This is a genomic window from Streptomyces sp. NPDC017529, assembly GCF_044329785.1.
Taxonomy (GTDB): domain Bacteria; phylum Actinomycetota; class Actinomycetes; order Streptomycetales; family Streptomycetaceae; genus Streptomyces.
The window spans coordinates 55,608-98,593 of record NZ_JBIRJY010000021.1; the positions used below are offsets into that span (position 1 = coordinate 55,608).

Genomic DNA, 42,986 nt, shown 5'->3' on the forward strand with positions numbered 1-42,986 from the left:
AATTCCTCCTTGACCAGGGCCGGTTCGAGGTACGGGAGCCCGTACAGGGCGACCTCGCCGTGCGTGTCGCGCAGCACGACCGGGGTGGCGCAGGCGGCCGGGTCGGTCCGCAGGTGGATGCCGGCCCGCCGCATCAGGCCCGAGCCGACGCCGAGCCGGCGGGCGGAGTCGTGGTTGCCGGAGATCATGACGGTGGGTACGTCCAGCTCCGCGAGGCGGTGCAGGGCGTCGTCGAAGAGTTCCACTGCGGCGAGCGGCGGCACGGCCCGGTCGTAGACGTCGCCCGCGACGAGGACCGCGTCCACGTCGTGCGTACGGACCGCTTCGACGAGGTGGTCGAGGAAGGCGCGCTGCGCGTCGAGCAGGTTCACCCGGTGGAACGAGCGCCCGAGGTGCCAGTCGGAGGTGTGCAGAAATCTCACGAGACCGCCTCGACCTGCACTTTTATGCTCCTCCGCTCCTTGCGCGCGCCGGGTCACGCCGGCCGCCGCACTGCGCACCGGCCACGCCGGCACCGGCGGGTACCGCGCCCCTCACCGACCTCAGTCTGCCATCCGCGCCGGGACGGCCCCGAAGCGCGCGGCAAGCCCGCCCGGCCGTGTGACGCGCCTCACTTCGACGGGAGCGCCCCGCCCCGGCGGCCGGAGCGCCCGCCCGGCTACGGCTGGTGGAACTTCACCTCCGGATACCGGGCCGAAGGCCCGTTCAGCAGGGCGCTGTCCTTTCCGCGCAGATGCTTGTCGACGAACGCGGTCACATAGGCGCGGGTGATGGCGTCGCAGCGGTCACCGTCGAGGGGCTGGAACGGGATGCCGAGTTTCTTCGTCAGCGCCGCCAGATCGGTGAGCGAGAGGTGTTCCATGCCGTCGACGCTCAGCCAGCGCTTCCACCCGGTCAGCTCTTTCCAGGTGTCGCCCCAGGATGTGTCGGTGCCCCCGGGTACGTGGCCGGAATCGCCCATCATCAGCACCGGGCGGTCCAGGGGGAGGTCGTTCGGGTAGTGGAAATTGCCGTCCATGTTGACACCGGCCTTGATGCGCGGATCCCGCAGCATGGCCGGGACGATGCTGAAACCGCCGGCGGAATGGCCGACCATCGCGATCCGGCCGGTGTCGAGGAGTTTCCCGCCTCGCCATGCCGGGCTCTTCTTCGTGAGTTCGTCCAGCACGAAGGAGACGTCCTGGGCGCGGACGGCGCCGACCTTGGGCCAGTCCTTGCCCTTGCACGCCGCACAGGGCGTCGTGTGTCCGTCGGGGAAGGTGGTGCCGTTGGCCTCGTAGTTGTGCCCGACGGCGGCGACCGCGTAGCCGCGCCCTGCCAGCTCCTCGGCGAGCCCGGTCAGGGTGGCGCGCGGCATCCCGAAGCCGGGCGACACCACGACCAGCGGGAGCCCGCCGCGCCGCCCGGCCGGTTCGGCGTCCACGGTGGCGTGGGTGCCCACGGTACTCAGAATCTCCGGCGGCACCTGCACGGGACTGGTCTCCAGGAATTCTTTGAGGTATTCCCTGGATTCGGCCGCGGTCATGTACGGCGCGGGGGTTTTCGAGGGCCGTACGGCCGGATACCAGAGGGAGACCATCAGTTCCCGGTTCTCGCCGGGAACCCACGGGTCGGCCCGCTTGGGGTCCTTCAAGTGCACCGTGGTCATGCCGATCGGATGTTTTCCGCCGGGCGCGGGCAGGGTCGGCCCGGCTTCCGCCGGCCGCTGCGACGAAGCGTCCGGCCGACTCGGCGTTACGTTTCCCGCATGTGCGGTGGTGGCAGCGGAAACGCAGACGGTGGCGGCCAAGACCATGGCTGCTGCCGCGTTGGGCAGGAATCTGTGGCCAATCGATCTGCGGCGCATCGGCTTCCTTTCGTAGATGTGTCGTCGGTGACGTGCCGACGGAAATCTACGGACCCGGTGCCGTAACCGTCATCACTCCCGGGCGCTACGTCCGGTGTCTCTGCGGAGTGACGTCACGCGCGGGAAAGGCGCCGGTCCGGGCACCGGCGCCTTCAGTCGTACGACCGCGGAACGCGTCAGGTCTTCGACGTCTGCTGCCCCTGCTTCGCGGCCTTGGCCGTGATGTCGACCGTCTCCTTCGCCGGGGGTGCGGTGATGTTCACGTCCGTGCCGAAGTCGGCGAACTTCAAGGTGGTGGTGACAGCGGCCCGCGCGCCGCTGTTGCCCTGCTGCCCGGTCCGGGGCTTGACCGAGATCTTCTCCTGGCGGAGCCGGCCCTGCTCGTCCAGCCAGATGTCGAGCGGCAGCCGGTCGCCGAGCTGCTTCCTGAGCTGCTCGGCCTGCCGGGTGTTGCCCTTGGCCAGCTCTGCCACGTCGACGGACACCTTGTAGTGCGTGGTGGCCGCACCGTCGATGGTCTCGGTGCCCACCTTGGTGACGTCCTTGTCGCTGATGCCCTTGGTGTAGTTGAACGAGGCCGCCGGGTCCTCGTACTGCGAGCTCTGGCCGGACTGCGCCGCCAGCTTCGCCAGGTCCACCTTCAGCCACGACTTGCCGGGCGGCAGCTGTTTCCGCTGCTGGGCGGGCGGCTGCTGGTAGAGGACGCTGTCCACCAGGCGCTGGCGGATCTCCTGGTTACCGGAGAGCAGCGTCATATCGCTGCTGCCCTTCGCCAGGTCCACCAGGCCGGAGCCGCGGACCGTCGCGTTGGCACCGCCGCTTCGGGCCACGGTGGTCAGCGTCATCCTGGCGGTCTTGGCGGCGGTGGTCTTCTGGTGCGCGGCCCGCACCGCCTGCGGCCCGGTCGGCGCCGCCGGTGCGCTGCCCTTCTGGTCCGGTGCCTTGCCGGACCCCTTGTCGTCCGTACCGCCGCACCCGGCGACGGTGGCCAGGGACAGCGTCCCGGCCGCCGCCACCGCTAAGAGACGCGGACGTGTTCTCGCTGTGCTCACAGTGACCTCCTGGGCGAAATGCCGGACAGTCCCCCGCACGTCATGGAAGTGCGAGTGCCCCGCAGTACGCGGATGAATCACCCAAGACGGCCACCCGCCGCTCCCTGAACACCACTTGACGGCACCACCAGCGCCGCGTCGTTGCCCCGTTGCTGCTGCGCCTCGGTGAGGGAGCGGACGACGAATATCGCGGCCACTGCCGCGCCTACGACGGCCGCGTCGGCCACCAGGAGCAGTTGTACGTTCTCGTAGGCGCGTGCGATGACCTGGTCCGTCGAATTCGTATACATCAAACCCACCCCGCTCAGCATCCCGGCGAGCCACAGGCCCCACCACCAGTTCACGGAGCGCGGCAGCCGCTCTCCCGGGGCGCTCGCACGGTGGATGTCGGCGACGATGCCGCGGGGCACCCACAGGTTCGCTATGGGGACGATCCAGCCCGCGTAGACCCACGGCCAGGCGTAGCGCGGCGGCTGTCCGGAGAGGGCGCGGGCGTTGTCCCGGACGCGCGACAGCCAGATCAAGAAGGTGATCGCACAGAGCACCGTGACCATGTCCCCCAGAGCGCTGACGACGTGGTAAGCGTCCTCCAGCGCGGTCGGCGGACGGTGCCGGCCGTCGCCCTGGTCCGGCAGTCCGGAAGCCGGCACCCCGGCGGCGGCGAGCCTGACGTGCCACAGAGCCCGGGCCCCCCAAGCGGCACCGGCGAGGACGAGGGCGGCCACAGCGCAGCGGGCCGCCGTGCGGACCGGGCGCAGGGAGGACGGTGCTATACGATCGTTCACCCGGTCATTGTTTCTCACAGCGAGCGGCGTACGCCAAACACGGCCGCCGCACCGAGACCACCGGCCGGGCGGACGCGCGCGGTCATTGCGCGTCCTCGGCCGACATCGCACATCGGCTCGCGGCTCCCGCATCCGCCGCGACGACCGAGTACTGGGCGGCCTGGATCTCGTAGAGAGAACGGTAGTGGCCGCCGTCGAGGGCCATGAGTTCAGGGTGGGTGCCCTGTTCGATGAGCCGGCCGGCGTCGAGGACGTAGATGAGGTCGGCGGTGGCGGTGGCGGCGAGCCGGTGGGTGATCAGGAGAACCGTGGTGCCCCGGTCGGTGAGGTCGCGCAGGGCCTGGAACGTCTCGATCTCGGCCTTGGGGTCGAGCGCGGACGTCGGCTCGTCCACGACCAGCAGCGACGCCTCGCGGTAGCGGGCGCGGGCGCCGCCCAGACGCTGCCACTGCCCGCCGGACAGCTCGGTGCCGCGCTCGAAGCCCTTGACGACCAGGCTGTCCCAGCCGTGTGGCAGGGAGGTGACGACATCCGTGGCGTCCGCGCCCTCGGCGGCCCGTTCCACGCGCCGCTGGTCGAGCCGCTGGTCGCTGCGGCCGATGTGGATGTTGGCGCGGGCCGTCATGGGCCAGTGCGGGAAGTCCTGCGCCAGCAGCGCCACTTGGTCGAAGACGGTTTCCCGGTCGGCCTCGCCGACGTCGGTGCCGTTCCACAGCAGCCGCCCGCCGGTGGGCAGGTAGAGGCCGGCGACGAGCTTGGCGAGGGTGGACTTGCCGGAACCGTTCTCCCCGACCAGGGCGACGACGGTGCCGCGGGGAATGGTCAGGTCCACCTCGCGCAGGGCCGGAGCGGCGGCCCCCGGGTAGGTGAAGGAGACCCGTTCCAGGCGCACCTCCTCCAACGGCCCCTTCAGCGGTACGCCGCCTTCGGGGATGGCGTGCCGCCGGGCGGTGGTGCAGGCGTCCTCCCAGTCCTTGAGGTACATGGCTTCCTCGTAGAGCCGGTTGAACTGCATGACCAGCGACATCAGGCTGGCGCTGGACGACCGTACGGCGATCACGGCGGTGCCGGCCACGGCCAGCGGCATGCCGCCGCCGGTCAGCAGCAGCCACAGCACTCCGTAGGCGCCCAGCGCCGCCAACCCCGAGCCCATCGAGGCGACGGTCTGCGTCGCGGCCTCGGCCCGGGACAGCCGCTGCTGCTCGCGCTCCATCGTCCTGGACATGTCCGCGTACGCGTCGACCAGCAGCCGGCCGGCGCCGTGCACCCTGATCTCGGCGGCGCACGCCTGGTCGGTGAGCTTCTGGGTGATCACGGAGATGGCGCGGCGGTGCTCGATCCAGGTGTGCCGGGACTCGTACTGGCGGCGGGCCGAGAGCACGGCGCCCCATCCCTTGGGCGCGGCGACCAGGAACAGCATCAGTACGAGCAGCGGGTGCAGCAGGAGCAGCACCCCCGCGGCGGCGGCCAGGCCGATCAGCGCGTTGAGGACCAGGATGGAGGAGCCGAGCATCATACGGATGGAGTCGGTGCCGAACCGGCCCGCGTCCAGGGCCCGGTGGACCTGCTGGTCCTCCAGGGCGGCGAGTTCGACGCGGATCACTCCCCGGTAGAAGCGGGCCGTGCAGACGCGCTCGACCTTCGGCTCCAACTGCCCGGAGGCCGCGGTGGACACCGCGGACAGGAGGGAGGACAGCACCGCGACGACCGCCATGGCCGTGAGGGCGGGCAGCGCCTGGCCCAGCCGTGCGGGCGTGGGCCCGGCGGCGAACAGCGCCAGCAGCACCTGGTTGGTGGCCACCAGGGTGAAGGCGCGCAGGAAACCTTGGCCGATCTCCGCGCCGAGCAGTGCCACCAGCGCGGTGCGGTCCTCACGCCAGGCGCCCTTTGCCACGGCGCCCATCATGGCGGGGAACTGGCGGGCCATCGTCCACAGCTTCATCCGCAGGATCGGCATCTCGTGGCGGGTGAACGACAGGTCGTAGCGCAGGGCGCCGCCGAACAGCACGCGCTCGCTCTCGGACACCGGCAGCTTGGGGCGTGGCCCGGCGCGGCGGCTCCTCATCGGGCCCCCGGCCCGGGGAGGGCGGTGGGGGCGGGCCGGGCGCGGGCCGGGCACGGGCGGGCCCTCCCGGAGCGTGCGGGCACCGCGGCCGGACCGGTCGGTTTCCTTGCGGCATTCCTCATGGTGTCTCCCTTGACTGGTTTCGCCCTGCCCCGTGCTTGCCCCGTCCGGTTCGCTCCCGCACCCCGGCACCCGGCCCAGGCAGTCCCGGCCGTCACCACCCACCACGCCCGGCCCAGGCCACACCGGGTAATACGATTTCCGCCACAGCCGGTCTCCACCAACGACTTACGGGGGTTCGTTTCACGTGTTCGGAATTGTCAGGCCCTGCACCCACCGCCTGTCCCAGGGACTCAAGGCGGAATGGATGGCGCACCTGTGCGGCCTGTGCCTCGCCCTGCGCGGCGACCACGGGCAGTTCGCCCGGGTTGTCACCAATTACGATGGCCTGATCGTGTCGGTCCTGACGGACGCGCAGACCGGCCGGCTGGCGGCCCGGCGCCGCACCGCCGGGCCCTGCCCGCTGCGCGGCATGCGGACGGCTTCGGTGGCGAAGGGGGAAGGCGCACGGCTCGCCGCCTCGGTCTCGCTCGTCCTCGCCTCGGCGAAGATCCGGGACCACGTCGCCGACCGGAACGGGCTGCTGCGCCGCCGGCCCGTGGCCGCCGCCGCGCGCAAGGTCGCCGCGGGCTGGGACCGGGCCGGAGCGCGGACCGGCGCCACGCTCGGGTTCGACACGTCCGTACTCGTCGACGCGGTCGACCGGCAGGTGGGCATCGAGCAACTGGCGGGCCCCGGCACGCCGTTGACCGCCATCACCGAACCGACCGAGACGGCGACCGCCGCGGCCTTCGCGCACACCGCGGCCATCGCGGGGCGGCCGGGCAACGCCGCGCCGCTGGCCGAGGCGGGCCGGCTCTTCGGCCGCCTGGCCCACCTCCTGGACGCCGTGGAGGACCGCGCGGCAGACGCCGCCGAGGGCGCCTGGAACCCGCTCACCGCCACCGGCGCCGACCTCGCGCAGGCCCGCCGGCTGTGCGACGACGCGCTGCGCGGCATCCGTCTCGCGCTGCGCGACGTGGAGTTCACCGACCCGGCTCTGGTGCACGCCCTGCTGGTGCACGAGCTGCGGCGGTCGGTGGACCGCGCCTTCGGTACGGGTTCGTGCTCCCATCAGGGGCACGCGGCAGGGCCGTACGACGGCCAGACAGGCAACCCGTACGGCAACGGGTACGGACAGCCACAGCCCTACCCCGCGGCCCCTCAGTACGGCCAGGCACCGGCCGGCGGCCCGTACACCCACGGCCCGCAGAATCTGAACGGGCCGCAGAGCCCCTACGCGAGTGGCCCCGTACCGCCCGGCGGCCACGGCGGCTCGGGCGGTTCCGGCGGCTCGGGCGGTTCCGGAGGCTGGGGCGGCTCGGGCGGCGGGCCGGGGAACGGCGGGCTGCCGGACCTGACCCCCCGGCCGCCGAAGAAGCCCCGCGGCTTCTTGGCCGGTTGCGCGGTCGCCATCGGACTGTGCTGCACCTGCCAGCTGTGCTGTGCGAAGGAGTACGAAGGCCCGTGGTCACGCAAGAAGCAGGAGGGCTGCTGCCGGGATTGCGACTGCTGCGACAGCTGCGAGGGCTGTGACTGCTGCCCGGACTGCTGCTGCTGTGACGGGTGCTGCGACTGCTGATTCCCGACCGGCCGTGCCGCGCGGGGTCCGCCCCTCCCGCGGCACGGTCCGGCACCAAGGCCGACACGGTCCCGGTCTTGGTACGAGACGGCGGGTGCGGGTAGTCAGGGAGCCATGGCCAACGCATGTGAGACTCGTACGCCCAGGCTCCTGCCCCCGCTGCGGTCGGTCCCACTGGACGGAAGAGGGCCGGAGGACGTGGTCGTGGACGCGGCCGGACGGGTACTGACCGGGGTCGAGGACGGCCGGATCCTGCGGCTGGACCCGTTCGGCGCGGGCGGAGGCACGGGCGGGTGCGCCGGCGGCCCGGCGGCCGAGGTGATCGCCCGCACCGGCGGCCGGCCGCTCGGACTGGAACCGCTGCCCGACGGCGGCGTCCTGGTATGCGACGCGCAGCGCGGACTGCTGCGCGTCGACCCGTCCGACGGCTCGGTGCAAACGGTCGCCGACACGGTCGAAGGCGCCCCGCTGCGCTTCTGCAGCAACGTCACGGCAGCAGCCGACGGCACGCTGTACTTCAGCGTCTCCAGCCGCCGCTACCCCCTGGAGCACTGGCTCGGCGACATCATCGAACACTCCGGCACGGGCCAGCTGATCCGGCTACGCCCCGGCGGCGCACCCGAAGTGGTGCTGAACGGCCTGCAGTTCGCCAACGGTGTCGCACTGGCGGCGGACGAGTCGTTCGTCACCGTCGCGGAGACCGGCTCCCGCCGGCTGACCCGCCTGTGGCTGACCGGCCCACGCGCCGGCGAACGCGACGTACTGGCCGACGGTCTGCCCGGCTACCCCGACAACATGTCACGCGGACCCGGCGGCCTGTTCTGGGTCGCGCTGGCCGGCCCGCGCTCCACCGCCCTGGAACGGCTCCAGCGCGCGCACCCGGCACTCCGCAACGCCGCCTGGCGCCTGGCCCGGCACCTCCGGCCGCGCCCGGCCCCGGTCGCCGGCGTCCTGGCGGTCGACGCGGCAGGGCGCGTCGTCCACTCGCTGCGCCGCCGCACCCCGCACTACCGCATGGTGACCAGCGTCTTCGAACACGACGGCCGCCTGATCCTGGGCAGCCTGCACGAAAGCGCTCTGGCCGTGTGCGAATCGCCGCCCGCGCCACGTGGTTGAACCCCTGTGAGACGGGCACCCGGGAGGCATCCAGGTCCCCACGGGCGTCAGAAACAACAGTGGGACACAACAGCCGGACCCAACAGAGCCCGCCGCATTCGGCGCCGGGCCGGCTGACGCGCCGTCCGGCGCGCGGGCCCGGCCCCGCGACGCGCTGCCCTGGGGCCCTGCACATACCGGCAAGGATCTCCCGGCGATTCGGCGAGGGAAGGCAATCATGGAATGGTGGCAGCGAGCAGCGTGTCTGGACGAGGACCCGGAGCTGTTCTTCCCCGTAGGGGTCACAGGCCCCGCCGCCCAACAACACGCGGACGCCAAGGCGGTGTGCCACCAGTGCCCGGTGGCCGCCGAGTGCCTGGACTGGGCCCTGGAAACCGGCCAGAACTACGGCATCTGGGGAGGTACGGACGAGGAGGAGCGCCGTAAGCTCACCATCCACCGTCAACGCAAGCGCCGGGCAGCTTGAGGGGCGCCGGAGCTGTGGGACTTCTCTGGGACTGTGCGCACCGGCCGAGACCAGCTGATTCGCCCCCGAACCAAGGCCGGACTCGGTGCGACCCAACCCGAACCATCCGAAGATCGCGTCAATGGCGACAGCGCCCTGTGTACCGGCGCGGGGCAGAAAGCGGGAGTACGTCCGCAGCGTGAAGCCGGGGTCCGAGTGCCCCATCCACCACGCCAGGGAGACGACGGACTCGCCGGTCTCCAGTTCCTCGGAGGCGCAGAAGCGGCGCAAGGCATGAAAGCCGTGCTCCCCGGACGGCTCCCACACACAAGAACGCCCTGAGCGGCCCTCTTGCAGCGGAGCGATCACACCTACTCCGACCAAGGCCGACTCCCACACATACGTGTTGAAGCTCTTGCGATCGATCGCGCTGCGCCTGCGCCCGGTCACCAAGAGATCGAACGTCCTCGGCCTCCGATGCTTGCCTCCACCGGCGTCACCGGCAAAGGCGCGAAAAATTCCGTGTGCCGCTGAATGTCCCGAGCCACGCTTGACGGCAAAGGAACATCTCGGGCCTTGCGGCCCTTGGGAAGCGCGAAGCACAGGGTGGAGCCCACACGCTTGACCTGGCGCCGGACATAGACGACATCGTCGGCGAAGCCGATGCCCTCCAGGCTCAGTCCGAAGGCTTCACCCTGGCGCAGCCCCACCCGCAGCCCCGCTCCGAGCACAACAAGCAGCCAATAGCGGTCCGGCATTGCCGCGCGAACGGCCGGCACACGCCCAGCCGGACAGCGACGCCCAGACCAGCCGGATCAAGGTCGGACCAAAATCCCGCTCAAGCCGCTTCATCCAGGTGCGCAGGATCTGCGCGCCTATGTGGTTCAGCGGCTGGCGACCGAGACGAGGAAGGACGTGAAGGCGCACTCGTTGCTCGGTACTTTCGAGAGTGGATGGGTCCCCGTCCTTGAGGGGATAGCACCGTCTCGCGACTCAACGAATTCGCCACGCCAGCGGCGTCCGTCCAGGCTTGGGCAAGTCACGTTTCAGCGTCCTGAAGCACGTCGAACGAGCGGTCCCTGACACCGGGTTGTACCTGTGAACCGGCCTACAGAGGGACTGAGGCGCCAGACAACAGGCAGCGTCAGGACAAAAGCTGCTCAAGTGCGTGCGTATTCTTCATCAGCACCAGGTGAGCGCTTCGCCCAGAAGCGCGGCCGTTGCGTACTCCTCGATCATCGCCTATGTTGCACCCCCACGCAGAGACACGCCCTCATCCGACGCTGCCCAGCCCGCGTACAAACACCCGACGCTCGAAGAATTCGTTACAGTCTCGCGGCGAAAACATTGCCGTCCGGCCAGCCGGCCTCTGCTGCAATTCGCCGGGTTACCGATCCGGCGTTTCGGGGCGCACAAGCGAGGCCGTAACGTTCCATGCCATGCGCGCGCCGCAATGCGGCTCTTTCTCGTCTGCCGTTGGCGATTGGGGCAGCCAGTGAGCCTTTTCCAACCTTGGATGGTGAGGGCAAGTGTTGGGCTGGGCAGAACTTCGGTGGACATCGCAGCGTGCGTCGACCAGGATGATGGCCGTGTCAGAGTCCAGCGGCATCTACATAGCCAACTACGACCCGAGTTGGCCCCAGCAGGCCGCTACCGCTATTGCTGCTCTCCGGACAGCGGCACCTGGGCTGTTCGTGGAAATCGAGCACATCGGCTCGACCGCCGGTCCCGGGGCTGGCGGCCAAGCCCGTCATCGACCTGATGGCCGCCGTCCACGACCTCACGCACGCTGCACCACACCAGGCGGCGTTCGCCAGCCTCGGCTTCCACCCGCACGCCAACGGGATGACTGACCGGCTGCTGTACGTCGAGCCAAAACAACGCTCGTGCAGGAACTCACCGACCGTGCTCGCGCACAGCTCGGCCTGCCATCGGTACCCGTGTGGGAGAAACAGTGATCCTGCCCCAACCGCCGCTCTCAACTGGGCAGTTTTGCGGTTCATGTCCCCCTCGTCTCGCGCTCACCGCGCCGCACAGTCGCTCATCTGCACACGCCGGACGCCTCGAAGCCAGGACACCAAGATGAGAGGTCCCCGGACGCTGGTGCGCGAGTCGGCACCTCGGCCACCCACCACTTCTCAGAGCCGCGGGCATACAGGCGGCGGGCGGCCGGTTTCTCGACATGACACACAGCGGCGGTGCACGGCGGTTTCGATCTCACGGCGCGGATGCGTGGTGGTGAATGTGTTGGCCTGCTGGGCCGACGGTGACGTGCAGGTACTGCCACTGGTCGGGGGAGGCATCCGGTGGCCAGCCCAGGCCCACGTGCGAGCGGGGGGTGCGCTGGGCGCGGGTACGCATGAATTCCACCGGAGCGATGAAGCGTCCGTGAGCCTGGCCGTGGCCGTCAGCCTCCAGGCGCAGGAGGAGGTCGTGGCCGAAGGGGCTGTCCAGGGGGACGAGCAGGAGGCCGCCGGGGCGTAACTGGTCGATCCAGGCCGGGGGGATGGTGCGTACGGAGGCGGTGGCGAGGATGCGGTCGTAGGGGGCGTTAGGCGGGTGGCCCTGTTCGCCGTCGCCGGTGATGAGGTGCGGGTGCAAGCCGAGGGCATGCAGGCGGGTTTGGGCGTGATGGGCGAGGCGGGGGTCGATCTCGATGGTGGTGACGTTGGTGTCGCCGGTGCGGTGGGTCAGTAGAGCGGTGGTGTAGCCGGTGCCGGTGCCGATTTCTAGGGTCTTTTGTCCAGGCTCGGGTGCGAGGTGGCGCAGCAGTTCGATCACGACGCTGGGTGAGGAGATGCTGGAGGTGAAGGCGCCGTCGGCCGGGCCGGTGGGCGCTACTGTGCCGTCGTCGATCTGCGTGATCAGCGGGATGCCCGGCAGGTAGACGGCCTTGAGCCAGGCCCGGGGCTGTTGGGTGCGGTCGTAGATGCGGTAGAGGCCGTCGGTGCCGCGAACGGGCCACCACACCCGGTCTGGCACAAAGTGCTCCCGGGGTACGTCCAGGAACACGCGATGGAGCCAGGCCTGGCCGGCGAAGCCGCGGGGGTGGCGGCTCATTTCTTCGGCGCAGCGGGCGCGCAGGCTCTCGGCCGTCACCGGCATCGCGCGGCCGGCCTAGTCCTCGTCGTCGGTGTCGTCGGGCTCCGGCACCGGGTTACCCGGCTGGCCGGGAGAGGAGTACGGGCCGCCGACCTGCCCGTCGCCTGACTGCCGGTCGTCTTCCCCGCCCATCGCCACCTCCACGAGCACTTGGGACGGTCCACGATAAGCACTTCGGGTAAGGGCACACCAGCCTTGGCCCGGCATGCGGGTCCTCGTCCGCTGCGCCGGCCGGAGAAACCGCTTTTGGCATCGCGCGACGAGTCTGCAAGGGGCTCGGTGAGGGCCAAGATGGACTCGGATGTTCGCCGCAGGAGGGGAGCAGGGTGTGGCGGAGCGGGGTGGGGGTGTGTCGCGGCGGGAGTTGATCCGGCGCCGGCGGCGTGACGGGTTTGTGGGCCGGCGCAGCGAGTTGTCGGTCTTTCGAGAGAACTTGGAGCGCTCGCCGGAGGATGAGGCGGCGGACTTCTTCTTTCATGTGCGTGGGCCTGGCGGTGTGGGCAAGACGACGTTGGTGCGGCGGTGGGAGGCGATCGCCGGCGAGCACGGCGCGGCCACGGCGTACGTGGGCGATGCGATCGCCGATGCCGTGGAGGCGATGGAGACCATCATTGGCCAGTTGGCGCGGCAGGGGCACGGGGCGAAGGAGTTCGACAAGGCGCTGGCCGCCTATCGGCAGCGGCGCCACGAGGCCGAAGCCGCTACCGCGTCCCCGCAGGGCGACGGGGCGCCGCAGGAGGCTGGGGGCGGTGAGCGGCCGGGGCCGGGGCCCTCGCCAGGGAGTCTGGTGGCGTCGCAGGTCGGGCTGGCGGGGCTGGGCATGGTGCCAGGCGCGGGGCCGTTCGTCGGGGCGGTGGACCCCGCTCAGGTGGCGCTCGGCGCCGACCGGGTCCGCGCGGCTTTCGCGGCCCGCTTCCGCAACCGCGACGACGCCCAGATGGTGCTCTCTCCGCTTCAGGTGCTGACGCCGCTGTTCGTGCAGGCCGTCGGGGAGGCGGCGCAGCGGGTGGGTCGGGTGGTGCTGTTCTTCGACACCTACGAGTACACCGGCACGTTCCTGGACGTATGGCTGCGGGATGTCCTCATCGAGGAGCGGTACGGAGAGCTGCCCGCCGGCGTGATGGTCGTCGCGGCCGGACAGGGCCGCCTCTCCCCCACCGTCTGGAGTGATCACCTGGACCTGGTGCACGAACTGGAACTTGAGATCTTCATCGAGGCCGAAGCACGCCAGCTACTGGCCACCCGGGACATTCGTGACGAGCAGGTCATCGAGGTGATCCTGCGCTTGTCCGGGCGGCTGCCGGTGCTGGTTCATCTGCTGGCCGAGGCCCGCCCCGCCACCGCCGAAGACGTCGGAGACCCCAGCGGCACCGCCGTCGAACGGTTCCTGCGCTGGGAAAACAACCCGGCTCGGCGCGCAGCGGCACTGGCGTGCGCCCTGCCGCTGGAGTTGGACGAGGACACCTGCCGGCTGCTGACCGGTGAGGAGGGTGGAGCGGAGGTCTTCGACTGGCTGCGCCGACGGCCGTTCGTCACTGACCGGTCCGGACGCTGCCGCTACCACGACGTCGTACGCGACGCCATGCTGCGCTTGCAACGTACGCAATCCCCCCGACAGTGGGAGCGCCGGCACATCCTCCTGGCCGACACCTGCGCCCAGCGGCGCCTGCGCGAACAGCAAGGCGATGACCGTCCGCCGCAGCAGTGGTGGCAAGAGCAGTGGTGGCGCGAGTGCCGGTTGCGGGAGACCTATCACCGGCTGTGTGCACACCCGCACCGCGCCCTGCCCGCCGCCCTCGGCGAACTTCTGCACGCCTACGCCCACAGCCCCGTCACCCTGCGCCGCTGGGCGCAGACCCTGTACCGGGCGGGCTGCGACACCGACGCACCAGCATTGAGCCGGTGGGGTCAAGATGCGCTGGCCTCCCTGGAGAGTGGGCAGGAAGGCATCGCCGCCGTGCTCAGCCGCCTGCTTGCCAGCGGGAAGCTCGACTCCGGCGACCGTGCGCTGGCGTATGCCCTGCGCGGACGCGAACACCGTGACGTGCGCGATGTGGAACCTGCTCTGGCCGACTACACCGCCGCGTTGGTTCTGGAGCCCTGCCTGGTCCGTGCGCACGTAGGCCGTGCCTGGATGCAGATGTGGAAAGGCTGCCACGACGACGCTCTGGCCGGTTTCGCCCGCGCCATCGAACTCGAACCCCACCATGCCGATGCCTACCTGTTCCGCGGCACCACCTACACGGTCATGCTTCGCTATGACGACGCCATCGCCGACTACACCCGGGCGATCGAACTCGCCCCCGGTGCCATCGTTCCTCTCAGCAGCCGAGGCGGGGTGTATGCGCACCTGGGACGGTACGACGACGCCCTCGCCGACTGCCACCGCGTCATCGCCCTCGCGCCTGGCAGGTCCTCATCACACTCTGCCAGAGGGCGGGTGTACGCCAGAATGGGGCGCTTCGAAGAGGCTCTCGCGGACCACGACCACGCCGTCGAACTTGACGCCCATGACGTCTGGGCGTATGTCATGCGCGGTGAGGCTTACCGGTACCTGGGCCGGTTCGAGGAAGCACTCACGGATCTCGACTGCGCCATCGAGCTGGAACCCGACCACTCCTGGCCGTACGTCCACCGCGGGGAGACACACCGGCTCCAGGGCCGCTACGAGGCAGCACTTGCCGACCTCCACCGCGCCGTCGAGCTCGACCCCGCCGACACCTGGACGAAACTTCACCGTGGCAGGCTCCACCGGCTCCTGGGCCGCTACGACGACGCCCTCAGTGATCTGCTGACCCCGGGACGGCCGGGTCCGACCGAGGCCTGGAGACGCTATGAAGTGGCCCTGGTATGGCGTGTGACCAACCAGCTTGGCTGGGAGGAAGAGCTGTCGCGCTCCGAGCAGTTGTACGGTGACGTCTCTGTCGGCGGCTTCACCACCCGCACGGACGCAGCGGCGATGCGGTTCATCATCCAGTGCGCTCTGCAGAGCTGGGCGAAGGCCGAGCAGACGCTGGAGAGCTTTCTCCGCGCCGGGCCGGTCACCGTTCGGCTGCGGGAGACGATGGACGACCTGGAGGAAGCGGTGGCGGCCTTCTGCCTGCCGTCCGAACCGGTGCAGCTCCTGCGCCGGAGGCTTGATCAGATGTTGCTCGAATAACGGGGTGACAAGTCATCACCCCTGCACACGTATGAAGGCGGAATTTCCGGGCCTTGGAAGGGTTCGAGCCCGTGGGGACTCGCTTGGGAGCGACAAGTCGACCTTGAGGCGGCCCAGCCGAGGGAGAAGACGTTGCTGTAGGCGTCGTAGTCCGCACCGAGTTCAGGGATCAGGTCGTCCCAGGCCCGGTCCAGGCCCTCGGCGTCATCGGCCAGCCACGCGTCGGCCGCCGCGTCCCAGAACCGCGGGCGTACGGACAGCCGTCGGGCCGCTGTAGCGCATTCGCCGCCGGCCGAGCCGGTGCAGAGCACCGCGTCCCACGAAGCGTGATCATCCACGACCAAGATCTACTTCCGCAACGGACCGAGACGGTGTCACGCAAGGGAGTGGGCGAGTTCACGGAAGCGCCGCAGGAGCGGGTCGTTCGTGCGGCGGGTCGGCCACAGCAGGTGGAGGGCGACCTGCGGGGCGTCCCGCAGGGGCAGGTAGGTGACGCGGGCGTGGGTGTGGGCCCGGGCGGCGGAGATCGTGGTGGAGCCGATGCCGCGGCCGGCGGCGATGATGGCGAGCCATTCGTCGTAGCTGCCGCACTCGACTACCTGCGCGGGCTGCTTCTCCGGCGGCCAGTCACCCGGGCTCGTCGCTCCGCTGACGGTGTTGACGACCAGGGGGTGTGCGGGCAACTCCGACCAGTTCAGCTCAGCGCCGGCCGTGAGCGGTGACCCGGCGGGAACCGCGACCAGCCGGTCCTCTTCGAACAGCAGCATGCTGGTGATGCCGGAGGCGTGGACGTCGCCCCGTACCAATGCGGCGTCGACATCGCCCGAGTGCAGGGCGGCGACGATGTCGTCGCGCCGCAGGAGAGTCGCCCTCGCGCCGGTGGCGGTTTCAAACGCGGCCAGCAGGTCGCTGGTCCACGGATCGGGCAATGCCCACTGGAAGCCGATCCGCAGCCCCGCGTGCCCGCCTGCGGCGGCCAGGGCCGTGTCGAGGTCGCGCAGTACACCGCGCAGCCGCTCGAACAGCTCACCGCCCGTCGCGGTGAGTGCAACGCCGTGCGGTGTGCGGTCCAGCAACCGCGTCCCGACCGTCTCCTCAAGCTGCTGGACCGTGCGGGACAGCGCCGGCTGAGTGATCAGCAGCTCGCGGCTTGCTGCCGTGAACGTACGCCGTGCCGCGACCGTGACGAACGCGCGCAGATGCCGCAGCTCTACCTCCATGACCCGCAGCCTAATGGGCCCCTATGCCCAGCGCGCATGGCGGTGCAGTGACAGGCATTTCCCTCGCGCATTGCGGCTTCCTACCGTGGAAATCAAGGGATCGCCGACCGAGAGAGAACAGGATGCGGCATGACGTCATTCACCGGATGGATCGTGCGGGACACTGCGGACGGGCCGCGCGCGACGTTCGAACAGCTCGACATCGAGATGCTGGACGCTCTCGACACGAGCGTACGGGTGCACTACTCCAGCATCAACTACAAGGATGCTCTCGCTCTGCAAGGCCGGCCCGGCGTGGTTCGCCGTCACCCGCTCGTTGCCGGCATCGACGTCACCGGGGAAGTGCTTGCTTCCCGGCATCCGCGTTGGCGGGAAGGTGACACGGTCACCCTGAACGGCGCTGGGCTCGGTGAGGAATTGCACGGCGGACTTGCCGGCCTTGCCGTGGTCAATGGCGACGACCTCGTCCGAGTGCCCGACCCGTTCAGCCCGCGGCAGGCTGCGGCGATCGGCACGGCCGGGTTCACCGCGGCTCTCAGCCTCCTCGCGCTCGAACGACACGGCGCGCGCGCCGAGAACGGGCCGGTACTGGTCACCGGTGCCGGTGGCGGCGTCGGCTCGATCGCTGTCGCGTTGCTCGCCGGAGCAGGTTACGAGGTGATCGCCGCCACCGGACGTCCTGACACGCTCAGGGAACATCTCACGGCACTGGGGGCTGCCCATGTCGTCGACCGGGCGGAACTCACCTCTCCCGGCAGGCCCCTGGGCAAGCAGCGCTGGGCAGGCGCGATCGACGCGGCCGGAGGGAGTGTCCTGGCCGGCGCGCTGGCCGGGCTCCAGCACTCTGGCGTCGCCACCACCTGCGGGCTCGCCGCGGGCGCCGAGTACCCCGGCAATGTCCTGCCGTTCATTCTGCGCGGCATCTCCCTTGTCGGGATCGACTCGGTCCGTACCCCCGTCAGCCGTCGCGAGGCGGCCTGGGAGTGCCTCGTGCGCCATCTCCGCCCCGCGCTCCTGGACACCATCACCCGCATCGTCCCGCTCACGGACGCCCAGCAAGCGGCAGCCGAACTCCTCGCCGGGAACGGCACCGGCCGCATCGTGGTCGACGCGATCCGGCAGGTCTGAAAACGCAGGTAAGGGAGGAAGAAGTGAGGACCACCACCCCCAGGGAAGCAGGCGCGTTCGACGAACTCATGACGTTGCGCGACGGCCCCCGGCCGGCCGTCGGCGAGGTCACGATCACCGGGTCGGATCCGCTCTTCGCCTCACCGTTCCGGATCGGTGGGACGCTGGCCGACGCGCTGGCGGCCCGCGCGGTCGCGGCCAACGACCTGTGGGAGTTGCGCACCGGCCGCCGCCAGAGGATCACGGTCGACGTGCGTGCCGCGGCCGCGACCGCCCTCGGCGGCGAGGACATGACGCTCGTCCGTGGCGCCGACGGCGAGTACCGGCCCGCGCCGCTGTCACCCGATGTCGAGCACATGGCCTCGCTGACGCAGCCCTGGCAGACCGCCGACGACCGCTGGTTCCTGCCGCACTTCAACCTCGCGCATCTCGAACGACGGGTGCTGAGGGTGCTGTGCTGCGAACCCACGCCGGCTTCCGTCCGAGCCGCAGTCCGCAGGTGGAAGGCAGACGATCTTGAAGAGGCCGTCGCCGACGCCGAGGCTTGCGGCGGGGTGGTGCGCACGCCGGAGGAATGGCTGGCGCACCCGCACGGCCTCCATCTCGCGTCGCGCCCGGTCGTGGAGATCACCAAGATCGGCGACAGCGCCCCCGAGCCCCTGCCCGGCGGTGCTCTCGGCACCGAGCCGCTGTCCGGAGTCCGGGTGCTCGACCTGACCCGGATCCTCGCCGGCCCGACGGCCGCCATCTCTCTGGCCGAGCACGGGGCGGACGTGCTGATGGTGACCGCACCGCAGTTGCCACAGGTGCCGCCTTTTGTCCGCGATACCAGCCACGGCAAGCGCAGTACCTACCTGGATTACACCAAGACGGAGGAAGCGGCCCGGCTGCGCGCGCTGGCCGCCGACACCGACGTCTTCGTAGAGGGATATCGCCCACACCGCATGGAGGCCCACGGCTTCGGTCCCGGCGATCTCGCGGAGCTTCGCCCAGGTGTGGTGTACGTGAGCGTCAACTGCTTCGGTGCAGGGGGCCCTTTCGCGACGCGTGCGGGCTGGGACCAGGTCGCCCAGGCTGTCACCGGAGTGTGCACCGTCCAGGGGGATGCGGCGAACGGCGGCCGGCCGCAGCTGACGCCGGTGTACCTCTGCGACTTCCTCACCGGTTTCCTGGGCGGTTACGGTGCCCTGCTCGCGCTCGCCCGGCGCGCACGCGAGGGCGGGTCGTACCACGTGCAGGTTTCTCTCTGCCAGTCCGCGACGCTCCTGCAACGCCAGGGCCTGGTCCACGACTTCACCGAGGCCCCGGGCCGCCTGACCGCCACCGAGTTCGAGCGCTACGCCGTAACCGACGAGGGCTCCGTCTACGGCGATCTCAAGAGTCTCGGTCCCGTCATCCGGATGAGCGAAACCGCGCCACGCTGGTCGAAGCCCACCCCTCGGCTCGGCAGCTCCCGCCCCGAGTGGCTGCCACGCTGACAACGGGAAAAGCACACCGTCGGCCCGGGCGAGCAGCGGGTGCTCGCGCACCCGACCCGACCGCTTCGGCGGCGACGAAGCGTACTCCTCAGCCGCAACAGCAGAAGCGCCGTGACTCCTCGGCCGCCCCTACGTACACCGCGGCATCCACGCGCACCAGCGCCGCCGAACGCAGCAGCGAGGCCCGGCCGGCGGCCCGCTCACGCACCACCATCAGCGTGCGGGGGCCGTCGATGACCGCCCGTGCCTCCAGAGCCGGGTGGGCCAGCTGCCGGATGCGGTCCTCGCTGTCAGAACGAGTCGTCCGCAGGCGGAGGCAGCGTGCGCAAGTACACCGCCGGCGCTACGGCGGGGTCGTGCTGTGGGTCAGGAACGGGATCGGTCATCCGGGCGCCCGCGGCCGGGCGTCCGGATGACCAGGTGCGCGGTCTTGGGCCACCTTCCGGTGGCCCCGCCTGCTCACCGATGGTGGGTCGTCAGCAGGTGCGGCCGGTGTAGTGCGCGCCCTGGACCTTCTCGGCCGAGCCCAGCCAGGTCTTGCCGGGGCCGACGCAGCGCTCGTAGTCGGGACCGAGAGCGACCCTGACCTTGATGACGACGCGGGAGCCGTCTGCGGTGCAGTGGTTGTAGTAGGCGTCGGAGCTGGTCTCGTAGAAGCCGCACGGGGCGGCGGCCGCGGGGGTCGCGGTGACGGTCACCGCGCCCAGGGAGGTGAGGGCGAGGGCGGTGGAGGCGAGGGCGGTGGTCGCCAGGCGTCGGATATGCACGAAGGCTCCTTGATCAGGGTCAGGGGTCGGGGCTGCGTCGCAGGCGTCGGTTCGCGGAGCAGGGCTTCACGGGACGCCAGCCTTGAGGGTCCCAACGCCGCCCCGGGCCACCGGCACAAACGGTGCGCGTTCACCCGGAAGATTCCCCTCTTCGACAACCGATCAGATGGATCACCTCCGATCACCGTCGGGCTCGGATCGCGGGCCGGTTCCGCGGCCGGCGTCCAGGCGGTGGTGTTACCGGCGCCGCAGGCCGAACCGCCGGGGGGTCTTCCTGGTCTCGGCCTCCGCCGCCGTGCGGGCGGTTGCGTCCGCGGCGTCCTGCGCCGCCTCGGCCGCCGCCTGCTCTGCCTTCGCGCGGTCGAGGTCATGCTGGTCCTCACGCCCCGGCCGCTGCCGCTGGTCCGCTGGTCCGCTGGTGGCAGCAACCGTTTGCTCGCAGGTGCAGGCACATCCCCCACCCAGCCACGCGCCACCGGAGCGCACCGGACGCTGTCCAGCCATCCCTACGACACCGGCGTAACCCGGACCTCTCCGCCGGGCGGCTGATTCCCCACCAGTTGGCTGCCCGCCGTCCACCGCAGCGGCCGGCGCGGACGAACGGGTGCGGGCGCAACACGTCAGGGGTGTGGGCGGTGCGCGAGCCAGTCTTGAAGTTCACGGTGGCGGAACTGGTAGGCGGGACCGTTGTAGCGGAGGAGGCCGGCGGTGACCGCCCAGTCGAGGAAGGGGCCGAGCCGGAAAGGGAGCTTGCCTCGCGAGCACAGCAGGAACACTCCGTACCGCCTCGCTGCCCTCGCAAGTCCGGCCAAAAGCCCGGCCGCGATGCCGGCCACGAGACCGACGACAGCCACGTCCTGGGAAGAGACCATGAGGGCGGTGGGTGTGCGATCGCCGTGAGACCTGCCCCAGACAAGGGCTACGGACATGAGCGTGACCATGATGCAGGCCACGCATCCGGTCAGGGGCCCAATCGCCATGCCGTAGACCATGTCGTCACGGATGATGGCCCGAGGGTTGGCCACTGTGGTGGGTTCGCCTCTGAGGCCGCGCACGACACCCCCTGCGAGTCCCCCCGTGACCCCGATGATGAGCCAGGCAATTCCGTCCATGATGCCCCCCAGCTCATCCACCCGATCTCCCGTGAGCCAGCTGTAGACGACGACGGCAGCCCCGGCCCCCGACCAGACCGTGAACCAGGTCTTGTATCCGGTTCTGAACCCGCCTGCCAGCCCGCCCATGAGCCCACCGACGAGGCCGACCAGGAACCCGGCGCCGCTGCCGACCATGAGGTCGGCCGTGAAGTCTGCGAAGTAGACGAACCCATACATGGATCCGACCGCGAACCCGATCGGGAACCAGGCCATGAACCCGGTCGAGATTCTGGCCAGGAACCCGGGTGGGATCGTTTTCAGGGAACTCAGGCGACTTGGCTTGGGCGTAGGGCGGTAGGCCAGGATGCCAACGAATAGGGCTGTGAGGTACTCGGCGCCCGTAAGGCCTGCTCCCCCCGTATTGGAGGCGTCCACGACCAGCAGGAAGGGGAGCGTGATGGGGAGGGCGGTGAGAAGGAGATCAACTGCGCGAACGCGGAGCGTGCCGGCGAGGGGCCAGAGCTGGTGGAGTGCGATGTCGGTGGAGGGGGTGCCCGTTGCGGCGCCGTCGAGGTGGCCGGTGAGGTGGTGGAGCCAGCGGTGGATGTCCTCGGGTTTGTAGTGGCGGGGGTTGGGGGTGTTGGCTGTGGCGGCCGGGAGGTAGCGGGCGAGGAGATGCCGGTCGAGGTCGTCTCCGGTGTGGTGCCCGAGGAGTTCTGAGGGGTCGCCGTCACGGTGGTAGACGGTCGCGGTCAGACAGAGTCGCCAGGGCGTGGACAGGATGGCGGCCAGCGGGCTGTGCGGGTGGCCGCGGAGGTGCTCGATGAGGGGTTGCCAGCGGGAGGCGTCGCGGGCCCGGTCGCGAAGGTAGCTGATGGCGCGGCTGGCGCTGACGGGGTCGATGGTGATGCGGGCGGCATCCATCAGCCTGCTCGCTGGTGCGAGAGCGTCATAGTGTGCGGTGCGGCAGGTCAGGACGAGCGGGCCGGCGTCCCGGCCGTTCTGGTAGGCGTTGAGCGCCTCCAACGCGGCACGGGCACGGGGGGCTTCGGGATCCGGGGCGCCGTCCGGGCGCAGCGGGTCCATCTCGTCCAATCCATCGAGGACCGGAAGTACCAGGCCGTGGTCGACAAGGTCTGCGGCCATGGCGGAGGGCCAGCCGTAGGTTTCGGCAAGTTGCTGTGCCAGCAGGGTGGCGAGGGGCTGATCGGTGTCCCACTGGGCGAGGGAAACCCGTACCGGAACGGGGTCGTCATCGGCCCGGCTATCGATGAGGGCGAGTATGAGTTCCAGAGCCAGTACGGTCTTCCCGGCCCCGGCCTCCCCGGTGATGACCAGTCGATGGGGATGGGTGGAGCGGTAGTAGTCCAGTACGTCGGGCAGAGCGGCGGGGCCGTCGGTGAAGGTCCGCCCGGCTGACGGCGCAATGGCGGCCCGCTCGGACACGGAGCACAGGGCATAGGTGAGATTGATGCGCTGGATGTCGGCCCCGAGTAGCTGCCGCCACACCCTGCCTTCACTGCCCGTGACCTGCCGGGCGAGTTTCCCGGCGCGGCTGCGCGCGAGCTCGGCGGCATCGCCCTCGAACGGCTTGCGCAGCGCCACGACAGCGATCACGAGCCCGATGACAGCGACGGGGAGGCCGAGGAGGGTCGTAGTGTCCGCGGAATCCAGTTCGCCGTCGTTGACGATGTGCCACACCGCGAAGACCACGCTGGCAACGATCGACACGGCACACACCGCACGCACAACCTGCCACTCACGCCGATATCGACGCTCCCTTAAACCCACCATCCCCCGATCATGACGCCCTACCAGCAACCAGCAGTACCCGTTCGGCACACTTGTGACGTAGTCGTGTACCGGACACGCACAGTGCGCTTCCCCTGCGGTCGACTGGTACAAAACCGGGCGAAACTCTCGAAGCGATCGCCGCCCGCGATGCCGACTAACTCGAATGCCTCGTACAGGCAGTGGAGTACCGCGAGCAGGGCTACAGCCTCACCCAGAACTGGATCGACACCAGCCGCACGTCACTGAAGACACCGTCGGCGAAGGCCCTCGCCGAAGCCGCGTTGAGCATTGCCCTTGCTGAAATGGCAGCACAACTTCCTGCGGTAGCCGGACGGCTGGTATGAGGCTGCCCTGCTTCCGGCACCACGCCCTCCAGCCGCCGGAGTGGTCGTAGCCAACACCCCCTTGGGACCTCTCTGGGACTTTTCTGGGACTTTCGGCCAGACCGCGGGCGTCGGAAGAACGCCGCAAACTCACCATCCACCATCAACGCAAACGCCGGGCAGCTTGAGTCGGGGCGGTAACCGGGGGCTTCCGGTGTCCGCCCCTACCCGTCGCCGGCCCCTGGTCAGGCGTCCCAGGTGACCGGGAGGCTCTTGACCCCGTAGACGTCCGCTATCTCGGGGCGCAGGCCGACCTCTTCGGCCGGTACGGCCAGGCGCAGCGTGGGGAAGCGGGTGACCAGTGCGGTGAACGCGACCTGCATCTCGACACGGGCCAGTTGCTGTCCCAGGCACTGGTGGATGCCGTGGCCGAACGCCAGGTGCCCGCCGTTCTTCCGCCGGATGTCGAGCACGTGGGGGTCGGCGAAGCGCTCGGGGTCGCGGTTGGCGGTGTTGTACGACAGGATCACGGTCGTACCGGCCTCGATGGTCTGGCCGCCCAGTTCCACGTCCTCCAATGCCACCCGCATGAACGTCTTCGCGACGCTCAGGTACCGCAGCAGCTCCTCCACGGCCCGGTCGGCGAGCGCGGGATCGGCGCGCAGCGCGGCCAGTTGGGCCGGGTTGCGCAACAGTGCGAAGGTGCCCAGCGCGAGCATGTTGGCGGTGGTGTCCAGCCCCGCCGCCAGCAGGATCAGGCTGATCCCCCGCAGTTCCTCATCGGTCAGATCGCTGTCGGTGAGGTCGCTGAGGACGTCGTCGGTGGGGTTCGCGCGCTTGGCGGCCACCAGTTCCCCGAGGTACGTCTGGGTCGCGGTGTAGGCCGCTATCAGCTCCTCGTCGCTCGCCTCCCCGCTCATGAACGATTCGACCTGCTGTTGGAAGGAGCCCCGGTCCTCGTACGGTACTCCCAGCAGTTCGCAGATCACGATGGCGGGGATCGGCTTGGCGAACGCGGTCACCAGGTCCGCCGGCGGCCCGGTCTTCTCCATGGCGTCCAGGCAGTCGGTGGTGATCTGCTCGACGCGCTCGGTGAGCAGTCGCATCCGCCGTACGGTGAACTTGCCCGCCAGCGGCTTGCGGTAGCGCCGGTGCTGCGGGTCGTCCATGAGGAGGAACTCGCCGGGCGGCGCCGGAGGGACCTCGATGTCGCCGTAGTCGATGGTCGGGTGGTGGCGCATGAGTTCTTTGCGCGAGCTGAACCGCGGGTCGGCCAGGACCGAGCGGACCAGGTCGTATCCGGTGACCAGCCAGCCGGGCCTGCCGCCGGGGAAGGTGTAGCGGCTGATGGGGCCGTGCCGGCGGGCGTCGATCAGCTCGGCCGGCGGGTCGAAGGGACAGCCGGGCCGGCGTGTCGTCGGCAGCGTCGTGACAGTGTGCAGGGATTCCCCCATGGCCCATCCTCATTTCGCGATAGTGCGCGTTTTTGCGCTTAACGAAAGCTACGTTGCGTTCGGAGTGCCGTCAATCAAGCAATAGGCATAACCCCAGGTATGCGGCGGTAAATTGATGCAATGACGCTGGGCTCTAACGCAACGCGGCGTTGCAATGAGGGGAGGCGAAGGCAATACTGTCGACATGCCAGGAGGACGATTGCCCCAGCAGGAGCGCCAGCGCATCGCCGCCGGACTCGCCGACCGGCTCTCCTACGCCGAGATCGCCAGGCGGCTCGACCGGCCGACCTCGACGATCAGCCGTGAGGTCGGGCGCAACGGCGGCCCCGGCGGCTACCGGCCCCAGCAGGCACACCGGGCGACGACCGAGCGGGCGCGGCGTCGTACGCCGGCGCCCCCGCGCACGACCGGAGCGCCGGGTGGCACGGCGGAAGAGGGGATCATCGAGTTGGCGGTCAGGACGGGGCTGCCGAGGACGACGGCGCGCGTGCACGTCGACCTGTTGCTGTCCGAGGACGGCAGGCGCACCGCGGCCGAGCTGACCCGCAGGCTGGAGGTCAGCCCGGCCTCCGTCTCCGTGGCCGTGAACTACCTGGTCCAGCACGGCTATGTCCGGCGCGAGCGCGACCCGCGGCGGCGCCACGACATCTACGTGGTCGACGACGACGCCTGGTACCACGCGATCGTGCTCAGTGCGCGGCAGACCCTCGCGTCGGCGCGGGCCGCGATGGGGGCGGCGGAGGCGCTGGGGCTCGACAGTCCCGCGGGGCGGCGGCTGGCCAAGGCGGGGACGTTCCTGGAGCGGGTCGTCGTGGACATGACGGACTCGGCCGACCGCTGGCGCACCCTCCTGGCGTGAGCCGGCGGCTGCCCCCTAATTGACCCCGGCGAGAAGCTCGCTGAACAGCTTGTTGGCCGTGGGGGACGCGACTTGGCGCGCCAGCTCCGCGCGGGCGATCTGCTTGCGGAACTCCCCTTCGTACGAGGCGTCGCCGGCGTTGTGCATCAACTCGGTGATCCATGCCGCGAATGCCTGGTAGTTCCAGAGGTGACGCAGGCAGGTGTCCGAGTAGCCGTCGAGCAGACTCACGTCGCCTTCCCGGTGCCGGTGGATGATCGCACGGGCGAGGATTTCGGCGTCGTGGAGGGCGAGGTTGAGTCCCTTCGCGCTCATCGGAGGGACGATGTGTGCCGCGTCCCCGAGCAGGTACAGCCTGCCATAACGCATGGGGCTGTACACCACGCACCGAAGAGGCACGATCCGCTTGTCGATGATTCGGCCGGTCGCCACGGGGGCGACGAAACGGGCTTCCATTTCCTTCCAGATGCGCTCGTCCGGCCAATTCGAGGGGGTGTCGTGGGCCGGGCACTGGAGGTAGAGACGGCTGGTGTGCGCGCCGCGAGGGAGCATTCCGGCGAGGCCGCGGGAGTGTATGGCGATGCCCAGGGGATGCGCCGGCACCTCGGCCAGGACGCTGAGCCAGGAATACCCGTACTCGTGGGAGTGCCGCGTGAGGGCGCCGGCGGGGACGGACTCCCGGCTGACGCCGCGGTAGCCGTCGCAGCCGGCGATGAAGTCGCAGGTGACGACCCGTGCCGTGTCGGTGGTGTCCCGGTAGCGTACGCGGGGAAGCTCGCCGTCGAGGCCTTCCGGGGAAACGTCGGCGGCCTCGAAGCGAAGGTCGCCGCCGCCGCGCAGGAAAACCTCCGTGAGGTTACGGACGAGGACCTGCTGAGGGCAGAAAAGGGTGTCGCGGCTGATGTCCTTGTCGTACGCCAGCGGGAGTTCTTCTCCGTCGATCCAGTAGCCGTTCCCGGCCTCCGGAATGGGGTCGCCCTCCAGCACCCCTTCGAGCCCCCACTCGCGGAACATGCGCACCCCGCGGCTGTCGATGGACCCGGCCCGTTGCCGCTGCTCGACGTATTCCCTGGTGTGCTTTTCGAGAATGACGCACTCGATGCCGTTGCGCAGCAGGAAGTTGCCGAGCACCAGTCCGGCTACTCCGGCCCCGACGATGACGACGGCGGTTTTCTCACTTGTCTCGCTCATGTATGCCACTGTGGGCTCCGGCAGCTACCGCCCCAACCGGTGAAGGGACACCGGATACTGAAAACCCGCCAACTCGGTGGCGCGGGGTCCGTACGGCTACCCCAGGTCCTCGCGCAGACCTGCTTGGTAGCGGCCCGGGGTCTGGCCGACCAGCTCGGTGAACGCGTCGATGAAGCTGGAGGGGTTGGACCACCCGCAGTCCATCGCGGTCTCGGTGACGGAGCGGCCGCCGGTGAGATGGACCAAGGCATGGTGGACGCGCAGGATGGTGCGCCAGCGGTGGAAGCTCATGCCGAGTTCGGTGTGGAACAGGCGGCTCAGCGTGCGCCCGCTCGCTCCCGCGGTCCGTCCCAGCTGGGCCAGGGTCGCGCTCCGGCCCGGGTCGGCGTGCAGGAGGTCGGTGACGGCACGCAGCCTGCCGTCGCGGGGTTCGGGCAGGTGCAGGGACTGCTCGGGGGGCTCGGCGAGTTCGTCGATCACCACCGCGAGCAGCCGTTCGCGGGCGCCGGGGCGGAAGGTCCGCCGGTCCGTCAGCGCCAGGAGGGCTTCTCGCAGGAGCGGGCTGACCGCGTACACGCTGGGGTGTGCCGCGAGTTCGCCGCACAAGTCGACCGGGACGGCGACGAGACGGACGTTGGTCCTGCCGTAGAAGCGGTGGGAGTGGGCGAACCCGGGCGGCGTCCACGTCACCCGGTTGGCCGGGGCGATCCAGGTCCCGCGTTCGGTCGTGGTGGCCAGGGCTCCGGCAGCCGCGTACACCAGTTGGCCCAGGGGGTGGGAGTGGGGGTCGACGTGGTGTCCGTGCGGGAGCCAACCTCCGCCAGCAGCTGTCGTCACCGGAAGCGTCGGGGGTAAGGGGGGAGGTTGGCGGGTTTCCGGCATCGGTCGCCAGTCTAACGGTGGTTGAACCGGGTTCCCCTTTGCGTCACCAGGCGACGGGCAGCCCTTCCACACCGTAGGCGATCGCGTCGGCCCGGTACTTCACGTGTGCCGCGGGCACGGCCAGCCGCAGTCCGGGGAAGCGGCGCAGCAGTGCGAGGTAGGCGGTGCGCAGTTCCAGTCTGGCCAGGGCGGCGCCGATGCAGTGGTGGACGCCGTGGCCGAAGGCGACATGGGGCACGGGGTCGCGGATGGCGTCGAGGCGGTCGGCGTCCGGGGCGAGGGCCGGGTCCCGGTTGGCCATCGGTATCGAGCAGATCACCCGGTCCCCCGCTCTGACCAGCCGGTCTCCCAGGGTCACGTCCTCGGTCGCGATCCGTGGGGTGGCGGCGTGCACCACTGACAGGTAGCGGAGCAGCTCGTCGGTCACCCGGTCGGCCGCCGAGGCGTCCTGGCGCACCGCGGCGAGCTGCTCCGGGTGTTCCAGCAGGGCCAGGACCCCGAGGCCGATCATGCCCGCGGCGTTGTCGAGGCCGGCGGCGAACAAGTGGGCGCAGATGCCCCGCAGTTCCTCGTCGGTGAACTCGTCGCCGTGCTCGCGTACGAGGGACCCGATGAACCCTTCGTCGGGTGCTGCGCGCCGGCGACCGACCAGCGCGCCGAGGTAGCTGGTGCAGGCGTCCCTGGCGACGGCCCGCTGCTGGGGCGTGCGCTCTTCGTCCAGTTGCCACCGGATCCAGCGCAGGACGTCGTGCCGGTCGTCGCGGGGTACACCGATCAGTTCGCACAGTGCCGCTCCCGACACGGGCCAGGCGAACAGCTCCATCAGGTCGGCCGGCGGCCCGCCGTCCTCCATGTCGTCCAGGCAGCCTTCGACGGCCGTCTCGATCGCCGGCTGGAGCCGCCGCAGCCGCCGGGCCGTGAACGCGGACGTCAGCATCCCGCGCAGGCGGGTGTGTTCCGGCGGGTCGTAGGCCATGAGGTGGCCGACGACTTCGCGCGGCCTGGCGCGGTCGCTCACGCCGTCCAGGGGTCGCGGGCTGAAGCGGCCCTGGATGCCGAACCGCGTGTGGTCGCCCAGTACCCGGCGCACTTCGCGGTGCCCGGTGACCAGCCAGACGGGCGCCCCGTCGGCATCCGCGCCGGCTCCGGGGACGATCCTGTTGACGGGCCCCTGCTCGTGGAGTTCACGCACGAGGCCCCCGGGGCCGGTGCCGGCCCTGCGCGCGTGGGCGAAGGTGTGCGGTGTCTCTTCCGGCATGTCGGCTCCTCGGGTTCTCACCAGGTGACGGGCAGGGACACCAGCCCGTACTGCGGCGACTGGGAGGCCCGGAAGCGGATCTCCTCCGGTGGGACGGCCGGCCGCAGCGCGGGGAAGCGCCGCAGCAGTGCCGGATAGGCGACGCTCAGCTCCAGGGTGATCAGCTGGGCGCCGAGGCACCGGTGGATGCCGTGCCCGAAGGCCAGGTGCGGTCCGGGTTCGCGGGTGATGTCGAGCCGGTCCGGCTCGTCCCCGGTGCCGGGCACCCGGTTGGCCGCGAGCAGGGAGCAGACGACGGTCTCGCCGGCCCCGATCACCTGGTCGCCGACGGTCACTTCTTCCAGGGCGGTGCGGGGTGAGGCGGTCTGGATGACGGTGACGTAGCGCAGCAGTTCTTCCACGGCCCGCTCGATCAGCTCCGGCCGGTCCCGGAGCAGGGCCAGTTGGTCCGGGTGGTCCAGCAGCGCCGCGACGCCCAGCCCCAGCATGGAGGCGCCCTGCCCGAAGCCGTCCGCCGCGAGGGACTTGCCGAGGCCCGCCAGTTCGTCGTCGGTGACCTCCGTGCCGTGTTCGCGTACGAGCACGCCGAGCAGGTCGTCGCCGGGGCGGCGCCGGCGCTGTGCGGCCAGCTTGGTCATGTAGTCCCCGTACGCCTTGCCCGCGTGCAACTGCTGGTCGGCGGGGCGGCCTTCGTCCTGGGCGATGCCCAGGTAGTGCGCCAGTTCCGTCTGGTCGTCCCGGGGCACGCCGAGCAGTTCGCAGCTGATCAGCCCGGCGATGGGCCAGCTGAAGTGCCGCATGAGGTCGACCGGCGGGCCGGTGCTCTCCATGGTGTCCAGGCAGTCCGCCACGACCTCTTCCACACGGGGCTCCAGCCTGCGGATCCGCTGCATCGTGAACTCGGGCGTCAGCAGTTTCCGCAGGCGGGTGTGGGTGGGCGGGTCGTGCTGCAGCAGGTTGCCCGGCAGGGCCAGCTTCCGGGTGTCCTCGGCGCTGTCGGCCGGCGGCATGGTGCTGAACCGTTCCGCGTCGCTGAGCACCGCCCGGACCTCGGGGCGGCCGGTGGCGAGCCACAGGAGGCGGTGGGACGGCCCGGGGGCGACGTCCGTTTTCACCAGGGGCGTCTCCCGCGCCATCCGGACCAGTTCGGGGTCCGGGTCGAAGCGGTCGCGGCGCGAGTGCGGGGGCAGTTCCTGGGGTCGGGTCATCGGCCTGTTCCTTTCTTCTTCGCGTTCTCCTTCGGCGGCGTGCCCGGCGTGCCGGCGTCCTCCCGGAGCTTTTCGGCGAGCACGCGCCCGATGTACGCCAAGGGGGCGCCTTGCAGCAATTCGTGGTGCCGGGCGGGGACTTCGTAGGCTTCGACGCTCCCCTGGACGTAGGGCTGCCAGCTCGCCGCGGCGTCCGGCCCCGGCCGTTCCGCCCGCTCTTCCTCGGCGGCGATGAACAGCAGCAGGTCGCCCCGGTAGCGGGGCGGGGTGTGGTCCGCCGTGTAGCGGGCCAGCCGGACCACCAGGTCACCGACGGTCGCGCGGAGCTGTTCGTCGGTGACCGCGCCGCCGCCGGTCAGGAAACCTTCCTCGATCAGCGCGTCCAGCTCCCACTGCACCCGCGCCTCCCCGGGATCGTTGTTCAGGTTGGGCAAATCGTCCCCGGACGTCGGCCCGGTGCTGATGGCGACGGCGTCACTGGGGTAGGCGTCGAGCACGGCCAGGAGCGCGACGTCCTCGCCCGCGTCCGCCAGCCGTGCGGCCATCGCCTGGGCGACCGTCCCTCCGAAGGACCAGCCGAGGAGGTGGTACGGGCCGGCGGGCTGCACGGTGCGGATCTGGTCGACGTAGTCGGCCGCCATCTCGCCGATGCTCCGCGGCATCGGCTCCGTACCTGCCAGACCCCGCGCCTGCACCCCGTAGACAGGCCGGTCCTGCGGTACGTGCCGCAGCAGGCCCAGGTAGCCCCAGCTCAACCCGGAGGTGGGGTGGACGCAGAACAGCGGGGGCCGGCTGCCCGCCGCACGCAACGGCAGGAGCACGCCCAGGTCGTCGTGGTCACGGGCGGCCGGAGTCTTCCCCTCCGGGGCTTCCTGGCGTCCGTCCCGGACGGTGAACTCTCCCGCGGCGGTGCGTTTCGCCCGGTCGCCGGTACGCAGCATGCGCTCGCCAGGGGCGCCGAAGGGGCAGGCGACGAACCGTTCGCCGGTCGGCCCGGGGGCCGCGTGACAGCTCTGCGCCAGGGCGGCCCCCGCCACGTACACATCACCGGTGACGCCGGGCGGAACCGGCCGCAGGAGCGAGTCGAGGACGAAGGCGCGGGTGCCGGGCACCGGTGTGCCGGAGGGGAGTTCACGCGGCACGGCCGCCCCGGGGCCGGTCCGGCTCTCCAGCCACGGGCCCGCGGTGCCCGCCGCGCCGTAGCCGCTCAGGAGCGTGGCGTGCGGGTGCTGTTCGCGCCACGTGCGGACGTCCGCGCCCGCCGAGGGCCCGCCGTCCGGCACCAGCAGGGTGCCGGCGAACCGCGCGTCGGCGAGGGCGGTGAACGTCGGCAGCAGTTCCCCGGTGGTGACGGCCAGCGGCGTGCCGCCGTCGCCGGCTGCCGGCCCGCCTTCGTCCGGTGCCGTGAGCCGGATGGTCCCGCCCGCGCAGAGGGCCGCGAGCAGCGGTGCCACCAGTGCCGCGAACGGCGCGCGGGTGTCCGGCAGCGTCGTACCGCCGAGCGCGGGGATGGTGTGCCGGTAGTGGCTTACCTGGCCGACCAGGGCGCGGTGGTCGACGACCACGCCCGTCGGAGCGCCGGACGGCGCCGTGGTGTCGAGCACCAGGGCCGGGTGTGCGGGCAGCGGTGTACGGCCGGCGGTGTGGTTCGGTGCCGCGTGCCCGGCAAGGTCTTCGCCTGCCGCCGGGTCATCGAGCACCAGCTCGGCCACCGTGCTGTCGGCGGGCAGCAGCCGGGCCGTACCAGCCGGGCGGAGCAGGGCCGCCGGGCGGGTCCGCCGCACCAGGGCGCGTATCTCCGGCCGCGGACGGTCGGCGTCCTTGATGTGGCAGGCGGCGCCGGTCCCGAGCACGCCGAGCAGGGCGGCCAGCAGACCGGCCGCCGGGAAACGGGCCACCACGACCACGTCGCCCGGCCCCACCCCGTGCCTGGTCAGACGGCGGGTCAGCCGGCCTGCCGCCGCGGTGAGCCGGGCGTAGGTGAGGGTGCCGTCCCGGCCGGTGACGGCGACGGCACCGGGCGTGCGGGCCGCCCGCGCGGCCACCCGCCCGACGACGGTGCCGGGCGGGTCCTGTGCCGCGGCCGCACTGCCACGGCCCACCAGCCGCCGCGCCTCGTCCGGGCCCAGCAGTACGTCGATCCGGCTCAGGCGCAGCTCCGGGTCGGCCGTCACCTGCCCCAGGACGCGCAGCAGCCGGTCGCCGAGCGCGGTGGCGGTGGTTTCGTCGAACAGGTCGGTGGCGTAGCACAGGTGTCCTTCGAAGCCGCCGGGGCTGCCGTCGGCGCGACGGCGCCCGGTGAGACCGAGGAACAGGTCCAGGTCGGTGGTCACCCGTCCCGTGTCCAGGCGGGTGGTGCGCAGTCCGGGGAGGCTCCACTCCTCCCACGCTTCGAGGGGGTCGTCGACGATGTCCAGGCCGACCTGGAAGACGGGGTGGTACGCGGCGGAGGGCGTCAGCGCGAGTTCGTCCATCATCCGTTCGAACGGGACGTCCTGGTGCCGCCGGGCCTGTTTGTCGGTCCGCTGTACCCGGCCGAGCAGTTCCGGGAAACCGGGGTCGCCGGAGGTGTCCGTGCGCAGGACCAGCGGCCCGGCGAACGGGCCCACCAGCCCGTCCAGTCCTTCTTCGGTCCGGCGCGGCAGCCAGGAGCCGACGGGTACGTCGGTGCCCGCGCCGAGCCGGGAGAGCAGCGCCGTGAGCGCGGCGTGCACCACCAGCGGGACGGTGGCCTCGTACCGCTCGGCCAGCGACGCCAGACTGCCGTGCAGGTCCGCGTCGACGCGCAGCGGCACCCGGGCGCCGTGCCGGGACGGCAGGGCGGGCCGCGGACGGTCGGCGGGAAGTTCCAGCGGCCGGTCGACGCCGGCCAGGGCCTCCTTCCAGTACGCCAGTTGGTCGCCGACGAAGCTGCCTGCTTCCGGGGTGCCCTGGAGCAGCGTCCGCTCCCACAGGGCGTATTCGGCGAACTGGTGGTGCAGCGGGGCGCGGTCGGGTGCCCGGCCCTTGCGCCGTGCGCCGTAGGCCGCCGCCAGGTCCCGTACGAGCAGGTTCAGTGACGCTTCGTCGGCGGCGATCCTGTGCACCACGAGCAGCAGTACGTGCTCGGTGCCGGAGAGGGCGAAGAGGTACTGGGCCCAGGGCGCTTCCCTGGTGAGGTCGAAATCGTGCGCGGTGCCGGCGGCCAGCAGCTCCGGCAGCCGGGCCTCCGTGGCCGTCCTGACCACCGGGCCGGGGCGGACCGCCGCCACGTCCCGGATGTGCTGGCGCAGGTCGCCCCGCACGCCCGAGAAGGTGGTCCGCAGGATCTGGTGCCGCTCCGCGACGTCCTCCAACGCGCTGCCCAGCGCCTCCCGGTCCAGCCTGCCGTGCAGCCGGAGGGCCACCGACACCTGGTGGCCGGCACCGTCGTCGTCCAGCCGCGTCATCAGCCACGTCCGCAGCTGGGCGGCGGTGGCGGGCGCCTCGTCGCCGTAGACGGCCGGTACCAGCGCAGGGCGGGCCTTGGCCGCCAGGGTCCGGGCCATACCGACCGGTGAGGAGGCGCCGAAGAGCTGCCGCAGGGTCAGTTCGGCGTCGAACTCCTCACGGATGCGCCCGAGGAGGCGCATCGCCAGCCCGGAGGTTCCGCCCAGCCGGAAGAAGTCGTCGTCGGCGCCCACCCGCTCAAGGCCGAGCACCTCGGCGAACAGGGCGCACAGCGTCTGCTCCGTCTCGTTGGCCGGGGCCGTCGCGGAGACCCGTTCGGTGAGGTCGGCGTCGGGCAGGGCCGCGCGGTCCACCTTGCCGTTGGGTGTCAGGGGCAGTTCCGCCATCACCAGCACCGCCACCGGCACCATGGGGGCGGGCAGGACCGTGGCGGCGTGGCCGCGTACCCCCTCCGGGTCGATTTCCGGCCCGTCGGGTACGACGTAGCCGACCAGGCGGCGCTCGCCGAAGCGGTCCGCGCGGGCGGTCACCACGGCCTGGGCCACGGACGGGTGGGCGGCCAGGGCCGCTTCCACCTCGCCCGGTTCCACGCGGAACCCGCGGATCTTGACCTGGTCGTCGGCACGCCCGGCGAACAGCAGCCGGCCCTCGCTCGTACGGCGCACCAGGTCCCCGGTGCGGTACATCCGCCGGCCCGGCGCGTACGGGCAGGCCACGAAGCGCTCCGCCGTGGGGCCGGTGCGCCCCAGGTAGCCGTGTGCCAGGCCGGTGCCGGAGAGGTAGAGCTCTCCGGCGGTGCCCGGCGGGACCGGCTGGAGGAAGGCGTCCAGGACGTGGGCGCCCCGGTCGTCCAGTGGGCGGCCGAGCGGCAGTTCGGGGCCCGCCTCGGCGCCTGGCGGGAGCAGGTGCCAGGTGGCGCACAGGGTGGTCTCGGTCGGCCCGTACAGGTGGCGGACCGCGGTGTCCGGGCACGCCTGCCGTACGCGTGCCACGGCGGCGGGCGGCACCACGTCGCCGCCGGTCAGTACCTCCCGCAGGCCGGAGAAACACTCCGGTGCCTGCTCCGCCACCACGCGGAACGCGCCGGCGGTCAGGTGCAGGGCCGTGACCCCTCGGGCCACCGCCGCGCGGATCTCCTCGGTGCCCACCACGCCGGGCGGCGCCACCACGACGCGGGCGCCCGCCGCCAGCGGCGCCCACACCTCGAACAGCGAGGCGTCGAAGGCGTGCGGGGCGTGCATCAGGACCGCGTCGTGCGCACCGAGGGACCAGCCGCGCTCCCCCACCAGAGCGGCCACGCCGCCGTGCGGCACGGCCACGCCCTTGGGTGTGCCCGTCGATCCCGAGGTGTACATGACGTAGGCGAGGTCGTCCGCTCCCACGGGGGCGGGGCGGCGGTCCGCGGGGGAAGCGGCCACTGCCTCGGACACCCGCGGGTCGTCCAGCGCCACGGTCCGCGCCGCCGCGTCCGCCGGCAGTACGGTGCCGGTCGCCGACGTGCACACCACCGCGGCCGGTGCGCAGTCGGCCAGCATGAGCGCCATCCGCTCCGGCGGGTAGCCGGCGTCCAACGGCACGTACGCGGCTCCCGCGCGCCACACCGCCAGCAAGGTCATCAGCAGTTCCGCCGAGCGTTCCAGCACCACGGCCACCCGGTCGCCGCGTCCGATCCCCGACTCTTCGAGGTAGGCAGCCAGCCGGCCCGACCGCTCCCACAACCGCTCGTACGTCAGCTCGCCCCGGTCGTCGGTCACGGCCACCGCGCCGGGGTTGCGGGCGGCCTGGGCCGCCACCTGTTCCGCTACCGGGGGCCGGGGCGCGTGCGCCGCCGCTCCGTGCGCCTCCCGCACCGCCGCCCGGCGCTCCCCGGCGTCCAGTACGGTGATCCGGCCGACGGGCGCCGCCGGGTCCGCGGTCACCTGCTCCAGCACCCGGACCACCCGCTCCCCGATGCGCCGGGCCTCCTGACGGCTGATCAGGTCGGGCCGGAAGGACAGCCGCATGCTCATGCGGGCCCCGGGAAACACGCCGAGGGTGAAGGGATAGTGCGCCCCGTTGCGGGACAGACCGTCGGGTTGCAGGTGCAGGGCGCCCGGCCCGGGCGGTTGCGCGGGGGCGTGGGGCGCGTTCTCGTAGACCATGAGCGTGTCGAAGAGCGAGCCGGGGCCGCCGAGCGCCTGGACCTCCGGCAGCCCGAGGTGCTGGTGGGGGAGGAGGGCCGTCTGCCGCCTCTGGAGGTCTTTGAGCATCTCCAGGACCGGTTGCGTGCCGTCCAGCCGCACGCGCACGGGCAGCGTGTTGATCAGGAGCCCCACCATGCGCTCCACGTCCGGCAGTTCGGCGGGCCGGCCGGAGACGGTGGCGCCGAAGACGACGTCCGTGCGTCCCGCCAGCCGGGCCAGCACCAGCGCCCACGCGCCCTGCACCACCGTGTTGACCGTCAGGCGGTTGCGCCGGGCCAGCTCCGTGAGGCGGCGGGTGGCTTCCTCCGGGACTTCGAGCAGCACGTCCCCGGGGATCGCGGGCTCCCGGTCCGGTACGGCCGGCACCACCAGCGTCGGCTCGTCGAGTCCGGCCAGCTCCTTCCGCCACGCCTCCCGCGCCGCCTCCTTGTCCTGCCGGGCCAGCCAGTCCAGGTAATCCCGATACGACGCCGTGCGCGGCAGCGCGGAGCCGTCCGCCCCCGCCGCGTACACCTGGGCGAGTTCAGAGAGCAGCACCGGCACCGACCAGCCGTCCATGAGGATGTGGTGGCCGGTGAAGACCATCCGGTGCCGGTCCGGGCCCAGCCGGATCAGCATCAGCCGCAGCAGCGGCGCCTCCGACAGGTCGAAGCGCCGCGTCCGCTCCTCCTCCGCCAGGAGCCCGGCCCTGGCCGACGCCGCCTCCGCGTCCAGCGCCGACACGTCCGCTTCCCGCCACGGCAGCGTTACGTCCCGCGCGACGACCTGCACCGTCCGCGCCCCGCTCACCCGGCGGAAGCACGCGCGCAGCGCGGCGTGCCGGGCCAGCAGGACCTCCCACGAGGCCCGTAACCGGTCCGCGTCCAGGGGGCCGTGGACGGCGAACGCGGACTGCACGGTGTACACGTCCGGCCCTTCGTCGTCGAAGGTCGCGTGGAAGAGCAGGCCCTCCTGCAAGGGGGACAGCGGCCACACGTCCTCGACCATGGATCGGGTCATCGCATTCTCCTCGTCACCATTCGTGTTCCGTCGCCACTCGTGCCGCGTCACCGGTCACGCCGCCGCGTCGGCCGCTCTTCGTCGTGGAATCCGGCTTCGAGCTCATCGATCTGGCTCTGCGCGAGACCGATGAGGGAGAAGTCCGAAGGGGTGTGGCCGCCCGCCGAGGGGGCCGCCGTGTGGGCCGCCAGGCCGCTCAGCATGGTCAGCCAGGCGCGTCCGAGGTCCCGCGCGGCGCTCTCCGCCTGCGCGGAGGCGGGCCGGCGGAGCGTGAGGGTCAGGTGCGGTCCGTCCGGGGTGTCCCGTACGACGGCGGTCGCCGCCGGGACGGTCCGGCTGCCGCCGGGCGCAGCCTCGCCGGTCAGCCGCCAGGCGCCGGGTAGGGCGTCGTGCCGATAGGCGAAGCGGACCGCGGCGGGACCGGGCGGTGGCGGCGGGTCCTCGCCGAGCGCCGTCCGCACCTGCTCCTTGACCGTCTTCAGCAACGCGCCGGCCGCCGGGCCGCCCTCCGGTACGCCGGTGGGATCGCCCACCTCGGACAGGTCGAGCCGTACAGGACGCGTGAGGGCGAACCGGCCCACCGTACGGGACACGTCCATGCCGTCCGTGCCCGCAGGCGGTCGTCCGGAGACCTCCGTCTCCAGCACGACGCAGGCACCGTGATCCGCCATCGGCGAAAGGTGGGCGATCGCGCCCGCCAGGGCCGCCAGCAGCACGTCACGGGGTTCGCAGTGGAAGACGCCCGGCGTCCGGCGCACCAGGGTGTCCGCGGTCTCCCGCGGCACCGTCCACGTCAGGTGGCGCAGGGCCGCCGGGGCGTTCTTCCGGGGCTCCGGGAGAGGGCCGGTCTTGGGGTGCGGGGCGTCGCGGGTGGCCGAAGCGGCCGCCCACCGCCGGAACGGGACCGGGACCGGCGGGAGTTCCGGTTTCCGTCCGGCCGCCGCGGCGGCACAGGCCGCCGCGAGGTCGGCGACGACGATGCGCCAGGAGACGGCATCCACGACCAGGGGATGTGCGACCAGCACCAGGCGGCCCGGCCGCAGGGGGCCGGTGTCGGCCCACACAGCCCGGAAGACCGGCCCCGCGACGGGGTCGAGGCGCCTCCCTTCCTCGTGTGCGGTCCGCTCCGCGAACCCGTCCAGCTCCGCATCCGGTATGCGTGTCGCGTCGAGGCGGTCCGGAAGGCCGCCATCGCCCGCCGGTCCGGTCTCCGGCACCGACAACACCGCACCGGTCTCCCCCGGCACCAGCACCGACCGCAGCATGCCGTGGGTTTCCCGTACGGCATCGAGCGCGGCGCGCAGGGTGTCCAGGCCCAGCCCCGCGGGCGTCTCGGCAGCCACCCATTGCGCACGGTCGCCGTCCGGGACGTGTCCGGCCGCCGCCCACATCGCAGCCGTCCACGCGACCTCGCCCACGGCCGCCTCCTCCTCGGCCCGGTCCGGCTGCCCGCCGGGTGCCGCCGCCAAGGCCCGCGCCAGGCGTTCCGGGGTCGCCTCCACGAAGACCTGATGCGGCGTCATCTCGATGCCGGTACGCCGGGCCCGTGCGGCCAGTTGCATCGCCATGACGGAGTCGCCGCCCGCCTCGAAGAAGTCGGTGTCGGCCCCCACTTCCGGGATGCCGAGCACCTCGGCGAACAGGGCGCACAGGGACTCCTCAGCGGGCGTCCGGGGCTTGCGCCCGGTACCCGCGACGTGGCCGGGGGCCGGCAGCGCCTTGCGGTCGGTCTTGCCGCTCGGGGTGAGCGGCAGCCGCTCCAGCGGCACGATCACCGAGGGGACCAGGTACTCCGGAAGCCGCTCGGCCACGTACGCGCGCAGCGCCCCCGGCAGCGCGTCGGAACCCTGCTCGGCGCCTCCGACCGCCGGGACGACGTAGCCGACCAGTCGGCTGCCGCCGGAGGGCTCTTCCCTGGCCACCACGACCGCCCGGCCGACGGCCGGGTGCCCGGCGAGGACGGCTTCGACCTCGCCCGTCTCGACGCGGTACCCCCGGACCTTGACCTGTTCGTCGGCCCGGCCGGCGAAGACCAGCTCCCCCCGGTCCGTCCACCGCGCCAGGTCGCCGGTGCGGTACATCCGCTCTCCGGGGGCGGACGGGCAGGCCACGAAGCGGGCCGCGGTCAGGGCGGGGCGGCCCGGATAGCCGCGGGCCAACCCCGTGCCGGCTACGTAGAGTTCCCCGGTCACACCCGGCGGCAGGGGGTGCAGGAACGGGTCCAGGACGAAGGCGCGCGCGTGGGGCACCGGCCGGCCGATGGGAACGGTGACCGCGCCGGGCGTGAGCGGCGCGCTCATCGTCGCGCACACCGTCGCCTCGGTCGGCCCGTACGCGTTGATCATGCGCCGTCCGGGCGCCCACCGGTCCGCCAGGGGCGCCGGGCACGCCTCGCCCGCAACCACCAGCGTCCGCGGCCCGTACGCCGGTTCCTCCGCCGCCAGCACGCTCGGCGGCACCGTGGCGTGCGTGACGCCCCAGTCGCGTACCACCTCGGCCAGTGGGGCGTGCGGCGGCAGCCGGTCCGCGCCGGGCACCAGCAGGGCGGCGCCCGACAGCAAGGTCACGCACAGTTCGGAGACCGACGCGTCGAAGCTCGTCGACGCCAGGTGCAGCACCCGCGATCCGGCCTCCACGGCGAACCGTTCGGCCTGCGCACGCGCCAGGTCGCCCAGCCCCGTGTGCGTCACCGCGACGCCCTTGGGCGTCCCGGTGGAACCGGAGGTGTGGATGACGTACGCGGTATGGGCGGCGCGCAGGGGAGCCAGCCGTTCGGCGTCGGCCACCGGCCCGTCGGTACAGCGCGCCACGTCCGCGGCCACCGCGGGGTCGTCGAGGACGACGATCCGGCCGCCGTAGTCCTCCGGGACCGCAGGCCGGGTGGCGAGGGTGCACAGCACCGCCACCGGTTCCGTGTCCCGGAAGAGGAACGCCACCCGCCGGGCGGGAAGCCGCGGATCGACGGGCACGAAAGCGCCGCCCGCCGCCGAAACGGCCAGTTCCGCTTCCACCGACGCCACCGACCTGGCCACCAGCACCGCGACCCGGCGTTCGGGCCCCACGCCGGCGCCGATCAGGTACCGGGCCAGCCGCGCGACACGCGATGCCAGCTCGCCGTAGGTCACGGTGGTGTCCTCGCTGACGACCGCCGTCGCGTCCGGCGAGGCGGCGGCCTGCCGGGCGAACAGCACCGGCAGCGGCTCGGCTGTAACGGGATCCGTCGTACGGTCCCGCTCGGCGGTGCCGGGATCCGCCGTACGGCCCCGCTCCCCCGCCCCCATACCGTGGCCAGGGCCGGCCGGCGTGCCGATCCGGCCCACGGGTGTGGCGGGATCGGCGACCGCCTGCTCCAGGATGCCAACGAGCGAGGCCAACATGTCCTCCGCCCCGGCGCGCCCGAAGAGGTCGGGACGGTAGAGCAGGTCGCCTCGGTACCGGTCCCCAGCAGCCACGACCCAGGCCAGCGGGTAGTGCGCGCGGTCCTCCGGCACGCCGTCGGGACGCATCGCCAAGGCCCCCGGCCCGGCGGGCTCCTCGGCCCGGTGCGGGTAGTTCTCGTACACCACGGCCGTGTCGAAAGCCGCCCCCGGCCCTGCCTGCTGGCGGATCTGCGACAACCCGACGTGCTGGTGCTCCAGCAGCTCCGTCCGTCGTTCCTGTACGGCGGCGAACAGCTCGCCGACCGGCTGGCCCCCCGTCAGGCGTACCCGCACCGGGAGCGTGTTGATGAAGAGCCCGATGGCCGATTCGACGCCCGGCAATTCCGGGGGCCGCCCGGAGACCGTGGTGCCGAACACCACGTCCGTACGACCGGTCAGCCGCGCCAGCAACAGCGCCCAGGCACCCTGCAACACGGTGTTCACCGTCAGCCCGTGCCCGCGGGCCAGTTCCGTCAGCCCCCGGGAGAGGTCCTCGGTCAGCTCGAAGCGCACCCGTTCCTGCGCCACGGGCGTCCTGGCCGACAACGCGGGCGCCACCTCGGTCGGCTCGTCCACGCCCGCCAACTCGGCGCGCCAGGCGGCGAACGCGGCGTCCTCGTCCTGTCGCGCCAGCCAGGCCAGGTACTCCCGGTAGGAGGCAGGCGCCGGAAGGGCCCGGCCGTCGCCCGCCTCGTACGCCGCCATCACATCGCCGGTCAACACTGGAAGTGACCAGCCGTCCATCACGAGGTGGTGACTGGTCAGCACCAGGCGGTGCCTGGCGCCGGAGTTCTCGGGACCGTCCGGCAGGCGGATCAGCAGCAGCCGCAGCAACGGCGCGTCGGACAGGTCGAGCCGCTCCGCCAGGTCCTCCGCGGCCAGCCGTTCCGCCTCGGCCTCCGCCTCATCGACCGGAAGCCCGCTGACGTCCGCCTCCCGCCACCGCAGCGGCACCTCCTGCCGGACGACCTGCACCGCCTCGCCCGACGCGACCCGGTGGAAACTCGCCCGAAGCGCCGGATGCCGCCGCTGTACCGCCTCCCAGGCAGCCCGCATCCGACCCTTGTCCAGCGGCCCGTCCAGGGCCAGGGCACGCTGCCCCTGATAGACGTCCAGGCCGTCCTCGTCATAGGAAGCGTGGAAGAGCAGCCCCTCTTGCAGTGGGGAGAGCGGCCAGACGTCCGCCAGTCCGGGCGCCGCCGTTTCCAGCTCCGTCACGCTGTCCTGGTCGAGGGTGAGGAGGGGGAAGTCGGACGGGGAATGCCCGCCGGTGCCGGGCTCCTCGGTGTGGGCGGCGAGTCCGGCCAGCATCTCCAGCCAGGCACGGCCCAGGCGCTCCGCCTCGTCCTCGTCCAGCACTCCGGACGGCCAGCTCAGCGTCAGCGTCAACGCGGTCCCGTCCTGGGCGTCCTGCACCAACGCACTAGCCTCCAGTGCATGCCCGGCCACCGTCCCAGGTGCCACCGCACCACCGACCGCCGTTTCGCCGGCCTGCTGCCAGGCGCCCGCGGCCTGGTCTTCCTCGGAAGCGGACCGGAACCGGCCCAGGTAGTTGAACCCGATCTGCGGGACGGGCAGCTCCGCCAGCCGGGGGCCGGTGTCCGGGTTGAGGTAGCGCAGCAGCCCGTAACCGAGCCCGTCGCCGGGCACCGCCCGCGCCTGCTCCTTGACCTGCTTGAGGAGCCGCCCGGCCGCAGGGCCACCGGAACGCACCTCGCCCGGGTCGATGCCCGCGGCGCTCAGACGCACCGGGTGGACACTGGTGAACCAGCCCACGGTACGGGTCAAGTCCGTGCCCGGGTACGGTTCCCGGCCGTGGCCCTCGATGTCCACCAACATCCCGACGGCATCCGGGCCTACCTCCCCGCGCCACTGCGCGATCGCGCCAGTGAGCGCCGCCAGGAGCACATCGTGCACCCCACAGTGGAACGCTGCGGGGGTCCGTCCGGTGAGGGTTGCGGCTTGCTCCGGCGGGAGGGACCACGACCGCCGACGCATGGTCGCCACGACGTCCTGGGCCGGATCCAGCGCCCGCTTGCCCAACAGCGGCTCGCGGCTGTCCGCCAACGCCCCTTCCCAACCGCCCAGCTCGGCAACCCGCTCAGGGGTGCGCGCCTGATCGGCCAGCAGCCCTGCCCACCGGCGGAAGGACGTCCCCACTGGATCCAGGGCGGGTGCCCGTCCCTCCATCGCCGCCTCGCAGGCAACCTGGAGGTCGGGCAGCAGGATGCGCCACGACACCCCGTCCACCACCAGGTGGTGGACCGCCAACACCAGGCGCCCCGTCCGATCGGGGCCGACGTCCACCCACACCGCCTGCACCATCACACCCGCACACGGATCCAACCGCCCCACAGCCCCCTCGACCGCACGCTCCGCGATCCGGTCCAGGTCCTCGGCCTGTTCGCTGGTGACGTCGATCCGCGAGATCAGGTCTGAGGTGGTTGGCGTACTGGAACCAGTACCGGTACCAGTTCCTGGCCGGGCCACTGTCAGCATCTGCTCGCTGGGCACCGCACGAGCCCGCAACATGTCGTGGGTATCCAGCACGGCGCTCAGCCCGGCCACCAAAGCGCCTTGAGTCAATCCGGCCGGGGCCACCACGACGGTCCACTGCGCGAACTCGCCTTGAGCGGCCTGCTCCCCGGCGGCTCGCATCGCCGGGGTCCAGGGCAGGTCGCCCGCGCCCACGTCGTTCGCATCACCGGAGGACGTACCACGCTCGTCGGCGTCTTCCGCCACGGCTGCCAGCCGCTCCGGGGTTTGCTCCTCGAAGACTTGCCGTGGTGTGAGTACCAGTCCGGCGCACCGCGCCCGGGAGGCCAGTTGCAGCGACATGATCGAATCGCCGCCGAGGGTGAAGAAGCTGTCCTCGACGCCTACTCGTTCCAGGCCCAGTACCTCGGCGAACAGCCCGCACAGGATCTCCTCAGCCGGGGTGCGGGGCTCCTGGCGCGTCACCCGCGCCGCGAAGTCCGGTGCCGGCAACGCCGCACGATCCACCTTGCCGTTGACCGTCACCGGCAACGCATCCAGCACCACCACCGC

General features: G+C 71.6%; 26 protein-coding genes and 2 pseudogenes (1 of these 28 only partly in view). 10 read left to right on the forward strand and 18 right to left on the reverse strand.

The annotated features are described in order from the left end of the window. From ACH4K4_RS33055 to ACH4K4_RS33075, 5 genes are all read right to left on the reverse strand, one after another. Positions 1–422, reverse strand: partial view of an exonuclease SbcCD subunit D gene (locus ACH4K4_RS33055; protein ID WP_398172533.1) — the 5' portion only. 745 nt of this gene lie to the left of the window's left edge; the window shows 422 of its 1,167 coding nt (coding positions 1–422); its start codon is at positions 420–422; its stop codon lies off the left edge, out of view. 236 nt (positions 423–658) lie between these two features. Next, the gene (locus tag ACH4K4_RS33060) at positions 659–1,846 is read right to left on the reverse strand and encodes an alpha/beta hydrolase family protein (protein ID WP_398172535.1); all 1,188 of its coding nucleotides are present in this window, start codon (positions 1,844–1,846) and stop codon (positions 659–661) included. 176 nt (positions 1,847–2,022) lie between these two features. Continuing rightward, the gene (locus ACH4K4_RS33065) at positions 2,023–2,898 is read right to left on the reverse strand and encodes a hypothetical protein (protein ID WP_398172537.1); all 876 of its coding nucleotides are present in this window, start codon (positions 2,896–2,898) and stop codon (positions 2,023–2,025) included. A 77-nt stretch (positions 2,899–2,975) separates the two neighbouring features. Beyond that, a complete protein-coding gene (locus ACH4K4_RS33070; protein ID WP_398172539.1) occupies positions 2,976–3,683 on the reverse strand; it encodes a DUF4328 domain-containing protein in 708 nt (235 codons plus the stop codon). A gap of 82 nt (positions 3,684–3,765) precedes the next feature. Further along, positions 3,766–5,709, reverse strand: coding sequence for an ABC transporter ATP-binding protein (locus ACH4K4_RS33075; RefSeq protein WP_398172541.1), 1,944 nt, complete (start codon positions 5,707–5,709; stop codon positions 3,766–3,768). 346 nt (positions 5,710–6,055) lie between these two features. Here ACH4K4_RS33075 and ACH4K4_RS33080 point away from each other — a divergent pair, with 346 nt between their 5' ends. The 3 genes from ACH4K4_RS33080 to ACH4K4_RS33090 all read left to right on the forward strand — a co-directional run bounded on the left by ACH4K4_RS33080 (position 6,056) and on the right by ACH4K4_RS33090 (position 9,011). Further along, positions 6,056–7,429 carry a DUF5685 family protein gene (locus tag ACH4K4_RS33080; RefSeq protein WP_398172543.1) on the forward strand — a complete coding sequence of 458 codons (1,374 nt, stop codon included), beginning with the start codon at positions 6,056–6,058 and terminating at the stop codon, positions 7,427–7,429. 114 nt (positions 7,430–7,543) lie between these two features. Further along, the gene (locus ACH4K4_RS33085) at positions 7,544–8,545 is read left to right on the forward strand and encodes an SMP-30/gluconolactonase/LRE family protein (protein WP_398172545.1); all 1,002 of its coding nucleotides are present in this window, start codon (positions 7,544–7,546) and stop codon (positions 8,543–8,545) included. Positions 8,546–8,762: 217 nt separating this feature from the next. Beyond that, positions 8,763–9,011, forward strand: a complete 249-nt coding sequence (locus ACH4K4_RS33090) for a WhiB family transcriptional regulator (RefSeq protein ID WP_398172547.1) — start codon at positions 8,763–8,765, stop codon at positions 9,009–9,011. A gap of 425 nt (positions 9,012–9,436) precedes the next feature. Here the strand turns inward: ACH4K4_RS33090 and ACH4K4_RS33095 are convergent, their stop codons facing one another. Further along, positions 9,437–9,748 carry a hypothetical protein gene (locus ACH4K4_RS33095; protein ID WP_398172549.1) on the reverse strand — a complete coding sequence of 104 codons (312 nt, stop codon included), beginning with the start codon at positions 9,746–9,748 and terminating at the stop codon, positions 9,437–9,439. A gap of 825 nt (positions 9,749–10,573) precedes the next feature. Here ACH4K4_RS33095 and ACH4K4_RS33100 point away from each other — a divergent pair. Then, a pseudogene (locus ACH4K4_RS33100) lies at positions 10,574–10,702 on the forward strand (hypothetical protein); the annotation flags it as partial. Between the two features lie 49 nt (positions 10,703–10,751). Continuing rightward, positions 10,752–10,817, forward strand: a pseudogene (locus ACH4K4_RS33105) (hypothetical protein); the annotation flags it as partial. 390 nt (positions 10,818–11,207) lie between these two features. Here ACH4K4_RS33105 and ACH4K4_RS33110 read toward each other — a convergent pair. Next, positions 11,208–11,972: a methyltransferase domain-containing protein gene (locus tag ACH4K4_RS33110; protein WP_398172551.1), complete on the reverse strand. Its 765-nt coding sequence runs from the start codon at positions 11,970–11,972 to the stop codon at positions 11,208–11,210. A 616-nt stretch (positions 11,973–12,588) separates the two neighbouring features. Between ACH4K4_RS33110 and ACH4K4_RS33115 the strand changes: the two genes are divergently transcribed. Then, entirely contained in the window at positions 12,589–15,252 is a 2,664-nt protein-coding gene (locus ACH4K4_RS33115) for a tetratricopeptide repeat protein (protein WP_398172553.1), read from the forward strand. Here ACH4K4_RS33115 and ACH4K4_RS33120 read toward each other — a convergent pair. After that, on the reverse strand, positions 15,234–15,590 hold the full coding sequence (locus tag ACH4K4_RS33120) for a hypothetical protein (RefSeq protein ID WP_398172554.1): 357 nt from the start codon (positions 15,588–15,590) through the stop codon (positions 15,234–15,236). The genes ACH4K4_RS33115 and ACH4K4_RS33120 overlap by 19 nt on opposite strands. A 36-nt stretch (positions 15,591–15,626) precedes the next feature. Continuing rightward, positions 15,627–16,472: a LysR family transcriptional regulator gene (locus tag ACH4K4_RS33125; protein WP_398172556.1), complete on the reverse strand. Its 846-nt coding sequence runs from the start codon at positions 16,470–16,472 to the stop codon at positions 15,627–15,629. A gap of 129 nt (positions 16,473–16,601) precedes the next feature. On the opposite strand from ACH4K4_RS33125, the gene ACH4K4_RS33130 reads away from it, so the two are divergent. Beyond that, on the forward strand, positions 16,602–17,600 hold the full coding sequence (locus tag ACH4K4_RS33130) for an MDR family oxidoreductase (RefSeq protein ID WP_398172558.1): 999 nt from the start codon (positions 16,602–16,604) through the stop codon (positions 17,598–17,600). Positions 17,601–17,623: 23 nt separating this feature from the next. Beyond that, positions 17,624–19,078: a CoA transferase gene (locus ACH4K4_RS33135; RefSeq protein WP_398172560.1), complete on the forward strand. Its 1,455-nt coding sequence runs from the start codon at positions 17,624–17,626 to the stop codon at positions 19,076–19,078. A 476-nt stretch (positions 19,079–19,554) separates the two neighbouring features. Here ACH4K4_RS33135 and ACH4K4_RS33140 read toward each other — a convergent pair whose 3' ends face one another. Together ACH4K4_RS33140 and ACH4K4_RS33145 are read right to left on the reverse strand one after the other, a co-directional pair. Then, complete coding sequence (locus ACH4K4_RS33140) at positions 19,555–19,845, reverse strand: DUF6355 family natural product biosynthesis protein (protein ID WP_398172562.1); 291 nt, start codon at positions 19,843–19,845, stop codon at positions 19,555–19,557. Positions 19,846–20,465: 620 nt separating this feature from the next. Continuing rightward, positions 20,466–22,670, reverse strand: coding sequence for an NACHT domain-containing protein (locus ACH4K4_RS33145; RefSeq protein WP_398172564.1), 2,205 nt, complete (start codon positions 22,668–22,670; stop codon positions 20,466–20,468). Between the two features lie 242 nt (positions 22,671–22,912). Here ACH4K4_RS33145 and ACH4K4_RS33150 point away from each other — a divergent pair, with 242 nt between their 5' ends. Then, positions 22,913–23,077, forward strand: a complete 165-nt coding sequence (locus ACH4K4_RS33150; protein WP_398172566.1) for a hypothetical protein — start codon at positions 22,913–22,915, stop codon at positions 23,075–23,077. Between the two features lie 224 nt (positions 23,078–23,301). Here the strand turns inward: ACH4K4_RS33150 and ACH4K4_RS33155 are convergent, their stop codons facing one another. Then, the gene (locus ACH4K4_RS33155; RefSeq protein WP_398172568.1) at positions 23,302–24,510 is read right to left on the reverse strand and encodes a cytochrome P450; all 1,209 of its coding nucleotides are present in this window, start codon (positions 24,508–24,510) and stop codon (positions 23,302–23,304) included. A 184-nt stretch (positions 24,511–24,694) separates the two neighbouring features. Between ACH4K4_RS33155 and ACH4K4_RS33160 the strand changes: the two genes are divergently transcribed. After that, positions 24,695–25,369, forward strand: a complete 675-nt coding sequence (locus tag ACH4K4_RS33160) for a MarR family transcriptional regulator (RefSeq protein ID WP_398172570.1) — start codon at positions 24,695–24,697, stop codon at positions 25,367–25,369. 15 nt (positions 25,370–25,384) lie between these two features. Here the strand turns inward: ACH4K4_RS33160 and ACH4K4_RS33165 are convergent, their stop codons facing one another. The 6 genes from ACH4K4_RS33165 to ACH4K4_RS33190 form a co-directional block, all read right to left on the reverse strand. Further along, positions 25,385–26,560: a 4-hydroxybenzoate 3-monooxygenase gene (locus ACH4K4_RS33165; RefSeq protein WP_398172572.1), complete on the reverse strand. Its 1,176-nt coding sequence runs from the start codon at positions 26,558–26,560 to the stop codon at positions 25,385–25,387. 96 nt (positions 26,561–26,656) lie between these two features. Further along, a complete protein-coding gene (locus ACH4K4_RS33170) occupies positions 26,657–27,442 on the reverse strand; it encodes an AraC family transcriptional regulator (protein ID WP_398172574.1) in 786 nt (261 codons plus the stop codon). Positions 27,443–27,485: 43 nt separating this feature from the next. Further along, on the reverse strand, positions 27,486–28,700 hold the full coding sequence (locus ACH4K4_RS33175) for a cytochrome P450 (RefSeq protein ID WP_398172576.1): 1,215 nt from the start codon (positions 28,698–28,700) through the stop codon (positions 27,486–27,488). A gap of 17 nt (positions 28,701–28,717) precedes the next feature. Continuing rightward, the gene (locus ACH4K4_RS33180; protein ID WP_398172578.1) at positions 28,718–29,908 is read right to left on the reverse strand and encodes a cytochrome P450; all 1,191 of its coding nucleotides are present in this window, start codon (positions 29,906–29,908) and stop codon (positions 28,718–28,720) included. Further along, positions 29,905–36,519: an amino acid adenylation domain-containing protein gene (locus ACH4K4_RS33185; protein WP_398172580.1), complete on the reverse strand. Its 6,615-nt coding sequence runs from the start codon at positions 36,517–36,519 to the stop codon at positions 29,905–29,907. The genes ACH4K4_RS33180 and ACH4K4_RS33185 overlap by 4 nt, the downstream gene beginning before the upstream one ends. A gap of 47 nt (positions 36,520–36,566) precedes the next feature. Next, positions 36,567–42,926, reverse strand: coding sequence for an amino acid adenylation domain-containing protein (locus tag ACH4K4_RS33190; protein WP_398172582.1), 6,360 nt, complete (start codon positions 42,924–42,926; stop codon positions 36,567–36,569). Positions 42,927–42,986 lie beyond the last annotated feature (60 nt).

What these genes read in the sequence shown, in the direction of transcription:
- ACH4K4_RS33060 (WP_398172535.1), bottom strand. Translation starts at nt 1,846, where the DNA reads ATGCGCCGCAGATCGATTGGCCACAGATTCCTGCCCAACGCGGCAGCA.
- ACH4K4_RS33085 (WP_398172545.1), top strand. Translation starts at nt 7,544, where the DNA reads ATGGCCAACGCATGTGAGACTCGTACGCCCAGGCTCCTGCCCCCGCTG.
- ACH4K4_RS33090 (WP_398172547.1), top strand. Translation starts at nt 8,763, where the DNA reads ATGGAATGGTGGCAGCGAGCAGCGTGTCTGGACGAGGACCCGGAGCTG.
- ACH4K4_RS33095 (WP_398172549.1), bottom strand. Translation starts at nt 9,748, where the DNA reads ATGCCGGACCGCTATTGGCTGCTTGTTGTGCTCGGAGCGGGGCTGCGG.
- ACH4K4_RS33125 (WP_398172556.1), bottom strand. Translation starts at nt 16,472, where the DNA reads ATGGAGGTAGAGCTGCGGCATCTGCGCGCGTTCGTCACGGTCGCGGCA.
- ACH4K4_RS33130 (WP_398172558.1), top strand. Translation starts at nt 16,602, where the DNA reads ATGACGTCATTCACCGGATGGATCGTGCGGGACACTGCGGACGGGCCG.
- ACH4K4_RS33155 (WP_398172568.1), bottom strand. Translation starts at nt 24,510, where the DNA reads ATGGGGGAATCCCTGCACACTGTCACGACGCTGCCGACGACACGCCGG.
- ACH4K4_RS33160 (WP_398172570.1), top strand. Translation starts at nt 24,695, where the DNA reads ATGCCAGGAGGACGATTGCCCCAGCAGGAGCGCCAGCGCATCGCCGCC.
- ACH4K4_RS33165 (WP_398172572.1), bottom strand. Translation starts at nt 26,560, where the DNA reads ATGAGCGAGACAAGTGAGAAAACCGCCGTCGTCATCGTCGGGGCCGGA.
- ACH4K4_RS33170 (WP_398172574.1), bottom strand. Translation starts at nt 27,442, where the DNA reads ATGCCGGAAACCCGCCAACCTCCCCCCTTACCCCCGACGCTTCCGGTG.
- ACH4K4_RS33175 (WP_398172576.1), bottom strand. Translation starts at nt 28,700, where the DNA reads ATGCCGGAAGAGACACCGCACACCTTCGCCCACGCGCGCAGGGCCGGC.
- ACH4K4_RS33180 (WP_398172578.1), bottom strand. Translation starts at nt 29,908, where the DNA reads ATGACCCGACCCCAGGAACTGCCCCCGCACTCGCGCCGCGACCGCTTC.
- ACH4K4_RS33185 (WP_398172580.1), bottom strand. Translation starts at nt 36,519, where the DNA reads ATGACCCGATCCATGGTCGAGGACGTGTGGCCGCTGTCCCCCTTGCAG.